Raw genomic sequence first — 57,503 nt, forward strand, 5'->3', positions numbered from 1 at the left:
GGGTGTGGGGGGGGGGGAGGAGGACTTTTCCCTCTCCTAACGCGGGGTTGCCGCACCCCCCCCCCCCCCCCCCCCCCCCCCCCCCCCCCCCCCCCCCCCCCCCCCCCCCCCAACCCCCCGTCAGCCTCCGGCAGGCCCTGACGTGCCGGCGAGGGCGTCCAGGTCGCTTTTGCGGACCCGGATGACCAGCCCGGCCGTGACCAGGGCCAGTACGGCCATCGCGGCCGCCGGGATGAACGCGGTGGAGATGCCCTGGGCGAGCACCTCGTGACCCCAGGGAGCGGGTAGCTGGTGTGTCTTGGCGAACTCAGCCTTCTGCTCGGCCGAGCCGTTCGCCAGGAACTTCGGCATCTGCTTCTCCGCCTCGTCACGGCTGGCCGAGCCGAAGACCGTGGTGAGGATGGAGAGACCGAGCGAACCGCCCACCTGCTGCGTGGCGTTGAGCAGACCCGAAGCCGCGCCCGCCTCGTGCTGGGCGACACCCGAGACCGCGGTGACCGTCAGCGTCACGAAGTTCAGGCCCATGCCGAAGCCGAACAGCAGCATCGGGCCGAGTACTCCGCCGAGGTACGAACTGTCGGGGTTGATGAACGTCTGCCAGCCGAGTCCGAGCGCGACCAGCGTCGAGCCCACGACCATGAACGGCTTGGGGCCGAGCACCGGCAGGAACCGCTGCGACAGACCCGCGCCGATCGCGATCGCTACCGTCACCGGGAGGAAGGCCACACCGGCCGAGATCGGGCTGTACCCCAGCACGTTCTGCACGAAGAGCACGATGTAGAAGAACATGCCGAACATCGCCGCGGCCAGGCTCAGCATGATCACGTACGTGCCCGAGCGGTTGCGATCGGCGAACATCTTCAGCGGGGTGATGGGCTCCTTGGCCCGCGTCTCGGTGATCCCGAAGCCCACCAGCAGCACCACGGCCGCCGTGAAGGACCCGATCGTGAGGCTGTCCCGCCACCCCTCCTCCGCGGCGCGGATGAAGCCGTACACCAGGGAGGCCATCCCGGCCGTCGAGGTGAGTGCACCGGCGATGTCGAAGCGACCGGGATGGCGTTCGGACTCGTTGATGTACATCGGCGTGAGCACGGCGATCAGGACGCCGATGGGTACGTTGACGAAGAGGACCCACCGCCAGTCGAGCCACTCCGTGAGCATGCCGCCGGCGAGCAGACCGATGGCGCCACCGCCGGCCGAGACCGTGGCGAAGACCGCGAATGCCCGGTTCCGCTCCGGGCCCTCGGGGAATGTCGTGGTGATGAGCGCCAGCGAAGTCGGCGACGCTATCGCGCCACCGACACCCTGCAGAGCGCGCGCGGCCAGCAACTGCCAGGGTTCCTGGGCGAGTCCGCCGAGCAGCGAGGCGAAGGTGAACAGCAGGATGCCGGTCATGAAGACCCGGCGCCGACCGAGGATGTCACCGGCGCGGGCGCCAAGGAGCAGCAGGCCACCGAAGGTGAGGGTGTACGCGCTGACCACCCACGTCAGGTCGGTCGTAGAGAATTTGAGCGCGTCTTGAATGTGCGGGAGTGCGATGTTCACAATCGTCGCGTCGAGTACCACCATGAGTTGGCAGGCCGCGATGACGGTGAGTGCGATGCCGGGGTGCCCCTCCCGGCGGGCCGCTCCCGGCTTGGGGCGCTTTGGGTCCTGAATCAACTGAGAGGTTGTCACTATGGGTCCCCCACAAGTGCGTTAGTGAACGCTCGCGTTCACTGTCGCGTCAACGGTAGTGAGTCCCCTTCAGTGAACGCAAGCGTTCACTGAACTCGCTTCCGTGTGGCGTCAGTCGACCGCTCGCCCTTCCCCCGAAACCCCGCTCCCCCATGCACAACGGAGACACTCAGATGGTTACTTCGCGTTGGACGGCCGCCCCCGCTCAGACGGCCTCCCTGCGCCGGCGCGGTGCCGTGCTCGAACGCGCGATCCTCGAGGCCGCGCTGGAGCAGCTCAGTACGGTCGGCTGGAACGGCCTCACCATGGAGGGCGTCGCCGCGGGCGCCCAGACGGGCAAGGCCGCGGTCTACCGCCGCTGGCCGTCCAAGGAGGACCTCGTCGCGGACGCGCTCAAGGCCGGACTGCCGCGCCTGACGGAGGCTCCCGACCTCGGGAGCGTCCGGGCGGACCTGTTGGAGCTGTGCCGGCGGGTGCGTGAGGCGATGTACTCGCAGCCCGGTTTCGCGCTGCGCTCAGTGCTTCACGAATGCGATGCGTCTCAGGCTGAACGCTTTCACGGTGTGATCCTCGGCGGAGTCGTCGAGCCGACCATGCATCTGCTCCGCGAGGTCATCCACCGCGGTATCGAGCGGGGAGAGGTGCGGCCCGACGCCGCGAACAGCTATGTCTTCGACGTCATCCCGGCGATGATGATGTACCGCTCAAAGGTGTGCGGCAGCGAATGGAGCGAGCAGGACCTGGAGCAAATGATCGACCAGTTGATGGTCCCGCTGCTGCGCCCGAACGCTGCCTGATCGACTCCGGCGGGCATGCCCTGGTTGCTCGGGGAAACCTGGGTGTCGCGAGGGCCTCCGGGCGGCGTAGGCTGAGGGCGCTATGCCCTACGAACCACCTACCCACACCGTCGAGCGCTCCCTCCGCGCCACGACCGGAGCGAAGATCATTGCCGGTATCGACGAGGTGGGGCGGGGTGCGTGGGCCGGCCCGGTCACCGTCTGCGCCGCCGTCACGGGACTGCGCCGTCCGCCCGACGGGCTCACCGACTCCAAGCTCCTCACCGTCAAGCGGCGTACCGCGCTCGCAGCGGAGTTGGAGAAGTGGGTGACGTCGTACGCCCTGGGGCACGCCTCTCCGGAGGAGATCGATGACCTGGGGATGACGGCCGCGCTGCGCCTGGCGGCCGTACGAGCCCTGGAAGCCCTGCCGGTCCGCCCCGACGCGGTCATTCTCGACGGGAAGCACGACTATCTCGGTGCTCCCTGGCGCGTCCGTACGGTGATCAAGGGCGACCAGTCCTGCGTGGCCGTCGCGGCGGCCTCGGTGATCGCCAAGGTTCAGCGCGACAAAATGATGGCCGAACTGGGCATCGACCATGCAGACTTCGGTTTTGCGGCCAACGCCGGGTATCCGTCGCCGGTCCACAAGGCCGCGCTGGAGGAGCGGGGCCCCACCCCGTACCACCGGCTGTCGTGGGCGTATCTTGATGCGTTGCCCCAGTGGCGGCACCTCAAGAAGGTCCGCAGCTGGGCGGACGGAAGCGTTCCTGCGATCGAGGGCCAGCTCGGCTTCGATTTCTGACGGTTCCGCTCGCACTCATGTGCCACCCGCCGACGCGAGTCGCACCGGCGTTTGATAGATATCAGCTCATGCCTCTCATTCCCGAGGAGCCTCAGATTCACGAGAGTGCCCAGGGTCCCCGCGCTACCCCGGCCAGTGGCCGCACCGCGCCGACCCCCCGTCCCGTACCCGGCCCCCGTCCCGCGGCTCCGCCGCGTCCCGGCCGTCCGGGTCCTGTCCGGCCGATGCCGGCCCAACGCACCCCGCGCGAGCCGGTCGTAGCCACGCCGGGGCCGTCCGCCCCGGCGGCCGCGCCCGCTGCCGCCACCCCGCAGATCCAGCTGATCCCGGCCTCGGCCGAGGGTGCGCTGGACGCCGCCGAAGAAGCCGTCGACCTGCTGCTGGAGTCGGGCCGTGCCCCTGGTGAGGTGCTGGTGATCACCACCGGCGAACCGCACCCGTGGGCCGCGCACGAGCTCTCCTTCGGCGAGGCCGCGTACTGGGGGCAGCACGACACGGGCGACGACGTCTTCTACGCCGACGCCTCCGTAGCGGGCCGGGCCGCGTCCCGTCCCGTGGTCGTGGTCGCCGTCAACGGCGGTCCCGACGCTGCCGCCGTCACCGCGCTGCCACTGGCCCTCGGCCGGGCCGGCGCCCTGCTGATCGTCTGCGGCGACCCGCAGCAGATCAACTCGGTGCTGGGCGCGGGGGTCTGAGCGGGTTCCGGACGCCGTCCGGGATCCGTTCGGGGGGACGCTGAGGGTGCCGCTGCGGCGGCACCTGCACGGCGGTCATTTCGGCGTGCCTGCAGTGCGTCCCCGTATGCCGGGGTCCTGTCGTACCTCTGTCACCTGGGGCGTACGTCTGCCTTACGTCCCTGGAGCGGGCCTGTTCCACGGCGCTGCTCCATCGGCCGCCGAACCACCGTCCGGTTGTCTCCTCGCGCGTCCGTCCTCGCTGCTCATCGTGAGGTGGCCGCCGCCGCGCGGGTGGGCGGACACGGATCACGCTCTACGCCGGTTGGGCCGGCGCCGTTGGAGCCTCAGCGGGCGGCCGCCCGGCGCAGCACCTCCGACGCGACGCCTCCGGTGCGTGGCAGCGGCGGCAGCGCCTCGGCCATGGCGAAGGACTCCGGCGGTGAGTCCGCGTTGGGGCGGCGACCGCCGCGGCCTTCGCCGAGGACCTGCCAGCCGTCACGCGTCAGGGTGATGTACGCCCCGCAGCGCAGCCCGTGGAGCGTGCAGGCGTCCCGCAGCCCCCACATCCACGCCCCGTCCTCCTCCGTCCAGCGCGCGTCGCCGTCACGGCAGTAGAGCAGCACTGCCGTGCGCACCGGAGTGCGGCGGCGCAGGTCGTGCGGGATGACCCGGCGCAGCTGCGCGAGCAGCGCGTTGCGGAACATCCAGCCGTCGGCCGGAGCCGGACGCCGGGTGAACGAGGCGCTCGCCCTCAGCCGCTCGTCCGGATCGAGAACGGCCACGACCGCGGTCGCGGGCCTGGGCCGGTGCCGGGCGTGCAGTCCGCTGACGACCTCCCGGGGATTGCGCAGCAGCGGAATCCCGGCGGAGGCCCATTCGGCGGGTTCGAGCATCCGGGTCAGTGGGTTGGCGGAAGCGGCGGACAGGTCGGCAGACGTCGACATGGATGCCGCCGAGGACGGAGCGAATCCGAAGGTCACGGTCCTCCCTTCGGCTACGCGCCCACACTGCGGGCGGGATCGGACTTGGGGGAGCGCACGCCGCAGCAGAGCCCTACCGGACCACGGGCGAGCCGTGCGGGGAGCGGACTTCAATTCTTCCTGCCGAACTTGGTTGCGGCAACGAGCAATTGGGGCCACAGACCGTTTTCTGGCGATGCGGCGCATATATCCCTGCCCACTGTTCTTGTGGGCGACACGTGGGTCACGCCTGTACAGCCAGGACCAGCGGCAACACCCCCTGTGCACCGGCCCGCCGGAGCATGCGCGCGGCCACCGCGAGCGTCCAGCCGGTCTCCGTCGCGTCATCCACCAGCAGGACGGGGCCGCCGGCTTCCTTCAGGGCGGTGGCCAGCTCGGGCGGCACGGTCAGCGCTCCGTCGAGAGCCTTGAGCCGCTGAGCGCTGTTGCTCCGGGAGATCTGCGACACCTCGCCGACGTACTCCACGGACCCCAGCAGCGGCAGTCGGCCGATCTCCGCGATCCGCGTGCCCAGGGACTGGATCAGCCGAGGACGCGAACGCGAGGCCACGGTGACGACGCCGACCGGGCGCGGCTGTGCGTCGGGCTGCCCCGAGGCCCAGCCACCGGGCCCCTTCGCCCAGTCGGTCAGTACACCCACCACGGCCTTCGCGACATCGTCCGGTACGGGGCCGTCCGGGGCTTGGGGCGCGAGCATCGGCCGCAGCCGGTTGCCCCAGCCGATGTCCGAGAGTCGCCCCAATGCGCGCCCCGGTGCGGCCTGTTCGCCGGCCGGGATACGTCCCTTCAGGTCGACACCGACCGCCGGCAGACCTGTTGGCCACATCTTCCGGGGCTCGACCTCGACGCCCGCCCGGCCGAGCTCGCCCTTCGCCGCGTCCAGCGCCGCGGGGGACACGGACGCCTCGAAACGTGCTCCCGCGCAGGTGTCGCAGCGCCCGCACGGCGCCGCCCCTTCGTCGTCCAGCTGCCGTCGCAGGAACTCCATGCGGCAGCCGGTCGTCGTGACGTAGTCGCGCATCGCCTGCTGCTCGGCCGCCCGCTGCTTGGCGACCCAGGCATAGCGCTCTGTGTCGTACGTCCATGGAGTGCCCGTGGAGATCCAGCCGCCCTGGACACGCCGCACCGCCCCGTCCACGTCGAGCACCTTGAGCATCGTTTCCAGACGGGACCTGCGCAGTTCCACCCGCGGTTCGAGGGCGGGCAGCGAGAGTGGCCTCTCTGCGCGGGAGAGAACGTCCAGCGTGCGGCGCACCTGCTCCTCCGGAGGGAAGGCGATCGACGCGAAGTACTGCCAGATCGCCTCGTCCTCCTTGCCCGGCAGGAGCAGCACCTCGGCATGCTCCACACCGCGGCCGGCGCGCCCGACCTGCTGGTAGTACGCGATGGGGGAGGAGGGCGAGCCCAGGTGCACCACGAATCCGAGGTCGGGCTTGTCGAAGCCCATGCCCAGCGCGGAGGTGGCGACCAGGGCCTTGACGCGGTTGGCGAGCAGGTCTTCCTCGGCCTGCTGGCGGTCCGCGTTCTCCGTCTTCCCGGTGTACGACGCCACGGTGTGCCCGCACTGGCGCAGGAACGCGGTGACCTCCTCGGCGGCGGCCACGGTGAGCGTGTAGATGATGCCCGAGCCCGGCAGGTCGTTCAGATGCTCGGCGAGCCAGGCCATCCGGTGGGCGGCGTCCGGCAGCCGCACTACACCGAGGCTCAGGCTCTCCCGGTCCAGTGGGCCCCGCAGGACGAGCGCGTCCGTGCTGGCTCCGGTGCCCAGCTGCTCGGCCACATCGGCCGTCACGCGCGCGTTGGCCGTCGCGGTGGTGGCCAGGACGGGGACGCCGGGCGGGAGGTCGGCGAGCATGGTGCGCAGTCGGCGGTAGTCCGGCCGGAAGTCGTGGCCCCAGTCGGAGATGCAGTGCGCCTCGTCGACCACGAGCAGGCCGGTCGCCGCGGCCAGCTTGGGCAGCACCTGGTCGCGGAAGTCGGGATTGTTGAGCCTCTCCGGGCTCACCAGGAGAACGTCGACCGTGCTCGCGGCGACCTCGGCCTGGATCGTCTCCCACTCCTCCGTGTTGGACGAATTGATGGTCCGCGCGTGGATTCCGGCGCGCGCGGCCGCCTCGACCTGGTTGCGCATGAGCGCGAGGAGCGGCGAGACGATCACCGTGGGCCCTGCGCCCCGCTCGCGCAGCAGCGCGGTCGCGACGAAGTACACCGCGGACTTGCCCCAGCCGGTGCGCTGCACGACCAGGGCTCTGCGCTTGTCGGCCACCAGCGCCTCGATGGCGCGCCACTGGTCCTCACGCAGCCGGGCCTCGCCCGCCCGGGCGCCGACGAGGCGGGCCAGTACGGCATCGGCCGCGGTACGCAGGTCTTCGTCGGGCGTGGGTCGCGGGTCGTCGTTGTTCATGGCTCCATGCAACCCGATGGGTCGGACATCGCGCGAACGAGCCGGGCGAGCTGTGGACAACTCTTGTCGTGATCATGGTCGTGGTTATCCACAGGTCGAAGCGGAATTTCGAGATCCGCGGGATGGTCACGGCATGACGAATCACGACGAAGCGGCCGGCAGGTCCGGCGACGGGTACATCAGCGGGCACGACCGTTACGACGGAGAGGGTGAGCTCGACAGGTACGACGGAGGGGGTGAGCCCGACAGGTGCGACGGAGGGGGTGAGCGCGCCGGGGAGAGTGGGCCAGATGATCGGCCAGCTGATCGACCGGGTGGTCGGCAAGGATGCGCGGAGCAGGATCTGTCCGGCGGGCACGGCGCGCATAGCGGGAATCGCGGGCGTGGCGGGCACGGGGGTCAGGGCGGTCAGGGCGGTCAGGGCGAGTACGCGGCTTGCGCGGAGCACGACGCGCCTGTGGATCGGGCGGGACGGGGCGAGCCCACAGGACTTGAGGGGCGCGATGGGTCCGCCGGTCACGCGGGGGATGGCCGGTCCGAGCGTTACGCGGGTCACGGCGTCGCGGGCGGCGCGCCTCAGGTCACCCTGCGTACCCCGGCCGAGCTGGCCGACGCTCTGCCGTACTTGCTCGGGTACCGGCCCGAGGACAGCATCGTGCTGGCCGCCCTGCACGACGGGGAGCGGCGCGGCCGTTTCGGCGGGCGTGCGCGGCTCGGCATCCCCGCCCATGCGGATGACTGGTCCTCCGTGGCCGAGCAGCTGGCGCGGGGGCTGGTGACGGGAAGCGAACGCAGAGGTGCCCGGCCCGAGAGCATGGTCGCCTACCTCTGCCAGGAACCGGGCAGCGGCGAGTCGGGGCGGGACGTCATGGAACGGCTGCGCCCGCTGGCGCAGTTGCTGCGTACGGTCTGCGGTCGCCTCGACGTCCCCGTGATCGAGGCCTTGTGCATCTCCGACGGCCGCTTCTGGTCGTACTGCTGCCCGGGCCAGGGATGCTGTTCGCCCGAGGGTGAGTCCATGGGTCTGCCCGGGACCTCCGTCCTTGCCGCCGCAGCGACCTATGCGGGCATCCAAGTGAGGGGATCCCTAAAGGAATTGACCGCGAGGTTCCTCCCCTGGGAGACGGCGGCCGCGCTGGAACAGGAGCTCGCGCTCGATACGGCGAGCATGGCCCTCGTCCCCAGGATCCTGGACGGCGAGAGCCGCGCCGACGTGGCCGAGGAGGCCCTCGAACTGGCCCGGCAGATCATCGGTCGGCTCGCAGACGCTCCGGCCGTGTCCGGCGCGCGTCCGGCGGACCTGCGCGACGACGGACTCCTGGAGCATGAGGAGGCCGCCACCCTGATCCTCGGACTCCAGGACCGCACGACCCGCGACCGCGCCGCGGAGTGGATGGAAGGCGACGAGGCCGGCCCGGCCCTGCGCCTGTGGCGAGCGCTCGCCCGCCGCTGTGTCGGCCCCTACCGCGAGCACGCCGCCGCACCCCTCACGCTCGCCGGGTGGGTCGCGTGGTCGACCGGGGACGAGTTGGAGGCCCGCGAGGCCCTGGGTATGGCGCTCGGAGCCGACCCCGACTATCTCTTCGCCCGGCTCCTGCACCAGGCGTGCAACGAGGGCCTGGACCCGGAATCGATCCGCCGCTGCCTGCGCGCGGAGCGCACCGGCCGCGCCCCAGAATCGCCGGGACAGCCCACCGCTCTCCCGGCGCCGCGGGAATCAGCTGAACCGGTGCCGGCCTCCGGGCGGCCCGGACCCGCGACCCAGCCGTCGGCGACCGCCACCCGACGCCGACGCCGGACCCGCCCGGCAGGGAATGCTGGAGCCCGTCCGAGTCGACGTTCTCCCGGGGCAGCCCGTGCCGGTCGGCGTCGGCCCGCCGGCGAGGTCGCACCTGCCGGAGAGGGGCCGGGGCGCGCGGCTGAGGGCGTGCGCGGTCGGTCTCGGACCCGGCGTGAGGGCGGTCGGCACGGTACGGGGGAGGACATGTGAGTGTCGGGACCGGTCCGTCACGCCACCGCCATTCGGTCGGCTTCCCCGGCCGAGGGCGTGACCCCGAGCAGGGCCGCTCCGTTCACCTGAGTGGTGGAACCCGTGGCCGGGCCGCGCCGCCGCAACGTCCCCGCCCCTCCGGAGCCCCCTACCCGGCGCCGAGCGCGCCCAAGGCGCACCGAGCGTGGAGGAAGCTGCCCCATGCCCTTGCCCACCCCGTCCTCGGCCCCCGACGGTCACCGTCGGCCGTTTCCCAGGACCGCTCAGCCCGTCACGCGTCGAAGCGGCCCGCCGGCCTCGGCCCCGCTCGGGGGATTGGACGGCGTTTCGCCCTCCTACGCGGGGGCGGGTGGCCCCGCGGCTCCCCAGGCGTGGCTTTCTGCGCCGCGCCGGATCGTGGACCTGCCGCCGACCCACACGGCCCTGATCTGTGTCGCCCTGCCAGGACTGGCAATCTCCACGGAGCAGGGCCAGCTGACCGGCCGCGGGCTGGAGGGGTTCTACCGCGCGGGACGGCGGATGCTCTCCCGCTGCCAGGTGCGGGTCGCCGGGCGCGAACCGCTCGCCGTGCAGGCCCGGATGCTCGCGGCCGACCGTGCCCGCTTCGTGGGGACGCTGCGCGCGTCCGCCGAGGCGGGCCCGGACCCGGACGTGGTCGTCGAACGGACACGGCACGCGGACGGCACGGAGCTGATCTCCCTGCAGAGCGCGGCCCCTCGTACCCTGCGCCTGCCCGTGGAGATCGCCCTCGGCACGGATCTCGCGGAACTGAGCTCGGTCGCCTCGGGCCGGGCCGGGCCCGAACTGCCCGCCAGCGTCCACGACTCCGGCCTGCGCTGGTCCTGCGCCACGGGGCACTCGGCCGTCACCGCTCACCCGCCGCCCACCGACGCCCTGGCCTCGGCGGGACTGCTGCGCTGGGAACTCGAACTGCCGCCGGGTGGCACCCGGATCGTGGAGTTGCGCGTACGGCAGGACAGTGCGGGACCCATCAGAGCGGTGGGACGCGGCACGACGAGCCCGTTCGCCCAGGCACGGGCAGCGGGCGACGACCCGCGGACCCAGGCAATCCTGCACACGTGCGTGGAGGATCTTCAGGCCCTGTTGTTGCGCGATCCCGGGCACCCGTCCGACACGCACCTCGCGGCAGGGGCCCCATGGCGGTGCGGGCTGGCACCGGCCGAGGCGCTTGTCGCGGCGCGAATGACGTTGCCGCTCGGTACGCGTCTCGCCGCGGGCACCCTGCGGACCCTCGCCCGCACTCAACTCGTCGGCACGGGGCCGCAGTCCGGGCTGATTCCCGGACCGCGCCGGGACGCGGGCCCGCACCTGCCGCCGGGCTGTACGGCGACCGAGGCGACCCTGTTGTTCCCCGTGCTCCTCGCGGAGGCCCGGCGCTGGGGGCTCGTGGAGCAGGAGGTCGAGGAGCTGCTGCCCACGGCCGAGCGGTGCCTGGAGTGGCTGCGGACCACCGTCGGCGACGGCACCTATCTGCCCGACCCGGACCCCGGCGGGCCGCTTCGTTGCGAGACACAGGCGCACGCCCACCGGGCGGCACTGCTGGGCGCCGATCTGCTCGACGCGCATGGTCGGCCGGGTGGCTCGGGGCTGCGGCAGTGGGCCCAGGAGGTGCGGAGCGCGTTCCGCGACGACTTCTGGGTCGAAGACTGGGGCGGAGGCAGACCGGCGGCCGCCCGTGCCCCGGACGGGCGCCTGCTCCCGCACCTCGGTTCGGGCACGGTCCACCTCCTCGACACCGGTCTGCTCGGTTCTGGAGGACTGGCCCCGGGCCTGCTCGACAAGGTGCAGACCGAGCAGTTGGCGCGGTTGCTCGGTGGTCCGGCCATGGACTCGGGCTGGGGGCTGCGCAGCCTGGGGGCGAACGAGGCGGCGTACAACCCGTTCGGTCATCGCGGTGGCGCCGTGCGCGTTCAGGACACGGCGGTCGCCGTCGCGGGGCTGGCCGCGGCGGGCTACGAGAAGGAGGCGAGCTCGCTGCTGCGGGGCGTGCTGGCGGCGGCCGAGGCGTTCGGGCACCGGCTGCCCGAGATGTACGCGGCGGAGCAGCGCACGGAGGGGAGCACCCCGCTGCCCCACCCCGCGGCCTGCCGACCGGCGGCCACGGCCGCGGCCGCCGGGGTGCTGCTTCTCGCCTCCCTCGCCGGGATCCGCCCCGATGCCCCGGCCGGGACGGTGACACTGCGCCCGGTCCGCAGCGCACCGCTGGGCGAGATCGTGCTGACGGGACTGCGGATCGCGGGCGCCTCCTTCTCCGTACGTGTCAGCAGGCTCGGCCTCGCCATGGTCGAGGAGGCGGCCGACGGGCTGCAGTTGGGAGTGTGACCTTGCGGGACGCGTCCCCGGCCGGTGACCGATAGCGGCCGCTGAGACCCGTACCGGACGGAAGTGGATCAACCGTGGATGCGGTCGCCGAAGGGAGTGTTTATCGTCAGGCAGACGACTATGATCGCGGCATGCCCTACGACCCGTCGGCCTTTCCGCCCTTCGCCGTGACCGTGGACCTGGTCGTGCTGACCGTGCGTCGCCATGCCCTGTGTGCGCTGGCGGTACGGAGGGGCGAGCAGCCGTTCCAGGGGCGATGGGCGCTCCCCGGCGGCTTCGTACGGCCCGATGAGGATCTGGCGCAGGCGGCGGCGCGTGAGCTGGTCGAGGAGACCGCACTGTGCGCCCACGACCCGTCCGCCCCGGCGCAGGACAACGGCGCGCACCTGGAGCAGCTCGCGACGTACGGCGATCCCAAGCGTGACCCGCGGATGCGAGTGGTCAGCGTCGCCCATCTCGCGCTCGCCCCCGATCTGCCCGCGCCCAGGGCCGGCGGCGACGCCAACAGCGCGCGCTGGGCCCCCGTCGAGGAGCTGCTCCAGCAGGGCGGTTACGGCCGCGACGGCGAGCAGGCGGCGCCCCTGGCCTTCGACCACGCGCAGATCCTCTCGGACGGCGTGGAGCGTGCCCGGTCCAAGATCGAGTACTCCTCGCTGGCCACCGCCTTCTGTCCGACCGAGTTCACCGTCGGCGAGCTGCGCCGTGTGTACGAGGCCGTGTGGGGCGTGGCGCTCGACCCGCGCAACTTCCACCGCAAGGTGACGGGCACGCCGGGCTTCCTGGTGCCCACGGGTGGCACGACCACGCGTCAGGGCGGCCGCCCCGCCCAGCTCTTCCGCGCGGGCGGCGCGACACTGCTCAACCCGCCGATGCTGCGTCCCGAGGTCTGACGAGGGGCGGGGAGTGCCGGTCTGGTCTGTGGCAGCTCGGGTGCGCGCTGAAGCGGTGAGGCCTGGCCGAGGCGAGTCTCAAGATGCCCGGAAAACCGGAAATATCGCGCTATCTTGCTTAGGGTGATCCAGGCCATCGGACTGACCAGTAACGCCCGCAAGGAGCTTCCGCCCGCCGTCGACGACGTGTCCTTCGAGGTGCGCGCGGGCCGCGTCACAGCGCTCCTCGGAGCCCCGGACGCAGGCAAGACGACGGTGCTGAAGCTCATGCTCGAACTCCAGCAGGGCCGCGGAATCACCTACTTCAGAGGCCGCCCGCTGCACCGGATCGCCCATCCGTCGCGTGAAGTCGGCGTGCTCCTGGGCGAGGTTCCCGGCCATCCGGCGCGGACGGTCCGCGGCCAGCTCCGCATGCTGTGCGCCGCCGCCGGCGTACCCGTGCAGCGTGCGGATGAAGTCCTGGAGGTGGTCGGGCTCGTCAGCCTCCGCGACGAACGCCTGGGCACGCTCTCGCGCGGCATGGACCGCCGCCTCGGCCTGGCGTGCGCACTGTTGTCCGACCCGCACACCCTCGTCCTCGACGACCCCGCCAACGGGCTCTCCGCCCGCGAAGGCCGCTGGCTGCACGGGATTCTGCGCGCACACGCCGCCCAGGGCGGCACCGTGTTGTTCACCACGGAGGACCCCAAGGAGGCCGCGGGAACGGCCGACCAGGTCGTCACGCTGGAGGAGGGCCGGCTCCTCGCCGACCAGGACGTCGCCGATTTCGCCCGTACCCGGCTGCGCCCTCGGGTCGCCGTCCGCAGCCCGCACGCCGCCCGTCTCAGCGCCCTGCTGACCAAGGAGGCCCGTACCGCGCAGCGTTCCCTCGAGGTCGTGCGCGAGGACGGCAACCGGCTCTCGGTGTATGGAAGCACCTGCGCCGACGTCGGCGAGACCGCCTTCCGGCACGGCATCCTCGTACACCAACTCGCCGACGAGATCGGGGACATGGGGCCTGCTGTCGCGCCGCCCGCCGAAGGGGACGCGGATACGACCGACGAGCCGCGTCCGGCCGAGACACTGGCCGCGGACGCGGTGTCCCCGCTCCCGCCCCCCATCTCCGTACGCCAAGCCCCCAGCCCCCTGCGTCCCCTGCGCTACGAACTACGGCGCGCCGCCGGAGTCGGCACCGGTTATCTCACCGCGGCCGCCGTTCTCGTCAGCTCCGCCCTCCTGGCCGTGCTCCTGGCCAGAATCGGTCACACACCCCAGTCGCGCCTCCTGGCCGCGTGGCCGGAGGGGTTTCCCCTTCCGCCCGCCGCGCTCGGCGCGGGACTGCTCGGCGCCATCGCCTTCGGTGAAGAGTTCCGCCACCCTGCCCTGGCCGCGGACCGCGGCACCGTCCCCCGCCGCCTGGGACTGCTCGCCGCCAAACTCCTCCTCGCCTCGACCACCGCGCTGACGCTGGCCTTCCTCACCGTGGGATGCGACCTCGAAGTGCTCTACCTCGTCTACGGACGGGAGCTCACCGGAGTTCCCGCCGACTGGCTGCCCATGAGCGCGAGTTGGCTCGGTCTCGTGGTGGGCTGTGCCTGGGCGGGTGTGCTGGCCGCGGGCCTCTTCCGGTCCACGACCGCCGGGCTCGCGGCGGTGCTCGCCGTGCCGATTGCTGTCGTACCGCTCGTACAAAAGGCCTTGGAGGGGCCGTCTGTGCGGACCGCGGCCGGGTTCCCCGGGAGGCTGCGCGAGCTGGTGCTGATGCAGTGGCCGTTCGGAGGCGAGCGCTATCTGGCGGCTGGGGTGCATGTCATCACCCAACCCGTGGGCGGTGCACTCATGTTGTCGCTGACCGCCCTGCTCTGCGCATATCTGCTCACGACCCTGCGGAGCAGGGTCCGATGACGACCGTCCGCATCCTTCCTTTCCCGCCGTGCGCACAACTCCCCGAAGAACGCCCATTTCTTTCCGATAAGGCGTCAATTGCGACGGGGTGAGCGATCACCCTTTCGTGTGCTTTTCACCAAAGACCTCAAGGGAGTTGGAGACAGCGCCGACAAAGGATCCGTGAGTACCCTTGCGCAGACCATGATGACCGCCGCCCGCTCCGCAGACTCCGGCCTGGCCGGCCCGGGCGAACTTGACCGCTACCCCTATGCCGAGGCCCCTGGTGCCGACCGTGTCGGCACCCCCGCGTGGGAGAGCGCGGACCCGGAGCTGGGCCGCGTGGGCCGACGCGCCGCGGGCAGCCGCGGACGAGGGCTGCATGGCCAGCTCGTCCAGCAGCTGGGACAAATGATCGTCTCCGGTGACCTGGGCGCGGACCGCCCGCTCGTCCCCGAGGAGATCGGTCAGCGGTTCGAGGTCTCCCGCACCGTCGTCCGCGAGTCGCTCCGCGTCCTGGAGGCGAAGGGACTGGTCAGTGCCCGCCCCAACGTCGGTACGCGCGTGCGCCCCGTCAGCGACTGGAACCTTCTCGACCCGGACATCATCGAGTGGCGGGCCTTCGGGCCGCAGCGCGACGACCAGCGGCGTGAGCTGAGCGAGCTGCGCTGGACGATCGAGCCGCTCGCCGCACGGCTCGCCGCCGGGCACGGGCGCGAGGAGGTCCAGCAGCGGCTCGGTGACATGGTCGAGATCATGGGCCATGCCATGGCGCAGGGTGACGCGCTCACCTTCTCGCGGGCCGACGCGGAGTTCCACTCGCTGCTCATCCAGCTCGCGGGCAACCGGATGCTGGAGCACCTCTCCGGGATCGTGTCGGCTGCTCTCCAGGTCTCCGGGGGGCCCGTTGCTGGCTGTGACCGGCCGAACGAGGCCTCCCTGGGGCACCACGCCCGGATCGTCGACGCCCTCGCCGCGGCCGACGGCGCGGCGGCCGAGGCGGCCATGCGTCAACTGCTCACCGTTCACCCCGAGGTGGATCGCGTGGTGCCCGCGCCGCGCGAGCACTGACCGCGCACCGAGGGCGGCGCGGTCGGGCAGGTGTGTCCCGCCGTGGTATCGCGTGGCCGGCGAACCATCTCCCGCCGGGACCCCGTCGGATCCTTCTTGGACCCGGCGGGGTCCCGGCGGGTCGATCGGGCGGCGCGATCGGGCGGCGAGCCACCGACTGACCACTTTTGACCGTATCTGGCCGCTTTTGAGCGCTTACGGGGTGTGACTCGGGCCACGCAGATTGGGCGTAACGCTCCTCGGAACAGCGCGATGACCTAAGAGGTGACAGCCGAGGAGGGAATACAGACGCCGTTTGCGGCGCTGTGCATCTTCCCGGCCCCGCCCGCGCCGTCGGCCCATCCCCAAGTCGGCGGTCGTCGGCTCCTGTCCACAGTGGACGGGGCCGGAAGCCGTTTTCCAACGTTCCGAGAGGTTGTTCGTGTCGGCCAGCACATCCCGTACGCTCCCGCCGGAGATCGCCGAGTCCGTCTCTGTCATGGCGCTCATTGAGCGGGGAAAGGCTGAGGGGCAGATCGCCGGCGATGACGTGCGTCGGGCCTTCGAAGCTGACCAGATTCCGGCCACTCAGTGGAAGAACGTACTGCGCAGCCTCAACCAGATCCTCGAGGAAGAGGGTGTGACGCTGATGGTCAGTGCCGCGGAGCCCAAGCGCACCCGAAAGAGCGTCGCAGCGAAGAGTCCGGCCAAGCGCACCGCCACCAAGACGGTCGCGGCGAAGACGGTGACCGCCAAGAAGGCCACCGCCACCGCCGCCCCGGCAGTGCCCGCCGCCGACGATCCGGCTGAGGACGCGTCCGCCAAGGTCGCTGCCAAGAAGACGACTGCCAAGAAGGCCGTCGCCAAGAAGACGGTCGCCAAGAAGACGGCGGCCAAGAAGACCACCTCCAAGAAGGACGACGCCGAGCTCATCGACGACGAGGCGGCCGAGGAGGTCTCGGGCGCCGGCAAGCCTGGCGAAGAGGAGGAGGAAGGGGCCGAGAACAAGGGCTTCGTCCTCTCCGACGACGATGAGGACGACGCGCCTGCCCAGCAGGTCGCCGTGGCCGGTGCCACTGCGGACCCGGTCAAGGACTACCTCAAGCAGATCGGTAAGGTCCCGCTGCTCAACGCCGAGCAGGAGGTGGAGCTCGCCAAGCGCATCGAGGCCGGTCTGTTCGCCGAGGACAAGCTGGCCAACGCCGACAAGCTCGCCCCCAAGCTCAAGCGCGAGCTGGAGATCATCGCCGAAGACGGGCGCCGCGCCAAGAACCACCTCCTGGAGGCCAACCTCCGTCTGGTGGTTTCCCTGGCCAAGCGCTACACCGGCCGCGGCATGCTCTTCCTGGACCTCATCCAGGAGGGCAACCTCGGTCTGATCCGCGCGGTGGAAAAGTTCGACTACACCAAGGGCTACAAGTTCTCCACGTACGCCACCTGGTGGATCCGTCAGGCGATCACCCGAGCGATGGCCGACCAGGCCCGCACCATCCGTATCCCGGTGCACATGGTCGAGGTCATCAACAAGCTCGCACGCGTGCAGCGTCAGATGCTCCAGGACCTGGGCCGTGAGCCCACCCCGGAGGAGCTGGCCAAGGAGCTCGACATGACCCCGGAGAAGGTCATCGAGGTCCAGAAGTACGGCCGCGAGCCCATCTCGCTGCACACCCCGCTGGGCGAGGACGGCGACAGCGAGTTCGGTGACCTCATCGAGGACTCCGAGGCCGTCGTCCCGGCCGACGCGGTCAGCTTCACGCTCCTCCAGGAGCAGCTGCACTCCGTGCTCGACACCCTGTCCGAGCGCGAGGCGGGCGTCGTCTCGATGCGCTTCGGTCTCACCGACGGTCAGCCGAAGACCCTCGACGAGATCGGCAAGGTGTACGGCGTGACGCGTGAGCGGATCCGCCAGATCGAGTCCAAGACGATGTCGAAGCTGCGTCACCCGTCGCGCTCCCAGGTGCTGCGCGACTACCTCGACTAGGCCTCGGCCGTACGTCACTGAGGGCCCGGCTCCCGCGAGGGAGCCGGGCCCTCAGTGCGTCTGCTCGGCGTGTCCGTGGAGTGCGGCGTATCGCGCGCTGGATCACTGTGGGTTTTCCATGACCATCCCAGAGTGAGGAGCGCACATGCGCCGTCCCTTTGCCTCAGCGCTGGCCCTCGTGGCCGCCGCGGCCTTGATACCTCTCGCGTCCCCCGCCCCAGCGGCGGCCGACAGCATCGTCATCGGCGGCTATCCGGTCGAGATCTCCGCGAGTCCATGGATGGTGGCGCTGTCCAGCCGTGACCGGTTCGGGGGTACGCGCGCAGGACAGTTCTGCGGGGGAGTGGTGATCGCCCGGTCGATGGTCCTGACGGCGGCCCACTGCCTTGGCTCGGACGTACTGGGCACGCCGCCGCACCAGGTCCGTGACCTGAAGGTCATCGCGGACCGGGGGGACCTGCTGTCGAACGACGGCACGGAGATCCCGGTGCGCGACACCTGGGTGAACCCCCAGTACGACAGCTATACGAACGCCGGGGACTTCGGCGTGCTCACGCTCGCCTCGCCGCTCCCTGAGAGCTCGGTCATCCATATGGCGTCCTCCGGGGATCCCGCGTACGAGCCGGGTACGGCCGCCGTGGTCTACGGCTGGGGGGATACGACGGGCGGTGGCGACTATGCGCGCAGTCTGCGGGCCGCACGCGTGAATGTGCTCCAGGACGCGGCCTGCGAGGAGGCCTATCCGGGCAGCGCGGACGGCGCGTACCAGGCGGCGTCCATGCTGTGCGCCGGCGAGCGCACGGGCGGGCGGGACGCCTGCCAGGGGGACAGTGGCGGGCCGCTGGTGGCCCAGGGGCGGCTCATCGGCCTCGTGTCGTGGGGAAGCGGCTGTGGGCGCGCAGGGAGCCCAGGCGTCTACACGCGGGCCTCAGACGCTGTCAGGGCGCTCGGAAAGAGCCGCTGAGCGCGACGAGCGCTGCGGTACGAGTACGGGCGGCCACTCCCTGTGCCCAGGGAGTGGCCGCCCGCTCACCGGCCTGATGCCGGCACTCGCTCGTCGTTGATGCGAAGTGTCAGCGTTCTTCGTCGTTGACGCTTTCCGGAACGGACGTCAGTCGCTCCGTCTCGTCCTGTATCTCAGCGGCGATCTTCTTGAGTTCCGGCTCGAACTTGCGACCGTGGTGGGCGCAGAAGAGCAGTTCTCCGCCGCTCAGGAGGACGACGCGCAGATATGCCTGGGCGCCGCAACGGTCGCAGCGGTCAGCGGCCGTCAGCGGGCTCGCGGGGGTCAGAACAGTAGTCACGTCGCCTCTTCTCTAGCTCGACGAGCTGTCGTACCAGGGTCAACATCCAACCAGGCCGAAAACGTTCCCGCTCGCGGCTTTTCCTCGAAAATTTCTTTCCGGGCCAGCTGTCTGCTGCCGGTTGGCGGCGAATGAGCCGTATTGCGTGTCTTTGTGTCTGTACGGGTTCGCGCTGTCTGTCGGGTGTCGGTCCTCCCGGCTGGGTTGCCGGTTGTTCATGAGGACGTGCCCGGAGCCTAAATGGTTCATGCCTGGAAGGGAACGTGATATGTACTTCACTCCATCGAGGGATCGAACACCCATACGACTCTGGACTAGTCTGAGTTCAAGCGAGGGTGGCGTTACAACGGCTCTACCAGGCCTCGGTACCCTCTGAGCGGCGACCGAAGCCGGGCCCTTACCCAAAAGGGTCCCACCTGAAATTCAGCGAGGAGCGAACCGCGTGACCGCCGAAACGTCCGTGCCGTCCACAGCGCTGCTGACCGGAGCAGACCGGGACGGTTCCAACTACACCGCGCGGCATCTGCTTGTCCTCGAGGGGCTCGAGGCTGTGCGCAAGCGCCCGGGCATGTACATCGGGTCGACCGACAGCCGCGGTCTGATGCACTGCCTCTGGGAGATCATCGACAACTCCGTCGATGAGGCCCTCGGGGGCTACTGCGACCACATCGAGGTGATCCTGCACGACGACGCCTCGGTGGAGGTGCGGGACAACGGCCGCGGCATCCCCGTCGATGTCGAGCCCAAGACCGGCCTCTCCGGCGTCGAGGTCGTCATGACCAAGCTGCACGCCGGCGGCAAGTTCGGCGGCGGCTCGTACGCGGCCTCCGGCGGTCTGCACGGCGTGGGCGCCTCCGTGGTGAACGCGCTCTCCGCCCGCCTGGACGTCGAAGTGGACCGCAGCGGCCACACCCACGCGGTGAGCTTCCGGCGCGGCACCCCGGGAGCGTTCAAGGCGGACGGTCCCGACGCCGCCTTCGACGCGACGGGCGGGCTGCGCAAGCTCAAGAGGATCCCGAAGACTCGCACCGGCACGCGCGTGCGTTACTGGGCCGACCGCCAGATCTTCCTCAAGGACGCCAAGCTCTCCCTGGAGAACCTGCACCAGCGCGCTCGCCAGACCGCGTTCCTGGTTCCCGGCCTCACCATCGTCGTCCGCGACGAGTACGGGCTCGGCGAGGGCGGCAGCAAGGGCGAGGAGTCCTTCCGCTTCGACGGCGGCATCAGCGAGTTCTGCGAGTACCTGGCCACCGACAAGCCGGTCTGTGACGTCCTGCGCTTCTCCGGGCAGGGCACCTTCAAGGAGACGGTCCCGGTCCTCGACGACCACGGGCAGATGACGCCGACCGAGGTCACCCGTGAGCTCGGCGTCGATGTCGCAATGCGCTGGGGTACGGGATACGACACGACCCTGAAGTCGTTCGTGAACATCATCGCCACCCCCAAGGGCGGCACCCATGTCGCGGGCTTCGAGCAGGCCGTCGCGAAGACGATGAACGAGGTACTGCGGGCCAAGAAGCTGCTCCGCGTCGCCGAGGACGACATCGTCAAGGACGACGCCCTTGAAGGCCTGACCGCCGTCGTCACCGTGCGTCTCGCCGAGCCGCAGTTCGAGGGCCAGACCAAGGAGGTCCTCGGCACCTCGGCGGCCCGCCGCATCGTGACGAACGTGGTCACCAAGGAGCTCAAGGCGTTCCTGACCTCCACGAAGCGGGACGCGGCCGCGCAGGCCCGGGTCGTCATGGAGAAGGCCGTCGCCGCCGCCCGTACGCGCATCGCGGCCCGCCAGCACAAGGACGCGCAGCGTCGGAAGACGGCCCTGGAGTCCTCCTCGCTGCCCGCCAAGCTCGCCGACTGCCGCAGCGACGACGTGGAGCGCAGCGAGCTGTTCATCGTCGAGGGCGACTCCGCGCTCGGCACGGCCAAGCTCGCCCGGAACTCCGAGTTCCAGGCACTGCTGCCGATCCGCGGCAAGATCCTCAACGTTCAGAAGGCGTCCGTGACGGACATGCTGAAGAACGCCGAGTGCGGCGCGATCATCCAGGTCATAGGAGCCGGGTCCGGCCGGACCTTCGACATCGACGCGGCGCGCTACGGGAAGATCATTCTTCTCGTCGACGCCGATGTCGACGGCGCGCACATCCGGATTCTGCTGCTGACGCTGTTCCAGCGGTACATGCGGCCGATGGTCGAGGCGGGGCGGGTGTTCGCCGCGGTGCCGCCGCTGCACCGCATCGAGCTCAGCCAGCCCAAGAAGGGGCAGGACAAGTACATCTACACGTACTCGGACCGTGAGCTGCGGGAGACGTTGCTGGAGCTGCAGCGCAAGAACGTGCGGTACAAGGACTCGATCCAGCGTTACAAGGGTCTCGGCGAGATGGATGCCGACCAGCTGGCCGAGACCACGATGGATCCGCGGCATCGGACTCTGCGTCGGATCAACATCTCCGATCTGGAGGCGTCCGAGCAGGTGTTCGATCTACTGATGGGTAATGATGTGGCTCCGCGTAAGGAGTTCATCTCCAGCTCGGCGGCGACGTTGGATCGGTCGCGTATCGACGCGTAGGCGTTGCGGACTGGGCGTGGCGGGCCGCCTGCCGCTGGGTGGGCCGGGGCCGTGCCGGGTACTCCGCCCGTCGCCGTCGGGCGCTCTGGTCGGCTGTATGGGCCGGGCTTGGTGGTGACCACGTGCGCGACGGGCATTTGATGTACCGGCACGGCCCCTCCGTCGGTGGGCGGGTGCGGGTGCAGAGCCACGCGGCTGGATCGTTCAGCGCCGGGCGGCGATCTTTAGCCCGTCCGGCGTTTGAGGACGAGGCCGTCAGGCCGATAGCGGGGGTCTGGGGGCGGCAGCCCCCAGGGACGATGGGGGAGGGTAGGGGCGGAGGGGGGCGAAAACCCACCCGGCCAGCGGGCTCGCAGTGGGTCTCCACCCCCGGGTGGAGACCGGGGCCGGTCAGGGATCCACCCGGGATCCACCCTGGCTCCGATCTGCTGACCAGCCATTTTCCGTAGCGTCGAAGGCGTCGACAGCTCTCGCTGCCGGTACCCGCTCTTCCTCACTCACGGAGGCCGTGATGTCCGGGCTCGTCAATGCTTTGGTGATCTGCGCCCTGGTGGTTCTGGTGATCGCGCGCCAGTTCCGCACGCGCAGGATCAATGCGGACGGGCGCTGGTGGATCGTGCCGGCGGTCCTCGTCTTCATAGCTCTGCGAGAGCCCGGAGTGATCGACCCCCACCATCGGACCGAGGCGATCGTCCTGCTCGGTACCGAACTGCTCATAGGCCTGGCCACCGGGGCCGGCTGGGCGTGGACCACGCGGATATGGACGGAGCCGGACGGCTCGGTGTGGAGCAAGAGCACCAAGGCCAGTGCGGCGGTCTGGATCGTCGGCATCGGCCTGCGCGTGGGCCTGTTCGGCATCGGCGCCCTGCTCGGTGTGCACCAGGACTCTTCCGCACTGCTGCTCGCCCTCGCGGCCACCCTGCTGGTCCGCTCCGGGCTCCTCGCCTGGCGGTCCCAGTCCCTGCACCCGGCTGAGGGACAGGGTGCGGCGTACGGTAACGGCGTGCCGCAGCCCTCGTGGAAGGAGCGTGTGTGACGGCGAACTCGTGGAAGCACTGGCCCTCCCGCGAGGCACTCACCCGGGCGGGCGTGCCCCGGGCCCGGCGCGTGCTTGCCTGGACCTCGCGTCTCGTCGCCCTCGGCACCCTCGTGGGGACGACCATCACGAACCGCGACCTGAACGGCTGGGCTACCGCGGCGGGTGTTCTGGGAATTGCCCTGTGCGGACTGATCGCGTGGGGCTTCTGGAGGACCACGCTCGAGCACCGTCTGCTGCCGTCTTTGGGGTTGCTGGCGCTGCTGCTGGCGCTTGCCACGGTGGGTCAGGGGGCGGGCTTCCGGGTACCGGCGCTCGTGCTGTGGTGCGGGTGCGCCGTCAGCGCCATCGAGCGGCTGCCTCTCGCGGCAGCAGCGCCCGCCACCTGCGTGGCTCTGAGCGCGTACGCGGCGGTCAACAACGATGTCTGGCTGACCACCGCGGCCACGACAGCGGGGCTGGTCCTGGCGGGATATGTACTGCGCCTGGACGCCGAGGCTCGTGGGAGTGCACAGCGACTGCTTGTCCAGGAGCGTGCGGCGCGTGCGGCCGAGGCGAAGTCGGCGGCGTTCGCGGAGCGGGCCAGGATCGCGCGGGAGATTCACGACGTGCTGGCGCACAGCCTCTCGGCGCAGCTCGTGCACCTGGAGGCGGCCCGGCTGTTCATCGAGCGGGGCGCGGACCGGGAGACGATCCTCGAACGGGTCGTGGCGGCACGGGGAATGGCCCGCGAGGGGCTCGCCGAGACCCGGCAGGCACTCTCCGCGCTGCGGGGTGAGATGTCTCCGGTGGAGGACTTCCTCGGTGAACTCGTCGCCGCGGCCGAGGGAGTCGACGTCACCGTGACGGGTGAACGGCAGCCGCTGCCCGCCGAGGCCTCGCAGGCGGTGCGCAGAGTCGCGCAGGAGGCTCTGACGAACGTCCGCAAGCACGCTCCGGGCGCCAAGGTCCATGTGCGGCTGGACTACGGCGAGCACGAAGTGACGCTGGACGTACGGGACTCGGGCGGGCCTCCGGGCGAGCTCAGCGGCTCTGGGGGCGGGTACGGTCTGCTGGGCATGCGGGAGCGTGCCGAGCTGTTGGGCGGCTCACTGGAGGCTGGGCCGGACGAGGAGGGGTTCGTGGTGACGCTGAAGGTGCCCGTATGACGGAAGAGGTGGTGAGGAAGCCGGCGCGGGTCGTGGTGGCGGACGACCAGACCGTGGTGCGCGAGGGCATTGTGATGCTGCTGGGGCTGCTGCCCGGGATCGAGGTCGTGGGCGCGGCCGGGGACGGGCACGAGGCCGTGGCGCTCGTCGCCGAACTCGCCCCGGACGTCGTGCTGATGGACCTGCGCATGCCCCGTTGCGACGGTGTCGAGGCGACCCGGCGGATCCGCGCCGAGTACCCGGGGACGCAGGTCGTCGTGCTCACCACCTACGCGGATGACGAGTCGCTGTTTCCCGCGCTCAGAGCGGGGGCCCGGGGCTATCTCACCAAGGACGCGGGGGGCGACGAGATCGTACGGGCGGTGGAGAGTGTGCTGTCCGGGGATGCGGGACTCTCGCCGAGCGTCCAACGGCGTCTGCTGGAGCGGCTGTCGGAGCCCGAATCGGAGCCGGTCGCGCCGGCGGAGGCGCCGGACGGGCTCACCACGCGCGAGACGGAGGTGCTCCTGCTGATTGCCGAAGGCCTCAGCAATCAGGAGATCGCCCGCAAGCTGCATGTCTCCACCGCCACGGTGAAGACCCACATCAACAACCTCTTCGCCAAGACGGGACTCAAGGACCGTGCCCAGGCGGTCCGTTACGCCTATGGGAAGGGTCTCGTACGGCCACCGGTGAACTGAGTCACCTGATGGGGTGAAGAGCGCGGAGAGAAGAGTCCGGGATCTTCCCGATCTGCCCATCCTTGGGCATGCGGCCGAAATCGGACCGCGGGCAAGGAGAGTTCGGTGAAGAAGCACGACGGCCGCGACACCGGGAAGGTCCGGTTCGACGACCCCTGGTACGACGCGCTTGCCTCCGGCTGGGGTGAGTTGGACGGCACGGGTGAGCCCGCCCCCGCCCTTCCATCGGCGCGCACGGAGCAGGAAGGGCGGGTGGGCGGGGCGGCCGATGTCTATCTGGAGGTGCAGCGCAGCGCGGCCTTCCAGGAGGTGCGCGGCCGGTACCGGAGGTTCGTGGTCCCGGGTGTTGTCGTCTTCTTCACTTGGTACGTGGGCTATGTGGTGACCGCTACGACGGCGCCCGGGTTCATGGCCACGCCCGTCGCCGGTGCCGTGAATGTGGCGATGCTCGCGGGGCTGGGACAGTTCCTCACCACCTTCCTGTTCACCTGGGCGTACGCGCGCCATGCGCGGTTGCGCAGAGACCGGGCCGCGCTCGATCTGCGCTGGGACACCCAGGAGCTGACGCGGAACGTCGCAGGTGGTGAGCGGTGACCGGCAATCATCAGACGCTGGCACTGCTGCTGTTCAGTGTGTTCGTGGCGGTGACGCTGGCGATCACGACGTGGGTGAGTCGCAACCGGCATGGTTCGGCGGAGGAGTTCTATGCCGGTGGGCGGCTGTTCTCGCCGATGGAGAATGGTTTTGCCATCTCGGGCGACTACATGTCGGCGGCGTCCTTCCTGGGTGTTACGGGACTTATCTCGTTGTTCGGCTACGACGGGCTGCTGTACGTCGTGGGGTTTCTCGTCGCGTGGCTGGTCGTCCTGTTTTTGGTCGCCGAACTGGTGCGCAACGTGGGGCGGTTCACGCTCGCCGACGTCGTCGCGGCCCGGATGAGCGAGCGGCCGGTGCGGATCGCGGCGGGAACGTCCTCGGTGACCGTGTCCGTTCTGTATCTGGTGGCGCAGATGGTGGGTGCGGGCAGCCTGGTCGCGCTGCTCCTCGGCGGTACGAGCGAAGCGGCGCAAGCGTGGACCGTCGTCGGCGTCGGCGCGCTCATGGTGATCTATGTGTCGCTGGGAGGGATGCGGGCCACCACGTGGATTCAGATCGTCAAGGCGGTGCTGTTGCTGGGTGGAACCATTGCCCTGACCGTGCTTGTCCTGGTGCGGTTCCATGGGGACTTCAACCAGCTGCTGCGTTCGGCGGCGGAGCGCAGCGGACACGGTGACGCGTTCCTCGCGCCCGGGCTGAAGTACGGCGGGGGCTGGACCGCGCGCTTCGACTTCATCAGCCTGGGGCTGGCGCTGGTGCTCGGCACGGGCGGGCTGCCGCACATCCTGTCCCGCTTCTACACCGTGCCGACCGCGCGGGCCGCGCGCCGTTCGGTGGTGTGGGCGGTCGGGCTCATCGGGGGCTTCTACCTGATGACGATCGTGCTGGGCTTCGGGGCGGCCGCGATCGTCGGTCCGGAGGCGGTGCGGGGGTCGAACGCGGCCGGGAACACGGCGGTTCCGCTCCTGGCGCTCGATCTGGGCGGCGGCGCGAATTCAAGGGGAGGAACGGTTCTCTTCGCGGTCGTCGCCGCCATCGCCTTCGCCACGATCCTCGCGGTCGTCGCCGGCATCACCCTCGCGTCCTCGGCATCCGTGGCCCACGACCTGTACGCGTCCCTGCGCCGCCGGCACGCGAAGCCGCACAGCGAGGTCGCCGTGGCGCGCGCCGCGGCGGTCGGAATCGGCGTGATCGCGATCGCGCTCGGGCTGCTCGCCCGCGACATGAACGTGGCCTTTCTGGTCGGCCTCGCCTTCGCGGTCGCCGCGTCCGCGAACCTGCCGGTACTGCTGTACTCGCTGTTCTGGCGGGGCTTCACGACGCGCGGCGCGGTGTGGGCTGTATACGGCGGCCTCGTACCCTCGCTGGTGCTCGTGCTGCTGTCGCCGGTGGTGTCGGGGAGTCCCGAATCGCTGTTCCCGAGCGTGGACTTCCAGTACTTCCCGCTGCAGAACCCGGGCCTCGTCTCGATCCCCTTGGGCTTCCTCGCGGGCTGGCTGGGCACGGTCACCTCGGCGGAGCCGCCGGACGAGGCCAAGCACGCGGAGACCGAGGTGCGGTCGCTCACCGGCGCCGGAGCGGTCTGATCCCTCAGGGCGCCACCCACGCGTACCGGTGCTCCGGTCGCCCCGTGTCCCCGTACTTGAGCGAGAGCCGCAGGCGTCCGGCCTGCTCCAGGTGGCGCAGATAGCGCTGGGCGGTGGATCGGCTGAGGCCGGTCTCGGCGGCCACCTCGTGGGCCGACAGAGGGTGTTTCGCGCGGTGCAGTACGTCGCAGATGAGGTCCGTGGTCGGCTCCGAGTGGCCGCTGGGCAGCCCCGGCGACGAGGGCGCGGGCGCGGTGCGCAGGGCGCCGAATATCCGGTCGACCTGCTCCTGGCCCGCCACACCGCGGCCGCCCACCCGGTCGACCGTGCGGCGCAGGGCGGCGTACGAGTCGAGGCGGGTGCGCAGCGCGGTGAAGGTGAACGGCTTGACCAGGTAGTGCAGGGCGCCCAGACGCATGGCGGCCTGGACGGTCGTCACGTCACTGGCCGCGGTGATCATGATGACGTCGGTGCCATGGCCGCGTTCCCGCATTCGGTGGACCAGTTCGAGGCCCGTCTGATCGGGCAGATAGTGGTCGAGCAGCACCAGATCGATGGGTGCGCGTTCGACGGCGGCCAGGGCCTGGGCAGCGCTGTGCGCGCGGGCGGCCACCCGGAAGCCGGGAACCTTTCCCACGTACTTGGCGTTGATCTCGGCGACGCGGAAGTCGTCGTCCACGACCAGGACGTCAATCATCGGGCCTCTTTCCCTCAAGGCCTTGGCGAGCGTTAAGCCCGTGTTTCGGCTCCGCTGTTGTAGCGCGAGCAAAAAGAGCACAACAGACTCTTGCAAGCAGAAATAGGCCTAGCGCCCAGAAGACTGATGCTGTGGCCCACGCCACATCTACGGTCCCGGGTCATGAGCGCAGACACCAGCCCCGCCATCGAGCTGCGGGGCGCGAGCAAGATCTTCAAGACTCCGTCAGGGGGTCTGCACACGGCGGTCAGGGAGCTGGACCTGACCGTCGGCCGGGGCGAGTTCGTGGCCGTCGTCGGACCGACCGGCTGCGGGAAGTCCACGACACTGACCCTGGTGAGTGGCCTCGAAGAGCCCACCGAGGGCGAGGTCCTGGTCGTTGGCGAGCCGGTCGCCGGCGTCGGCGACAAGGTCGGCTTCGTCTTCCAGCAGGACGCCACCTTCCCCTGGCGTACGGTCCTGTCGAACGTCATGGCGGGCCCGCGCTTCCGTGGCGTACCCAAGGCGGAGGCGAAGCGGCGGGCCCGTGAATGGCTCGCCCGGGTCGGGCTCTCGGCCTTCGAGGACCGCTATCCGCACCAGCTCTCCGGTGGCCAGCGCAAGCGGGTGGCCCTCGCCGCGACCTTCGTCAACGACCCCGAGATCCTGCTGATGGACGAGCCCTTCTCGGCGCTCGACGTGCAGACCAGGGCGCTGATGTCGGACGAACTGCTCGAACTGTGGGAAGGCACGGGCGCCTCGGTCGTCTTCGTCACCCACGACCTGGAGGAGTCCATCGCGCTCGCCGACAAGGTCGTCGTGATGACCGCGGGACCCGCCACGGTGAAGCAGGTCTTCGACATCGATCTGCCGCGGCCGCGCAAGGTCGAATCGGTGCGCCTGGAGCCGCGGTTCATCGAGATCTACCGCGAGATCTGGGAATCGCTCGGCGAAGAGGTCCGCATCACCCGCGAGAGGGGTGCGGCGAATGTCGCCTGACATCATGCCCGAGGCCGTTGTCGCCCTGACGATGACCGAGCCCGGCAACAAGGGGCGTGCACATTCCCGCGCCCGTGCCGCACGCAGACGCAAGGCCATCGTCGCCGCCGCACGCGCACTGCTTCTGGTCGCCGTGCTCGGCCTGTGGGAGGTGCTTGCGCGGGCCAAGGTCATCGACCCGTTCAACTTCTCGATGCCGTCGAAGATCTGGGACCAGATCTACACGTGGGTGATGCACGGGACCGCGCTCGGGTCCTTGGGGGAGCAGGTCTGGTACACGCTCCACGAAGCGCTGCTCGGCTGGGTCATCGGTGTGGTCGCCGGTGTGGTCTTCGGCATCGCGCTGGGGCGGATCGCCTTCCTCGCCGATGTCTTTGGTCCATACATCAAGGTGCTCAACTCCATACCGCGGATTGTCCTTGCGCCCATCTTCGTGATCTGGTTCGGGCTTGGACCGGCGTCCAAGGTTGCGTCGGCTGTGGTTCTTGTCTTCTTCCCTGTCTTCTTCAACGCCTTCCAGGGCGCCCGGGAGGTCGACCGCAACCTGGTGGCCAACGCCCGCATCCTCGGCGCGAGCGACCGCCGGGTGACGCTTCAGGTCGTCGTCCCGTCCGCGACCTCGTGGATCTTCACCAGCCTCCACGTCAGCTTCGGCTTTGCGCTGATCGGCGCCATCGTCGGTGAGTACATCGGCGCCACCAAGGGCATCGGCCTGCTCGTCGCGCAGTCGCAGGGCACCTTCAACGCGGCCGGTGTGTACGCCGCGATGGTCATCCTCGCGGTCGTCGCCCTGCTGGCCGAGGGGCTGCTGACCTTCGCCGAGCGCCGCATCTTCCGGTGGAAGCCGTCGGACTCCGACCGCTGACCCTGCCGTAAGCCACCGGACTCCGACCGCTGACTCCGACGTACGCGCCAACTCTCTTCTCTCACAAGGACGTGAACCACCATGCGCAAGACCGCCAGATACTCCGCCCTGGCAGCCGCCGGTCTGCTCGCCCTCACCTCGCTCACCGCCTGCGCCAATGACGCGGCCAGCTCCACGGCCGACTCCGGCAGCAACGGCGGCGGTGGCAAGGGTGAACACGTCAAGATCATGGTCGGTGGTCTGGACAAGGTCATCTACCTGCCCGCGATGCTCACGCAGCGGCTCGGCTACTTCACGGACGAGGGTTTGGATGTCCAACTCCTGAGCGAGCCGGCCGGTGTCCAGGCCGAGACCGCCCTTGTCTCCGGACAGGTGCAAGGAGCCGTCGGTTTCTACGACCACACCCTCGATCTGCAGACCAAGGGCAAGTCCGTGGAGTCGGTCGTGCAGTTCTCGCAGGCGCCCGGCGAGGTGGAGATCGTCTCCAACAAGCGGGCGGGCGACATCACGTCGCCCAAGGACTTCAAGGGCAAGAAGCTCGGCATCACCGGACTCGGCTCCTCGACCGACTTCCTCACGAAGTACCTCGCGGTCAAGAACGGCGTGAAGGTCAGCGAGTTCACACCGGTTGCCGTCGGAGCCGGGCCGACGTTCATTTCCGCCCTCCAGAAGGGGGCCATCGACGGCGGCATGACGACGGACCCGACCGTCGCCAATGTCCTGGAGAAGAAGCTCGGCAAGGTGCTCATCGATATGCGTACGCCGCAGGGGTCGCAGGAGGCGCTCGGCGGGCCGTACCCCTCGTCCAGCCTCTACATGCAGACGGACTGGGTCAACGGCCACAAGGAGACGGTCCAGAAGCTGGCCAACGCCTTCGTGAAGACCCTCAAGTGGATGTCCACGCACAGCGCGTCCGAGATCGCCGCCAAGATGCCCGCCGACTACTCCCAGGGCAGCAAGACGCTCTACGCCGAGGCGATCAAGAGCACGCTGCCGATGTTCACCAAGGACGGTGTGATGCCCCAGGACGGCCCCGAGACCGTCGAGAAGGTCCTCAAGGCGTTCAACCCCAACATCAAGAACGCCAAGGTGGATCTGAGCAAGACGTACACCACGGAGTTCGTGGAGAAGGCTGCCGGCTGAGCCGTCAACCTCGTACGGCTGTACTCCCCTGACAGCCGTACGAGGTTGACACCTCCTTGGCCGTGCCCTCAGGCGCGGGTCGCCCAGACGTAGCGATGCTCCGGGCGGCCCGCGTCGCCGTATTTCAGGGTCAGCCGGGCCCTCCCCGTGCGCTCCAGAAGCTTCAGATAGCGCTGGGCGGTCTGCCGGCTCAGGCCGGTCGCCTCCGCGATCTCCTGGGCCGACAGGGGGCCCTCTGCGTTCACCAGGGCGCGGCGTACCAGCTCCGCGGTCGGGGGCGAGTGGCCCTTCGGCAGATCCGGCTCCCCGCTCGCCGACAGCGCACCGAAGATCCGGTCCACCTCGGCCTGTTCCGCCTCGCCGCCGCCGTCGAGGGTGCGGCGCAGATCCGCGTACGCCTCCAGCTTGGCGCGCAGGCCCGCGAAGGCGAACGGCTTGACCAGGTACTGCAGAGCGCCCTGCCGCATCGCCGCCTGGACGGTCGAGATGTCGCGAGCCGCGGTCACCATGATCACGTCGGTCTGATGGCCGCGCCGCCGCATCTCCTGGACGACCGCGAGGCCCGTCTCGTCCGGCAGGTAGTGGTCCATGAGGACCAGGTCGAGATGGGGCAGCGCCTCCATCAGGCGCAGCGCCTCGGCCGCGCTGTGCGCCTCGCCCGCGACATGGAAGCCGGGCACCTTCTCCACGTAGGCGGCGTTGACCCGCGCGACCCGGGTGTCGTCGTCCACGACCAGGACCTCGATCATCGCGACTCCTCCTTGGCGTCCGTGGCGATGGGGGTGGCGGTCTCCGGGGTGGGGGCCGGTTCGGGCACGAAGACCGGTTCCGGCGCCCCAGGGCCCTCGTCCTCCGGCGCGAGCCGCGGTTCCGTCAGCGCCTCCGGCAGGACGACCGTGAACTCCGCGCCCCCGCCATCCGCCTCGGCCACCCGCGCGCTGCCGCCCTGCCGCTCGGCGAGTCGGCGGACCAAGGAGAGGCCGATCCCGCGCTTGCCGTGCGCAGGAGGCTTCTTGGTGGACCACCCGTCCGTGAAGATCAGCTCCCGCCGCTCCTCCGGGACGCCGGGACCGGTGTCCCGTACCCGCAGTACGGCGGTACGCCCCTCTGCGCGCAATTCGACCTCCACGCGCGCGTGGGGCGTGCCCGCGACGGCGTCGAGCGCGTTGTCGACCAGGTTTCCGACGACCGTGACCAGCCCCCTGGGGTCGATCAGCCGGTCCGGCAACAGAGTCCCGTCCGAGATCCACAGCGCGACTCCGCGCTCCGCCGCGACGGTGGCCTTGCCGACCAGCAGGGCGGCGAGCAGCGGATCATGCACCTTTTCGGTGACCTGCTCCGCGGTGACCCTGTGGTCACCGACCACCTCGCCGACGAACTCCACCGCGTCGTCGAACATCTCCAGTTCGAGCAGCCCCAGGAGCGTGTGCATGCGGTTGGCGTGCTCGTGGTCCTGGGCGCGCAGGGCGTCGATCAGTCCGCGCGTGGAGTCGAGTTCGCGGCCGAGCTGCTCCAGTTCGGTGCGGTCGCGCAGCGTGGCGACGGCGCCGCCGTCGTCGGTGGGCATCCGGTTGGCGACCAGGACGCGCTGGCCGCGGACGGTGAGCAGATCGGTGCCGGTGACCCGTCCGGCCAGCACATCGGTCGTCCGTCCAGGCCCGAGCGCGTCGTCCAGCGGCTGCCCGATGGCCTCCGCGTCGAGCCCGAGCAGGCGCTGCGCCTCGTCGTTGAGGAGGCGTACGCGGCCGCCGCGGTCCAGGGCGACGACGCCCTCCCGGATGCCGTGCAGCATCGCCTCGCGCTCCGCGAGCAGCGCCGAGATGTCGGAGAAGGCCAGGTCACGGGTCTGTCGCTGGACGCGCCGGGAGATGAAGTACGCGACGAGCGCGCCCACGGACATGGCCGCGCCCGCGTACGCGAAGAGTCCCGGTATGGCATCGATCAGCTGGGCGCGAACGCTGTTGTACTTGATGCCGACCGAGACCGCGCCGATGATGTCGCCGTCGGCGTCGCGCAGGGGCACCTTGCCGCGGGCCGAGCGGCCCAGGGTGCCGGTGTCGATCTCCATGACGTCCTTGCCGGCCAGGGCCTGCTTGGGGCTGGTCGAGACGAACCCGCCGATCTGCTTGGGGTCGGTGTGCGACCAGCGCACGCCGTCCATGTTCATCACCACGACGTACTCGGCCTGGCTGGCCTTCCGGATCCGTTCCGCCTCGGCCTGCACGGGCCCGTCGACGGAGGGCCGTGTCGTCTGGAGGTCCTCGGCGATCTGCGGCTGGACCGCCGTGGTCTGCGCGATCGCGAGTGCGCGGCGCATGGCCTGGTCGTCCAGCTGTGCGCTGAGCGGCGCGAGGAACAGCCCGGTCGCGAGCACGGCGACCCCCGCGGCGATCGCCACCTGCATCAGCAGTACCTGCGAGAACACCCGCCGCGGCAGACCGAGGCGCAGTCGTCGTGCGGGGGGAGTGGGGCTCATGCCTACGACGGTACGGGGGCGGACCGGCCTCGCCGAAGGGAGTGTGGCGTGGATCTCTTGATCACCGTGTGCTGGGCCTGCGCAGGCGCAGGCGTCGGCGCTGGGATCAGCAGGGCACGGGCAGCGCCGCCGGGGGCAGTGCCCGTACGGCCACCACGTCCATCCGGGCCGGCGACCCCAGCGCCGATCCGCAGCTCTCCGGGCGGGGCGGCAGCGAGGCACCCTGCGCGACGATGACGCGCCACAGGCGCCCGTCGGTGTGGGCGACGGTCACTTCCCAGCGCGGGGCGGCGCCGTCCGTGCGGACCACGGTCAGGACATCGGCGGCGTGCTCCCCGGTGGCCGTGCGCACCGCCAGCTCGGCCGCCTGTCCGGGCCGCTCCCAGGCGGAGCTCCCCCGGCAGCCCTCGGTGACCACACGCCCCTCGCGGACGCCCTGGAGGACCTCCTTGACGGCATGGGCCTCGGCCCGTCCGTACGCATACCCGAACGGCAGGACGAGGAGCGTGGGCGAGAAGCGGTGGCCGCCGAGATGCGTGACCTCCCAGGCACCCGCCACCCCCGAGGCGGCGAGCTCGGCCGCGAGGGGGCGGCCGAGCAAGGCGCAGCAGCGGTCGCGCTTGCCGTTGGTGCAGACGAGGGCGAGCGGGTCGGCTGTGTGGGGCCGACCCTGGACAACCGCGTCGAAGGTGTGGGGATCACCCATGCCAAGCGCGGTGAAGTCGAGGTTGAGCAACCGCTCGGGGTCGGACGTCGTGGCGCTGTGCAGCCATACGTTTCCCGGAACGGTGTGGGCCGCGTACACCTGGCGTTCGGTGGGCGTTCCGCAGTCGGCGTGCCGTCCGGGGCGGCGGATGAGCGCGATCCGTACGCCGGTGTCCTTCGCGGCCGCTTCCAGGGCACGGCCGAGCGCGGGGTCCAGGTGGCTCGAAGTGAGCGCCTTCGCACCCCAGGGTCCCGGCTGCTCGAGCAGCAGCCATGTCCTCGCGGTGGCCGCAGTCCCCGCGAGGGGCTCGTCGAGGTGCCGCGACGCGGTCGTGCACGTACTCACAGAGGTGAGCCTAACCTGACTTCCGCCAGGGTGACTTCCAGCCGCGCGAGAGGGGGCGTACTTGGGGCGCGATGGGCGCAGGGCAGGGCGCGGGAGCGCTCAGCCGGGGAGCGGCTGAGCACGGCGCGCCCCTAGGGGAGCGGCTGCGGCGGTCGCTCGCCCACGTACAGGCCGCTCGGGCGCATGCGCAACGGGCGCTCCTCGTACTCCTCCAAGGTGTGGGCGATCCAGCCCGCTGTCCGGGCGACGGCGAAGACCGTCTCGCCCGCGGTGGCGGGCATGCCGGAGGCGACCGTGAGGACGGCGAGGGCCAGATCGACATTGGCGTGCAGGGGCGTGTGGCGGGCGGTGGTGGTCACGACGTCGTGGGCGGCCGCCAGGGCGGGCGCCGCGCCGGGGATCTCCTCCAGAAGGGTGAACAGGGCACGCGCGCGTGGGTCCTCGCCGGGGTAGAGCCGGTGGCCGAGTCCCGGGACACGACGCCCGGCGCGCAGCTCGTCCGCGACCACGGGAGCGGCGGTGCCCCGGTCCAGGACGTCGAGGAGGAGCCGGTGCGCGAGGCCGCTGGCCGCGCCGTGCAGGGGGCCTTCGAGCACGCCGAGGCCCGCCGACACGGCGGCGTACGCGTGTGCCCTGGCCGACGCGGCGACCCGGACCGCGAGCGTCGAGGCGGCCAGATCGTGGTCGACGAGCAGCCCAAGTGCCGTGTCCAGCGCACGCAGTGATGCCTCGTCGGACGTACGGCCGGTGAGCCGCGCCCACAGGCGGTGGGCCAGCGGGCCCTCGTCGCGATGGTCGTGGCGCAGGGGCGGAAGGGCGGCGACGAGGGTGGGGATGAGGGTGCGTGCGGTGCCGAGGACCGCGTTCTCGGACAGGTCGAAGCGCAGTGGGTCGGCGGCCGCCGCGGCGATCGCGGCGACGCGCAGCCGGTCCGTGGGACCGCTGTGCTCGGGCAGCGCGTCGACGGCACGGCGGGCGGCGGCGACGGACGCCCCGGGGGCGGTGAACGTGACGCCGGGGCGCAGCTTTCCGGTCCACAGCCACTCGGCGATCTCTTCGTAGGAGTACCGCGCGGCCAGTTCGGTCGCGTCGACGCCGCGGAAGTAGTACCGGTCCTTGTCGATCAGGGTGATGCGGGTACGGACGGACAGCTCGCCGCTGGTGCTCGAACTCCCGCTGGTATCCCGCCTGTTGCGCCGCGCGAGCGCCTCCACTTCCTTGGCGTCGAAGGTGCTCCCGCGCCCCCCGGGTTCGCGCCGGCTGCTGAGCTGACCGCGGCTCACATACGCGTACACGGTCTCGGGCTTCACGCCGAGCAGGTCGGCGGTCTCCTTGGTGCTGAGCCGTCGGCCTTCGTGCTCGGGCGCTGCCGCTTCTCGATCCCTCATGGGCGTCACCGTATCTGTGCATCGACATGTTGATTCAATCAATATTGACAGATAATTAATCAATCATGGACAGTCCAATCAAGTCCAGGGAGGAAACATGCCGATCAACCGAGCCGCGTCCACCTCTGTCGACGTACCGCGAGGACTCGCGGGCGTCGTCGTCACCGACACCGAACTGGGTGACGTCAGGGGGCTGGAGGGCTTCTACCACTACCGCCAGTACTCGGCCGTCGAACTCGCGCAGACCCGCGGCTTCGAGGATGTCTGGCATCTGCTGGTTCACGGGGAGCTGCCGGACGCGGCACAGCGCGCCGCTTTCACCGCGCAGACCGCGGGGCATCGTCGGCTGCCGGACGACGTACGGGCCGCACTGCCCGCGATCACCGCTGCGACGAGACTGTCGGGGCCGCTCGCCGGACTGCGTACCGCGTTGTCGCTGCTCGGCGCGTCGTTGGGGTTCCGGCCGGTGTACGACATCGACGCCGACCGGCGGCGCGCGGACACCCTCGCGGCCTCCGCGGCCGTACCGACGCTGCTCACCGCGCTGTACCGGCTCGGGCAGGGACTGGAGCCGGTGGAACCGCGTGACGACCTCGGGTATGCCGCCAACTACCTGTACATGTTGACGGGTTCGGAGCCGGATCCGGCCCGCGCGAGGGCGGTCGAGCAATACCTCATCTCAACCATTGACCACGGATTCAATGCATCAACATTCACCGCGCGGGTGATCACGTCGACGGGAGCGGACGTGGCGGCGTGTCTCGTGGGTGCGGTCGGTGCCCTCTCGGGTCCCCTCCACGGCGGCGCCCCCAGCCGTGCCCTGGACACCCTCGACGCGATCGGTACCCCCGACCGCATCGACCCGTGGATCCGCGAACGCGTCCTCGCGGGCGATCGCATCATGGGCTTCGGCCACCCCGTCTACCGCACGGAAGACCCCCGTTCGCGGATGCTCCGCGGCATCGCGGAACAGTTCGGCGGCCCGTTGGTCGACTTCGCCGTCGAGGTCGAACGCCATGTCGAGGCGATCCTCGCCGAGCTCAAGCCCGGCCGCGAACTCCACACCAACGTCGAGTTCTACGCCGGTGTGGTCATGGAACTGTGCGGCCTGCCCCGCGAGATGTTCACGCCCACCTTCGCCGCCGCCCGTGTCGTCGGCTGGAGCGCCAACATCCTGGAACAGGCGGAGGACCCGAAGATCATTCGGCCGGCGGCGCGGTACGTCGGCCCCGCAGCCCCCCAGGCGGTGCCGACGGTCGCCTGACGCCCGGCGCCCCGCAGGCGGTCCCGACGGCCGCCTGACGCCCGGTGACGGGCCGCGATGCGAAAGGCCCGGCATCCTGTCGATGCCGGGCCTTTCGCGGCCTACTCCTCACTCCTGGGGGGCCGGGGGTCATTGCGGTGCGGGTCACGCCACGTGCGAACCGCAGTGACCAGTGCGGCGATGCCTCCCAGGGCGCCGCCAAGTGCGCCGAGAAGGGCGACTATCTCAGACATCGGGGATGTCGCTTTTCGCGCGTACGAGCGTTTCGCGGCTGATCACGACGATGCGCTCGTAGTCGGCACGGGAGGCGTCGGTGGGGAGTTCGCCCTGCAGGCTCTCGGTCGCGTCTGTGCCGATAACGGCGAAGTTTCCGTCGGACAACTCGAAGATATCCGGGCAGTTCTGCCCAGAGGCGCTTCCCCGGGCGCTCGGAGGAGTGCCGATCCGGCGGATGATGTGGCTCACTGTTCTGAGTCCCCTTTGATCTCGAGGCTGGCATGCTTGCGCGCTGTTGCTGCGCGGTGCGATGCGGCCCTGTGGGGCTGCGGCCTCGACAACCGGGCGGCGTGGAGCGGCGTTTCGGTGGGGATCGACCCTTTGCGCGATCGCGCAGCAGTCAAACTCCTGACATCTGGGCCAACGCGCAAATTTACTGGTTTGTTATGGCCCGCCGGTGTGATCCGCTCGAGAGGGGGCGTGGAGTGGCAGTGCTGAGCGCCGGAGTCCAAGCAGTCGGTTGGTGTTATTCGCTCGGTGGCTCCCCCACCACCCACCACTCGTCGATGTCCGCTTCGTCCAGTTGGCGCAGCAGGTCGTCAACCATGCGCCCGAGTTCGGCCTCTTCGGAGTCGTCGAGGGTCGCTCGATGGGGGCGGGTCGCGTACCAGTACTCCCTGAAAACGGAGTTCTGGAGCATGCCCCTAGCGAAGCCGAAGAACTCCTCGCGAGTGATGTTGCCGATGCGGTAGTAGCAGAGGGCGTTGGTGTACACGGCGTTGGCGAAGAGGAACTGGCGCTGCTTCTTGATGGAGACGGCCTCATCGTAGGCGTCCAGCACCTCGGCCAGTTCGGGATCGTCCATGGCCTTGCTCAACATCTCCCAGTGCAACCGCTGTTGGTGGGCGAGGTTGGCCTGGCGCTGGGTCTGCGCGGCTTGTTCCAGGTCCTCGACTCGCGCGCGCAGCGCTTCAAGCGTGTGCTGCTGTGCGGCCAGGGCGGCGATGGCTCCCGCCACCAGGCCAACCCCCGCCGCGGCGGCAGAACCCAACCTCCACATCCCACGGTTCTGTGTGACCATGTCAACCCCCGAATCGGGCGACCGTCCGCCGGTCGTCGGGTGCGGGGCGACAGGGAGCGGACCGGCGAGCGGTGGGCGGCGCGCTTGCCGTCTCCCAGTTTTGCCGAGCGGCTCTGATCGGCAGGGAGGCGGAGAGGAGGCGCACGGAAGGAAGTGCGGGTCGCGTATCCCGGCGCCATGTCCAACGTGTGCCCCGCGAGCGCCGCTAACAATCGTTCACTTCGCGGCGTTTCCTCCCACTCGTATCCTGGGTCGGCAGTCATTGCCCGTACGAGCGCCGGTCCACGAGCCGCCCTCGTACGGGAGCCGGTCCGCGAGCCGGTGTACGCACCGGCGTGAAAGAGGTAGGTCGCCCGTTGAGCCAGTTCAGTCCGCAGCCCGGTCGGCAGGGCAGTCCGCAGCTCAGCACGCGACAGAGGCCCCCGCAGATCCCGGTCGTCGTCCTCGCCGGTTTCCTGGGCTCCGGCAAGACCACCCTGCTCAACCATCTGCTGCACCGCAGCGGAGGCAGCCGGATCGGGGCCATCGTCAACGACTTCGGCGCGATCGAGATCGACGCCATGGCGGTGGCGGGGGCGCTGGGGGATTCCACCGTCTCCCTGGGCAACGGGTGCCTGTGCTGTGCGGTCGACGCCAGTGAGCTCGACATCTATCTGGAGCGGCTCGCCCAGCCCTCGGCCCGGATCGACGTCATCGTCATCGAGGCGAGCGGGCTCGCCGAGCCCCAGGAGCTCGTGCGGATGGTGCTCGCCAGCGAGCATCCTCGGATCGTGTACGGGGGACTGGTCGAGGTCGTCGACGCCGCCGAGTTCGACTCCACCCGCGAGAAGCATCCCGAGATCGACCGGCATCTCGCCCTCGCCGATCTCGTGGTCGTCAACAAGGTCGACCGGGCGGCGGAGGGCGAGCGGGTGCTCCGCGTCGTCCGGGAACTCGCCGACCGCGCCGCCGTCGTACCTGCCACCTATGGACGGATCGACCCCGAGTTCCTCTTCGACTGCAGGCCGACCGAGGAGCGCGTCGGGCAGCTGTCCTTCGACGACCTCCACGATCACGCAGAGCACGACCACGCCGATCACCTGCACTCCGCCTACGAATCCCTGTCCTACGCCTCCGAGGTGCCGCTCAGCCCACGCCGGTTGATGGACTTCCTCGACAGCAGGCCCGAAGGGCTCTACCGCATCAAGGGGTACGTCGACTTCGGCGCCCACGACCGGGCCAATCGGTACGCCGTGCATGCCGTCGGACGATTCCTGCGCTTCTCTCCGCAGCCCTGGACCGATGCCGACGCGCGCCTCACCCAGCTTGTCCTGATCGGCTCGGGCGTCGACGCCGGAGCCCTCGGTAAGGAACTGGAGGCGTGCGAAGAGGACGTCCCACACGCCGATGAACACAGCATGTGGGGCGTCCTCCGCTACGTACAGGACAAGGATCCCGAGGACTTCTACGCGCAGGACAAGGATCCCGAGGACCTCGAAGAGGCCGGCTGACCTACACCGGGCCCGCCACCACACCCACCGTCTTCGCCAGGGACACGCCCGAGCCGTCGCGGCGCGGGTCCATCTCCGGCAGCTCGGCCGGTGTGCCGTTCTTCTGGGCCGCCCGCGCCGGAGCCGGGCCGGCCCAGGCCAGCGAGAGGCAGTCCTCGCCCTTCAGGAACCGCTGGCAGCGCACGCCACCCGTGGCGCGGCCCTTGCGCGGGTACTGGTCGAAGGGGGTCAGCTTGGCGGTGGTCTGGACGGAGTCGTCCAGCGTGCCGCGCGAGCCCGCCACCGTGAAGACCACCGCGTCGACCGCCGGGTCGACCGCCGTGAAGGAGATCACCTTCGCGCCGTCGGCGAGCTTGATGCCCGCCATGCCGCCCGCCGCCCGGCCCTGCGGGCGGACCTGCGCGGCCTGGTAGCGCAGCAGCTGGGCGTCGTCGGTGATGAAGACCAGGTCCTCCTCGCCGGTGCGCAGCTCGACCGCGCCGACGATTTTGTCGCCGTCCTTGAGGGTGATGACCTCCAACTCCTCCTTGTTCGAGGGGTAGTCGGGGACCACACGCTTGACGACACCCTGTTCCGTGCCGATCGCCAGGCCCGGTGACGACTCGTCGAGCGTCGTCAGGCAGACCACGGTCTCGTCCGCCTCCAGGGAGGACAGGAACTCCGAAATCGGCGCGCCTCCGGAGAGGTTGGGCGCCGATGCCGTCTCGGGCAGCTGTGGGAGATCGATCACGTTCAGCCGCAGCAGGCGGCCTGTGGACGTGACCGCGCCGACCTCGCCGCGGGCCGTCGCGGACACCACGGAGACGATCAGGTCGTGCTTGGTGCGCCTGGCCTCCTCGGCGTCCCCGAAGGGGTCGCCGTTGGCCGTACGCGCGAGCAGGCCCGTCGAGGACAGCAGCACCCGGCACGGGTCGTCCGCCACCTGGAGCGGGACCGCCGAGGCGACGGTGCCCGCGGACTCCAGGAGAACCGTGCGCCGGTCGGTGCCGAACTTCTTGGCCACTGAGGCCAATTCGCCGGAGACCAGCTTGCGCAGCTCCGTGTCCGAATCCAGGATGCCGGTCAGTTCGTCGATCTCGCCGTTGAGCCGGTCGCGCTCCGACTCCAGCTCGATGCGGTCGAACTTGGTGAGGCGACGCAGCGGCGTGTCCAGGATGTACTGCGTCTGGATCTCGGAGAGGGAGAAGCGCTCCATCAGGCGCTCCTTCGCCTGCGCCGAGTTGTCGCTGGAGCGGATCAGGCGGATGACCTCGTCGATGTCGAGCAGGGCGACGAGGAGGCCCTCGACCAGGTGCAGCCGGTCGCGCTTCTTGCCGCGGCGGAACTCGCTGCGGCGGCGTACGACCTCGAAGCGGTGGTCGAGATAGACCTCGAGGAGCTCCTTGAGACCCAGGGTGAGCGGCTGGCCGTCCACCAGCGCCACATTGTTGATACCGAAGGACTCCTCCATCGGCGTCAGCTTGTAGAGCTGCTCCAGGACCGCTTCCGGCACGAAGCCGTTCTTGATCTCGATGACCAGGCGCAGTCCGTGCGAACGGTCGGTGAGGTCCTTCACATCGGCGATGCCCTGCAGCTTCTTGGCGTTGACCAGGTCCTTGATCTTGGTGATCACCTTCTCCGGGCCGACGGTGAAGGGAAGTTCGGTGACGACGAGGCCCTTGCGGCGCGCCGTGACGTCCTCCACCGACACCGTGGCGCGGATCTTGAAGGTGCCGCGGCCCGACTCGTACGCGTCCCTGATCCCGGAGAGGCCGACGATCCGGCCGCCCGTGGGCAGGTCGGGGCCCGGCACGTACTTCATCAGCGTGTCCAGGTCGGCGCCCGGGTAGCGGATCAGGTGACGGGCGGCCGCGATGACCTCGCCGAGGTTGTGCGGCGGCATGTTCGTCGCCATGCCGACGGCGATGCCCGACGAGCCGTTGACCAGGAGGTTCGGGTACGCCGCCGGGAGGACGTCGGGCTCCTGCTCCTGGCCGTCGTAGTTCGGCGTGAAACCGACCGTGTCCTCGTCGATGGACTCGGTCATCAGTGACGTGGCGTCGGCCATCCGGCACTCGGTGTAACGCATGGCGGCCGGCGGGTCGTCGTTGCCGAGCGAGCCGAAGTTGCCGTGGCCGTCGACCAGCGGCAGGCGCATGGAGAAGGGCTGGGCCAGGCGCACGAGGGCGTCGTAGATCGACGCGTCGCCGTGCGGGTGGAGTTTACCCATGACCTCGCCGACGACGCGGGCGCACTTCACATAGCCGCGGTCGGGGCGCAGGCCCATCTCGTTCATCTGGTAGACGATGCGACGGTGCACGGGCTTGAGGCCGTCGCGGGCGTCCGGCAGGGCTCGCGAGTAGATGACCGAGTACGCGTACTCGAGGAAGGAGCCCTGCATTTCGTCCACGACGTCGATGTCGAGGATCTTCTCCTCGTACGAGTCGTCGGGCGGCGGGGTCTTCGTGCTGCGGCGGGCCATCGCTGCTGCGGCTCCTTCACAGTCTCTGCCGGGGCATGAACGGGATCTGACGCGCACCATTGTGGACCGCCCCACTGACAACGTGGACCACGACCCGTCCATAGCGGCCCTCGGCGGGCTCTTCCAAGGGGTCTTGTGCCCTGCGCGAGTCTCGCTCTCGGCGTACGAGGTGCGGGAACTTCGCCAGCTGTCGGCGCGCTTGCATACAGTGGCAGGACCGACAGGAATTCGGCAGTTTTCCGCGATCGAAGGGACGTACATGCCCATGGGTCACACGGCCACAGCTGAGGCAGGCTCCGGCGGCCTGACAGCGACAGAGCACCGCCTGGCCAACGGCCTGCGCGTGGTGCTCTCCGAGGACCACCTGACCCCGGTCGCGGCGGTGTGCCTCTGGTACGACGTCGGCTCGCGCCACGAGGTCAAGGGCCGTACCGGCCTTGCACACCTCTTCGAGCACCTGATGTTCCAGGGCTCGGGCCAGGTGAAGGGCAACGGCCACTTCGAACTGGTGCAGGGTGCGGGCGGTTCGCTCAACGGCACCACCAGCTTCGAGCGCACCAACTACTTCGAGACCATGCCCACCCACCAGCTGGAGCTCGCCCTCTGGCTGGAGGCCGACCGCATGGGCTCCCTGCTCACCGCGCTCGACGACGAGTCCATGGAGAACCAGCGCGACGTCGTCAAGAACGAGCGCCGGCAGCGGTACGACAACGTGCCCTACGGCACCGCGTTCGAGAAGCTGACCGCACTCGCGTACCCCGAGGGTCACCCGTACCACCACACCCCGATCGGGTCGATGGCGGACCTGGACGCGGCCACCCTGGAGGACGCGCGCGCGTTCTTCCGCACCTACTACGCGCCCAACAACGCGGTCCTGTCGGTCGTCGGTGACATCGACCCGGAGCGGACGCTCGCCTGGATCGAGAAGTACTTCGGCTCCATCCCCGGGCACGACGGCAAGCCCGCCCCGCGTGACGGCTCACTGCCCGACACCATCGGCGAGCAGCTGCGCGAGGTCGTCGAGGAAGAGGTCCCGTCGCGCGCCCTGATGGCCGCCTACCGGCTCCCGGAGGACGGCACGCGCGCGTCCGACGCGGCCGACCTCGCACTGACCGTCCTCGGCGGCGGTGAGTCCTCCCGGCTCTACAACCGGCTCGTGCGCCGCGACCGCACGGCCGTCGCGGCCGGGTTCGGTCTGCTGCGGCTCGCCGGAGCGCCCTCCCTGGGCTGGCTCGACGTGAAGACGTCCGGCGACGTCGAGGTCCCGGTCATCGAGGCCGCCGTCGACGAGGAGCTCGCCCGGTTCGCCGAGGAGGGCCCCACGGACGAGGAGATGGAGCGCGCCCAGGCCCAGTTGGAGCGCGAGTGGCTGGACCGGCTCGGCACGGTCGCGGGCCGCGCCGACGAACTGTGCCGGTTCGCCGTCCTGTTCGGCGACCCGCAGCTCGCCCTGACCGCCGTACAGCGCGTCCTCGACGTCACCGCCGAGGAGGTCCAGGAGGTCGCCAAGTCCCGTCTGCGCCCCGACAACCGCGCGGTCCTCGTCTACGAGCCGATCGCCGCCGAAGCCGCCGAAGAAACCGACGCCGCTGAAGACACCGACGAGGAGGCGGCGAAGTGACCGAGCTCGCCACCATGGACTTCCACCCGCAGCCCCAGGCCGGCGAGGCCAAGCCGTGGGCCTTCCCGGCGCCCGAGCGCGGCACGCTCGACAACGGCCTGACCGTGCTGCGCTGCCACCGCCCCGGCCAGCAGGTCGTCGCCGTCGAGGTGATCCTCGCCGCGCCGCTGGAGGCCGAGCCCGCGGGCCTCGACGGCATCGGCACGATCATGGCGCGTGCCTTCTCCGAAGGCACCGACAAGCACTCCGCCGAGGAGTTCGCCGCCGAGCTGGAGCGCTCCGGCGCCACCCTGGACGCGCACGCGGACCACCCCGGTGTACGCCTGTCCCTCGAAGTCCCCGTCTCGCGCCTCCCCAAGGGGCTCGGTCTGCTCGCCGACGCCCTGAGGGCACCGGCGTTCGCGGACAGCGAGGTCGAGCGGCTGGTGCGCAACCGGCTGGACGAGATCCCGCACGAGACGGCCAACCCGGCTCGCCGCGCGGCCAAGGAGCTCTCCAAGGAGCTGTTCCCGGCCACCTCGCGCATGTCGCGCCCGCGCCAGGGCACCGAGGAGACCGTCCAGAAGATCGACTCGGCGGCCGTACGCGCCTTCTACGAGAAGCACGTACGCCCCGCCACGGCCACCGCCGTGATCGTCGGCGACCTCACTGGTGTCGACCTCGACGCGCTGCTCGCCGACACGCTGGGCGCCTGGACCGGCTCCTCGGCCGAGCCGCGCCCCGTGCCGCCGGTGAGCGCCGACGACACCGGCCGCGTCGTCATCGTGGACCGCCCCGGCGCCGTCCAGACGCAGCTGCTCATCGGCCGCGTCGGAGCCGACCGGCACGACCGCGTCTGGCCCGCCCAGGTGCTCGGCACGTACTGCCTCGGCGGCACCCTCACCTCGCGCCTGGACCGCGTCCTGCGCGAGGAAAAGGGATACACCTACGGTGTGCGGGCGTTCGGCCAGGTGCTGCGCTCCGCCGCGCCTTCTCCCTCCGGGGGGGCTACCGGTGTCGCGATGCTCGCGATCAGCGGCTCCGTCGACACCCCGAACACCGGACCGGCGCTCGACGACCTCTGGAAGGTGCTGCGCACCCTCGCCGCAGAGGGCCTGACGGACGCCGAGCGCGACATCGCCGTACAGAACCTGGTGGGTGTGGCGCCCCTCAAGTTCGAGACCGCGGCGGCGGTGGCGAGCACGCTCGCCGACCAGGTCGAGCAGCACCTGCCGGACGACTACCAGGCGACGCTGTATCAGCAGCTCGCCGCCACCGGCACCGTGGAGGCCACCGCGGCCGCGGTGAGCGCCTTCCCGGTGGACCGTCTGGTGACCGTCCTGGTGGGCGACGCGGCGCAGATCGCGGAGCCCGTCAGGGCCCTCGGAATCGGTGAAGTGACCGTCGTACCGGCCGAGTAGAAACTGCACGACCCCTGAGGGCCCAGGTGACTGAAGAGTCACCTGGGCCTCCTTTTGCCCGGACTTCATCCTTTTTCCCGTACTTAAGCTTCTTTTCCCGGACTTCGTCCTCGGGGTGTCCGTATTGGCACGGAGGTTGCCTGTCTGCCCTGTGGCATGCGCTACAAAAGCCGTGATCCGTTTGTTGATTGAAAGATGTCCCGATTAGCGTCGGTCCGGCTGTTCGTCAGGCAGTGCGCCGCGCCCGCGGCACCGGACAGTCATCGCCGAGTCCCCGTACGGCGCGAGCCAGGGGAGCCGGGGACCCACACGCAGTCCCTGGGGTGAATCGGACGCCCTCCCAGGAGGGGGTCCGTAGGAGACCTTCCTGCTCCGAACCCGTCAGCTAACCCGGTAGGCGAGAAGGAAGGAAAGGATCAGCCCCTACATGGCGTTCACCTGTGGCACCGGGAAGCATCGTCGTCCGAGCCGCGTGAAGCGCACCACCACGAACGCCGTAGGCGTCGCGGCGCTCACCACCACCGGTGTCATCGGAGCGCTGGCCGCCCCGGCGCTCGCCGCGGACACCTCCGTGGAGCAGACCGGGCTGACCCAGGCCATCACCATGGGTGACTCGGTCGCCGCCCAGATCGACGCGCAGGCCGCCGCCCAGCAGCGCGCCGCCGACGAGGCCGCCGCGCAGAAGAAGGCCGAGGCGGCCGCGCGGAAGCGGGCCGCGGAGAAGGCCAAGAAGGAACGCGAGGCCAAGGAGCGCGCCGCCCGCGCCGCCGAGCGCAAGCGCCTCAACTCCTTCGTCCTGCCGATCACCGGCTCGTACATCTCCACCGGTTACAAGGCGAGCGGCAGCCTCTGGTCGTCCGGCAGCCACACCGGCGTCGACTTCCATGCCGCGTCCGGCAGCTCGGTCCACGCGGTCGGTACCGGCACCGTCGTCACGGCCGGCTGGGGCGGCGCCTACGGCAACCAGATCGTCATCAAGATGCACGACGGTACGTACACGATGTACGGCCATCTGTCGTCCATCGGCGTCTCCGTGGGCCAGACGGTCACCCCGGGCCAGCAGATAGGCCTCTCCGGGGCCACCGGCAACACCACAGGGCCGCACCTGCACTTCGAGGCGCGTACGACGCCGGAGTACGGCTCCGACATCGACCCCGTCGCCTACCTCCGCGCGCACGGCGTGAACGTCTGACGACCGCTTCACCTGATCTCCACCACTTCCGATGCCCCGGCCACCGAGCCGGGGCATCGTCGTTTCGAGCGGCCTCTGTCCAAAAAATATCCATGGATTCCGGCCTGCCATCGGAAATTCCGGCTCCCTGCAATAGAGTCACTGAACAAGCGTCAATCGATGGCGTTTCGCGGGGATTAAAGCGGAGGTCCGGTCATGCGTATTCCGGCGCACTCGGTATGCACGGCGATCCGTGACGACATCGTCGCGGGTGTCTACGAGCGCGGCAGCCGGCTCACCGAGGAACTGCTCGCGCGGCGCTACGGCGTCTCGCGCGTCCCCGTGCGCGAGGCCCTGCGCACGCTGGAGGCCGAGGGCTTCGTCACCACCCGACGGCATGCGGGCGCGTGCGTCGCGGAGCCCACCGAGCAGGAGGCCTCGGACCTCCTGGAGATGCGGATGCTGCTGGAGCCGCTGGGTGCCGCGCGGGCCGCGCAGCGCCGCACCGAGGCCCACCTCAAGGTGCTCCGAGGCCTGGTCAGGCTGGGTCAGGAGCGGTCCAGGAGGGGGCACAGCGAGGATCTGCGGTCGCTGGGCGGCTGGTTCCACGAGACGCTCGCGCAGGCCTCCGGAAGCCCCGCGCTGACCTCCACGCTCGCCCAGCTGCGGCACAAGATCGCCTGGATGTACGCGGTCGAGGCGCCGGCCAACCCCGCGGAGTCCTGGGCGGAGCACGGCGGCATCGTGGACGCCGTGGCGCGCGGCGACAGTGAGCGGGCGCGGGCGATCACGGCCCTGCACACCGAGCGCGCGACGGCCGCGCACCGGCTCCGTTTCCCCGGCGGGGGAGATCGTCCGGACCGTGTGAGGACTTCGCAACATCCCGTAAACATGACGGGCCTGCGGCATTAACACCGGCGCCGTATACAAAGAGGGATATTCGGCAGGGGTCTATTTCTGCTGCCTCTATTTTCGCGTGCCGGTAATTCCCGGGTGCGCTATTTCCGTGCGTGCGACACGGGTTCTTGGGTGATGTGTGAAGAATTCTCGGGACGGCGTACGAAAAACGGCGAAGCCGCGTCGCCCGGGTTAGGGCCGACGCGGCTCCGCCGCACGATGTCCGAGGTGCTCAGACGGTCTCGGGGAGCTCCTCGAGGCCCTCGGAGACCAGCTTCGCCAGACGGTCGAGGGCAGCGTCCGCACCCTCGGCGTCGGAGGCGAGGACGATCTCCTCGCCGCCCTGGGCACCCAGGCCGAGGACCGCGAGCATGGAGGCCGCGTTGACGGGGTTGCCGTCGGCCTTGGCGATCGTCACGGGGATACCGGAGGCCGTGGCGGCCCGGACGAAGATGGAGGCGGGACGGGCGTGGAGGCCCTCAGCCCAGCCGACGTTGACGCGGCGCTCAGCCATGTGATGCTGCCCTTCAGTGTTCAGGGTTGTCTAGACCAGTGTCCCATATCGTGAAGCGTCTCCGGGGCGGTCCTTCGTCCCGTCCGGAGTGTCGTCGGACCGCGGCCTCGATCCGACTTCCGTCCCCACAGATTGCCTCGCGCCGTTGTCGGACGCGAGCCGTACTCTGGGGCCCATGCAGACCTCGTCGGACCGGCACGAGTACCCCGCTCACTGGGAGGCCGACGTGGTGCTGCGCGACGGCGGCACCGCACGCATCAGGCCCATCACCGTTGATGACGCCGAGCGTCTGGTCAGCTTCTACGAGCAGGTGTCCGACGAGTCGAAGTACTACCGCTTCTTCGCGCCGTATCCGCGCCTGTCCGCCAAGGACGTCCACCGCTTCACGCACCACGACTTTGTGGACAGGGTGGGGCTCGCGGCCACGGTGGGCGGCGAGTTCATCGCCACCGTACGCTACGACCGCATCAACGCCGACGGCCTGCCCGCCTCCGCACCCGCCGACGAGGCCGAGGTCGCCTTCCTCGTGCAGGACGCCCACCAGGGCCGCGGTGTCGCCTCGGCCCTCCTGGAACACGTCGCGGCCGTCGCCCGCGAGCGCGACATCCGCCGGTTCGCCGCCGAGGTGCTGCCCGCCAACACCAAGATGATCAAGGTGTTCACGGACGCCGGGTACCAGCAGAAGCGGCACTTCGAGGACGGTGTCGTACGCCTGGAGTTCGACCTGGAGCCCACCGACCGGTCGCTCGCCGTGCAGCGCGCGCGGGAGCAGCGCGCCGAGGCCCGGTCCGTGCAGCGGCTGCTCGCGCCCGGCTCGGTCGCGGTCATCGGCGCGGGCCGCACACCCGGCGGCGTGGGCCGCAGCGTCCTCACCAACCTCCGCGACGCCGGATTCACCGGCCGCCTGTACGCCGTGAACAAGGCGCTCCAGGAGAAGGAGCTCGACGGAGTCCCCGCGCACCGCTCCATCAGCGACATCGGCGAGCCCGTCGACCTCGCGGTCGTCGCCGTGCCCGCGCCGCACGTCCCCGAGGTCGTCGCCGAGTGCGGTGAGCACGGGGTGCAGGGGCTCGTGGTCGTCTCCGCCGGGTACGCCGAGAGCGGCCCCGAAGGGCGCGAGCGCCAGCGCGAACTCGTCCGCCAGGCCCGTACGTACGGCATGCGCATCATCGGCCCCAACGCCTTCGGGGTCATCAACACGTCCCCCGACGTGCGGCTCAACGCCTCGCTCGCGCCGGAGATGCCGCGGCCCGGACGGATAGGCCTGTTCGCCCAGTCCGGCGCGATCGGGATCGCCCTGCTGTCCCGGCTGCACCGGCGCGGCGGCGGCGTCACCGGGGTCACGGGGGTGTCGACCTTCGTCTCCTCCGGCAACCGCGCGGACGTGTCCGGCAACGACGTACTCCAGTACTGGTACGACGACCCGGACACCGATGTCGCCCTGATGTACCTCGAATCCATCGGCAATCCGCGCAAGTTCACCCGGCTCGCCCGGCGCACGGCGGCGGCGAAGCCGCTGGTCGTGGTGCAGGGCGCGCGGCATGCCGCCGCTCCGCAGGGGCATGCCGTACGGGCCACACGATTGCCGCACGCCACCGTTTCCGCGCTGCTGCGGCAGGCCGGGGTCATTCGGGTGGACACGATCACCGAGCTGGTCGACGCGGGGCTTCTGCTGGCTCGCCAGCCGCTCCCACCTGGACCCCGGGTGGCGATCCTCGGGAACTCCGAGTCGTTGGGGCTGCTGACCTATGACGCGTGCCTTGCCGAGGGGCTGCGGCCGCTTCCCCCGCTGGACCTGACGACGGCGGCGTCGGCGGAGGACTTCAGGGGCGCGCTCTCGGAAGCCCTTGCCGACAGCGGTTGCGATGCCGTGGTGGTGACCGCCATTCCGGCGGTGGGGGAGACGTCCGCTCATGACGCGGCCCTGGCCGAGGCGCTGCGTTCGGCGGCCCGCTCGGCTCCGGCGAAGCCGGTGCTCGTCGTCCATGTCGAGCTCGGTGGGCTCGCCCAAGCGCTGTCCGCGGCGGCCAGTACCGCACCGCAGGTAGCGCCCATGGCACCGGGAGCCGCTGCCCAGGCCCGCCCCGCGGAACGCCTGCCCACCGAAGCACCCGCCTCTGAAGAGGCTCGCCTCATCCCCGCCTACCCCGCCGCCGAGCGTGCCGTCCGTGCGCTCGCGCAAGCCGTGAAGTACGCCCAGTGGCGACGCGAGGCCGCCGAGCCCGGCAAGGTGCCCGAGTACGAGGACATCGACGAGAAGGGCGCCGCGGAGCAGATCGACGGACTGCTCACGCGAGGGGAGGGGCTGACGCTCGGCACCGAGGACACGTGCGTGCTGCTCGGGCGGTACGGCATCGACGTACGCCGTGCCCTGCCCGCGCCGACACCGGACGACGCGGCGCGGGCGGCGCGCGCCCTCGGCTACCCCGTGGCCCTCAAGACCACCGCCCCGCACCTGCGGCACCGCGCCGACCTGGGCGGCGTACGCCTGGATCTGGCGGACGAGGAGCAACTGCGGCGGGCGTACGCGGAGTTGACCGAGCTGTTCGGGACGCCGGAGCTGCTGCGGCCCGTCGTCCAGGGGATGGCACCGCGCGGGGTCGACACGGTCGTCCGGGCGGTGATCGATCCGGCGGCCGGAGCGGTGCTCTCGTTCGGGCTCGCCGGGGCCGCCTCGGAGCTGCTCGGGGACACGGCGCACCGGCTGATTCCGGTCACCGAACGGGATGCGACCTCGCTGATCCGGTCGATCCGGACGGCACCGCTGCTGTTCGGCTGGCGGGGCTCCGCGCCGGTCGACACGGTGGCCCTCGAAGAGCTGATGCTGCGCGTGTCGCGGCTGGTCGACGATCACCCGGAGGTCGTCGCGGTCTCCCTGGAGCCCGTGGTCGTGGCCCCGCGCGGCCTGAGCGTGCTCGGCGCCACCGTGCGGCTGGCCCATGCGCCCGTCCGGGACGACCTCGGCCCGCGCACGCTTCCGGTCTACTGATCGTGTCGACCTGTTGATCCTGTCCACGACAGACACCCGCGAGCGGTGCCTCGCAGTCAGTGGGCCCCCGTAGGATGGACATCATGGCCAAGACCAGTACGACGACCCAGGGGCTGCGAGCGGCGATCGAGCGCAGCGGCTACTACCCGGCCCTCGTGGCCGAGGCGGTGGAGGCCGCGATCGGCGGCGAGTCCATCCGGTCGTACCTGGTCCACCAGGAGACGACGTTCGACGCGAACGAGGTCCGGCGGCACGTCACCGTGCTCGTCCTCACCGGCAACCGCTTCATCGTGAGCCACACCGACGAGCAGAACGCGGACACCACGTCCCCGACGCCGTACGCCACGACGTCCACCGAGTCGGTGAAGCTCGGCCGGATCTCCTCGGTCGTCGTCAGCCGCGTCGTCGCCAACCCGGAGTCGTACACGCCGGGCACGCTGCCCCGCGAGGTCGTCCTGACCATCGGCTGGGGCGCCGTCTCCCGCATCGACCTGGAGCCCGCCGCCTGCGGCGACCCCAACTGTGAGGCGGACCACGGCTACACGGGCAATTCGACGGCGGATGACCTGAGCCTGCGCGTCAGCGAGGCCGGAGACGGCCCGGAGACGGTCCGCCAGGCCCTCGCCTTCGCGCAGTCCCTCTCCGAGGCGACCGCGGACACCACCCGCTGATGGCGCTGCCCACCTGGGACCACCCGGAACCGCTCGCCGTCGACTCCGCACCCGTCCCCGAGTACGGCGCCGGTTCACTCGCCGACCTGCTGCCCACGCTCGCCGCGGGCATGGCCGTCCCCGGCATGACCACCGCCATACCGGAGCTGACCGAGGCCGACCGGAACTGCGTCTTCCTGATCGATGGCCTCGGCTGGGAACAGCTGAAGGCGCACCCCGACGAGGCCCCCTTCATGACGTCACTCCTGGCGTCCTCGCGCGGGGGCACGGGCCGCCCGATCACCGCGGGCTACCCCGCGACCACCGCGACCTCGCTCGCCTCCGTCGGCACCGGCCTGCCGCCCGGCGCGCACGGCCTGCCCGGCTACACCGCGCGCAACCCCCGGACCGGCGAGCTGATGAACCAGCTCCGCTGGAACCCGTGGACGGACCCGCGCGCCTGGCAGCCGTACCCCACGGTCTTCCAGCTCGCTCATGAAGCGGGCGTGCACACCGCCCAGGTCTCCTCCCCGACCTTCCAGAACACCCCGCTGACGAAGATCGCCCTGAGTGGCGGAACGTTCCATGGGCGGTTGTCCGGCGAGGAGCGCATGGACCTCGCAGCCGAGCAACTGGCCGCCGGGGACCGGTCCTTGGTCTACACGTACTACGCCGAGGTGGACGGCAAGGGCCACCGCTTCGGCGTCGACTCGGACCCCTGGCGCGGCCAGCTCATGTACGTCGACCGGCTGGTCCAGCGCCTCGCGGAGCAACTTCCGCCGCGTACGGCGCTGTATGTGACCGCCGACCACGGCATGATCGACATCCCCTTCGACGAGCAGCATCGCATCGACTTCGACGAGGACTGGGAGCTGCGCGCGGGCGTCGCCCTGCTCGGCGGCGAGGGCCGCGCGCGGCACGTCTACGCGGTGCCGGGCGCCGAGGCGGACGTCCTGACCTGCTGGCGCGAGGTGCTCGGCGAGCAGTTCTGGGTGGCTTCGCGCGACGAGGCGATCGCGGCGGGCTGGTTCGGCCCGCAGGTCGACGAACGGGTGTACGCCCGGATCGGCGACGTCGTCGCGGCGGCTCGCGACGACGTCCTGATCATCGCGACCGAGCGGGAGCCGAAGGAGTCGGCGATGGTCGGCAACCACGGCTCGATGACCCCCGTCGAGCAGCTCGTGCCCCTCCTGCAAGTACGTTCCTGAAGCACCCCCTCCGTTCCCTTCCCCCGTTGCCGAAAGGTGCTCAACTCCCCATGCCCGAGCTGGTGTTCTTCTCCGGAACGATGGACTGCGGGAAGTCGACGCTGGCCCTCCAGATCGAGCACAACCGTTCGGCGAGGGGCCTGCAGGGCATGATCTTCACGCGGGACGACCGCGCTGGCGAGGGCAAGCTCTCCTCGCGCCTGGGCCTGGTCACGGACGCGGTGGAGGTGGCGGACGACCAGGATCTGTACGGGTATCTCGTCGACCACCTCTCCCAGGGCGGCCGGGCGGACTACGTGATCGCGGACGAGGCCCAGTTCCTGGCTCCCGGGCAGATCGACCAACTGGCCCGCGTGGTCGACGACCTGGGCATCGACGTCTTCGCCTTCGGCATCACCACCGACTTCCGCTCCAAGCTCTTCCCCGGCTCCCAGCGCCTGGTGGAGCTGGCCGACCGGGTCGAGGTCCTTCAGGTCGAGGCCCTGTGCTGGTGCGGCGCCCGCGCCACCCACAACGCCCGCACGATAGGCGGCGAGATGGTCGTCGAGGGCGCCCAGGTGGTCGTCGGCGACGTGAACCAGGCGGAGGACATCGGCTACGAGGTCCTGTGCCGCCGGCACCACAGCCGCCGTATGACGGCTGCCACGGCCCGTGCGGGCGCGCTGTCGCCGGACGTGCTGCCGATCGCCTCCGTGTGACGTCCGTTCACCGGCTGGTGTGGATCACGGAGAACATCGCGCCCTCCGGATCCGCCACCGTCGCCACGCGCCCGTAGGGCGAGTCGTGAGCGGGCTTGAGGAGATGCCCGCCGAGGTCGGTGACCCGCAGGACGGCGTCGTCCACGTCCGCGACTTCGAAGTACGTCATCCAGTGCGGGCCCCGGTCGCGGGGCAGGCCGTGCCCGACACCGTGGATGCCGGCCACCGGGCGGCCTTCGATGTGCAGGGTCACGTAGTCGAAGTCGGCCGAGACGACCGGCTCCACCTTGTAGCCGAAGACCCCCTGGTAGAACTTGACGACGCTCTCGGTGTCGCGGGTCACGAGCTCGTTCCAGGCGGGGGTGCCCGGCACGCCGGTGATTCCCGTGCCCAGATGGGCCGCCGCCTGCCAGATGCCGAAAACGGCGCCCGTCGGGTCCGAGGCGATCGCCATACGCCCCGCCTCGGCGGCGTCCAGCGGGCCGACGCCCACGGTGCCGCCGCTGTGCCGTACCGTCTCGGCGGTCAGGTCGACGTCGTCCGAGGCGAGATACGGCGTCCAGGCGATGGGCAGATGCCGGTCGGGGGGCAGCTGGCCGATCCCCGCCACCTCATGGCCGTCGAGCAGGGCCCGCGCATACGGGCCGAGTTGCTGCGGCCCCGGCTGGAACTCCCAGCCGAACAGCGCTCCGTAGAAGTCCTGGGTCGCGGCCATTCCGTGCACCATCAGGCTCACCCAGCAGGGTGTGCCGGGCGTGTGCCGCGCGTGCGTGGTGCCGTTCAGGCCGGCCGACCCCCGTGCCTCGGTCATCGTCACTCTCTTCTCGGCCCCTCGCGGTGGCCGGTCGCCTTCCGCCTACGAACACGCGTACCGCGGCCACGTGCGTGCACGCCCCGTGCCGATGTTCGCACCACCGGTCACACCACGCGTCCCGGCCGCGCCGCCCTTCAGCGACCCACGGCCGGAGGATGCCCGATGTGCCGTTTCTCGTCCGTTTCGGTGCGATTGCCGCGTGGTGTCCATCGGCTGTACAGCATGTGCTCGATCCCATACGCCTCGTGATCGGACCTGTCCGGCGGAGCAGAGTAGCCGGACCTGGACGGCTGGGCCACCCCGTGCGCAAGGATGGTGGCCATGAACGCCATCATCTCCGCATCCGAACTCGCGAGCGATCTGGCGGGACCCACCCCGCCCGTCCTCCTCGATGTCCGCTGGCAGCTGGGTGGCCCCCAGCTGCGCTCCGAGTACGAAAAGGCGCACATCCCAGGGGCTGTCTTTATTGATTTGGATTCCGAACTCGCTGGTCAGGCCGGGGCCCGGGGCCGGCATCCGCTGCCCGACCTCGAGGTCTTCGGCGCAGCGATGCGTGCCGCCGGGGTTTCCGCGGACCGCGATGTCGTTGTGTACGACGGCGGGCAGGGGTGGGCCGCCGCGCGCGCGTGGTGGCTGCTGGGCTATACGGGTCATCCCTCGGTACGCGTGCTTGACGGCGGCTTCGCCGCCTGGAGCGGGCCGGTGTCCTCGGAGGCGCCGGCGCCGGCCGCCGGAAGCTTCGTCCCGGTGCCCGGTGCCAGGCCGCTGCTCGACGCGGACGGGGCGGCGGCGCTCGCGCGTACCGGACTGCTGCTCGACGCCCGTGCGGGCGAGCGGTACCGGGGCGAGGTCGAACCGATCGATCCCGTGGGCGGGCACATTCCCGGGGCGGTCTCCGCGCCGACCACGGAGAACGTCACCGAGGACGGACAGTTCCTGCCCGCCGCGGAGCTCGCCGACCGCTTCAAGTCCCTGGGCGCGACCGGTACTTCCGAGGTGGGCGTCTACTGCGGCTCGGGTGTCTCCGGCGCCCATGAGGTGCTGGCCCTCGCTGTCGCCGGGATTCCCGCCGCCCTGTACGCGGGCTCCTGGTCGGAGTGGTCCCAGGACGGGAGCCGCCCGGTCGCGGTCGGTCCAGACCCTCAGTGACAGCGATGGGGCTCGCACCGGACCGGTGCGAGCCCCATCGTCGTACAAGTGATCAGTCCTGCTTCTTCCGTCGTGTGCCGAAGACGATCTCGTCCCAGCTCGGGACCGCCGCTCTGCGGCCGGGGCGGACGCCGTCGGCCTCGGCCTGGCGGTCGGTCGCGCCGACAAGACGGTCGCGGTGGCTGCCGACCGAGCGGGGCATGAGGACGTCCGCGTAGGCGGAACCGGCACCGGCCGAGGCCGCCGGAGCCGGGGGCTCCTCCGACTCGGGCTCGGGAGCGGGCTCCTCCGTGGCGGGACGCTCCGTCGTGGAGGGCCGCTCGGGCACCACCATGTCGCCCCGGAAGCTCGGAACCGCTTCCAGGAGGCTGGTGAGCGAATCCCGGTCGTTGGTGGACTCCTCGACCGGCTCGGGGGACGGCGACGGAATGCTCGGCCGCTCCATCTGCCGGTCCAGGGCACGGTCCAGCGGACGGTCGCGCGGCAGGCGTGCGATCCGTGGCACGAACGGGAAGCTCGGCTCGGGCGCCGCGAGGTCGTCGGACTCGCCGATCAGCGAGCGCGCCTCGTCGTCGACGGCCTGGACGAGCCGCCGCGGCGGGTCGTACGTCCAGCTCGCCGAGTGCGGCTCACCCGCGACCCGGTAGACCAGCAGTACTTCCCAGGTGCCGTCGTCACGACGCCACGAGTCCCACTGGACGGTGTCCTTCTCGGCACCGCGCAGCAGCAGTCGCTCCTGAACGGCCTCGCCGAGCTGGGGTCCGGCGTTCTCACCGGGGCGGCGGACGGGAGTCTTCCTGGCGCGCTCGGCCATGAAGGCGCGCTCGGCGAGCACGGGACCCTCGAAGCGGCGTACGCGATCGACGGGGATGCCGGCGAGCTGGGCCACTTCCTCCGCGGAGGCGCCGGCACGTATACGCGCTTGGATGTCTCGGGGGCGGAGATGGCTCTCCACCTCGATCTCGATCTGGCCGAGGCGGGGACGGTCGCCGCGTACAGCGGCGCGCAGACGCTCGTCAATCGGAAGCGTGTACTCCGTGCTGTCCGCAGCCTTCAGCACCAGCCGTGTGCCGTCGTTAGAGACGGCCACGACACGCAGTTCGGGCATGGGGACCTCCCGGGTGGTGCCTGCCGACGTCACGTGCGTCGCTGCTTCCGCTAGTCGAGTGTGGCCTGCCCGGGTGCAGCCTGCCACAACCTTGCCGAGTTGCCCGGCGTGTCGGGCGCGGGCCCGGGATCGCCGTTATGGCACGGTTACCTTTTCGCAACGCTAAGTGACGAACTCCATCACCCTGTGCAACGAGCCCCCTCCCGGCGGTCCTGCAAGACCCCGGACACCCTGGCGGGAGTCCGGACCCAGGGCTCGCAACAGTACTCCATTCGGGCCATGTGCGTGGATCGGCGCGCCGCTCAACTTCTGGCAGGGGGTGCTAGTTGGCCGTCCGGTGCGCCGTTTTCGCGACCATGAAACGTGGCGCACTTCACGTAAACGCCAGAAACGGAACTAATCGTTTCGCCCATACGTCCCCCTTCTCGTGCAGTCGGTCGATCAAGTACGGGAAAGGCAGGCAAGGTCCGGGAATGGGTAAGAAGTCGGATGCCGGGGAGGAACCGAAGAGGAAGCGGGTGGATCTGAGCGTTCCGCAAGTGGCGGGCAGCGCCGTGGCCGCGGTGGTGGCGGCCAAACTCGCTTCCTACTTCGGTGTGTACGGGACGATCCTGGGCGCCGGAGTGGTGAGCGCGATCGCCACCTGCGGGGGCACCGTCTTTCAGCACTTCTTCAAGCGCACCGGCGAGCAGATACGCGACGTGACGGTGCAGGCCAAGCCGAGGCCGGTGCACGAGGCTCATCTGCCCGCTCCAGCACATGAGTTCGGTGAGGGAACCGTCTACCGCGCGCGGGTCAGGAGCTGGAAGCGGCCGGTGGTCGCGGCGGCACTCGTCTTCGGCGTCACCATGGCGGGCATCACGACGTATGAACTGGTGTCGGGGCAGAGCTTCAGCGGCGACGGGAAGAGCACCACCGTCGGTGACGCCTTGAAGGGAAGCGGCCCAAGCTCCGACTCGGAGCCCGGTACGTCGAGTACGACGCCCTCGGCCGAGACCTCGCAGCAGCCGTCCGACAGCAGCAGCACCACCGGCACCCCTCAGGACGACGGCAGTTCCACGACGCCCACGCCGACGCCGAGTTCCAGTGCCACCCCGGAACCTTCGGGTGACGCCTCGACCCCCACACCGGGCGCGACGACGCCTACGAGCCCAGCACCCGACGCAAGTAGTCGTTCGCAAAGCGCCGATCCGGGTCGAGCCGATCCCTCAGCGCAGTGAACTCGCCGAAGCGCGGATAGACCCCGGAGAAGTACTCCGCGTCGCGGGTGTGCACCTTGCCCCAGTGCGGCCGCCCCTCGTGCGCGGTGAAGATCCGCTCGGCGGCGGTGAAGTACGCCTGATAGGGGGTGCCCCTGAACATATGGACGGCGATGTACGCGCTCTCCCGCCCCGACGCCGTGGAGAGTGTGATGTCGTCCGCGGGGGCCGTGCGCACCTCGACGGGGAAGCTGACCCTCAGGGGGGAGCGGTCGACCATCGCCTTCAGCTCGCGCAGCGTCTCGACCAGGGCCTCGCGCGGGACGGCGTACTCCATCTCCACGAAGCGCACCCGGCGCGGAGAAGTGAAGACCTTGTAGGGAATGTCGGTGTAGGTCCGCGCGGACAGTGCGCGGCTGGAGATCTTGGCGATCGTCGGGATGGTGGCGGGCACGGCGCGGCCGAGCAGATTGGCCGCCTGGAAGACGCCGTTGGAGAGGAACTCGTCCTCGATCCAGCCGCTGATCTGTCCGACGGGCTTCTCGGGGCCCGCACTGCGGTTGTTGCGCTTGGTGTTGCAGTTGCCGGTGTGCGGGAACCAGTAGAACTCGAAGTGCTCGTT

At 70.3% G+C, this 57,503-nt stretch carries 47 protein-coding genes and 1 riboswitch (1 of these 48 running past the window's edge); of the genes, 31 read left to right on the plus strand and 16 right to left on the minus strand.

The window, feature by feature from the left end; translation table 11 throughout:
• Positions 1-120: 120 nt before the first annotated feature.
• Positions 121-1,677 (minus strand): MFS transporter, encoded by a 1,557-nt coding sequence (locus ACZ4WS_RS20470; RefSeq protein ID WP_467982282.1) that lies wholly within the window; start codon positions 1,675-1,677, stop codon positions 121-123.
• A gap of 173 nt (positions 1,678-1,850) precedes the next feature.
• On the opposite strand from ACZ4WS_RS20470, the gene ACZ4WS_RS20475 reads away from it, so the two are divergent.
• From ACZ4WS_RS20475 to ACZ4WS_RS20485, 3 genes are all read left to right on the plus strand, one after another.
• A complete protein-coding gene (locus tag ACZ4WS_RS20475) occupies positions 1,851-2,474 on the plus strand; it encodes a TetR/AcrR family transcriptional regulator (protein WP_467982284.1) in 624 nt (207 codons plus the stop codon).
• An 82-nt stretch (positions 2,475-2,556) separates the two neighbouring features.
• Entirely contained in the window at positions 2,557-3,258 is a 702-nt protein-coding gene (locus ACZ4WS_RS20480; RefSeq protein ID WP_467982286.1) for a ribonuclease HII, read from the plus strand.
• Between the two features lie 68 nt (positions 3,259-3,326).
• Positions 3,327-3,953 carry a hypothetical protein gene (locus ACZ4WS_RS20485; RefSeq protein ID WP_467982288.1) on the plus strand — a complete coding sequence of 209 codons (627 nt, stop codon included), beginning with the start codon at positions 3,327-3,329 and terminating at the stop codon, positions 3,951-3,953.
• Between the two features lie 326 nt (positions 3,954-4,279).
• Here ACZ4WS_RS20485 and ACZ4WS_RS20490 read toward each other — a convergent pair whose 3' ends face one another.
• Positions 4,280-4,915 carry a hypothetical protein gene (locus tag ACZ4WS_RS20490; RefSeq protein WP_467982290.1) on the minus strand — a complete coding sequence of 212 codons (636 nt, stop codon included), beginning with the start codon at positions 4,913-4,915 and terminating at the stop codon, positions 4,280-4,282.
• 223 nt (positions 4,916-5,138) lie between these two features.
• Positions 5,139-7,319, minus strand: coding sequence for a RecQ family ATP-dependent DNA helicase (locus ACZ4WS_RS20495; RefSeq protein ID WP_467982292.1), 2,181 nt, complete (start codon positions 7,317-7,319; stop codon positions 5,139-5,141).
• A gap of 457 nt (positions 7,320-7,776) precedes the next feature.
• On the opposite strand from ACZ4WS_RS20495, the gene ACZ4WS_RS20500 reads away from it, so the two are divergent.
• The 7 genes from ACZ4WS_RS20500 to ACZ4WS_RS20530 all read left to right on the plus strand — a co-directional run bounded on the left by ACZ4WS_RS20500 (position 7,777) and on the right by ACZ4WS_RS20530 (position 18,400).
• Entirely contained in the window at positions 7,777-9,309 is a 1,533-nt protein-coding gene (locus tag ACZ4WS_RS20500) for a DUF4192 domain-containing protein (RefSeq protein WP_467982293.1), read from the plus strand.
• Positions 9,310-9,702: 393 nt separating this feature from the next.
• Positions 9,703-11,652, plus strand: a complete 1,950-nt coding sequence (locus ACZ4WS_RS20505; protein ID WP_467982753.1) for a glycogen debranching N-terminal domain-containing protein — start codon at positions 9,703-9,705, stop codon at positions 11,650-11,652.
• 131 nt (positions 11,653-11,783) lie between these two features.
• Positions 11,784-12,542: an NUDIX hydrolase gene (locus ACZ4WS_RS20510; protein WP_467982295.1), complete on the plus strand. Its 759-nt coding sequence runs from the start codon at positions 11,784-11,786 to the stop codon at positions 12,540-12,542.
• Positions 12,543-12,665: 123 nt separating this feature from the next.
• A complete protein-coding gene (locus ACZ4WS_RS20515) occupies positions 12,666-14,426 on the plus strand; it encodes an ABC transporter ATP-binding protein (protein ID WP_467982298.1) in 1,761 nt (586 codons plus the stop codon).
• A 162-nt stretch (positions 14,427-14,588) separates the two neighbouring features.
• Positions 14,589-15,476: a FadR/GntR family transcriptional regulator gene (locus ACZ4WS_RS20520; RefSeq protein ID WP_467982300.1), complete on the plus strand. Its 888-nt coding sequence runs from the start codon at positions 14,589-14,591 to the stop codon at positions 15,474-15,476.
• 421 nt (positions 15,477-15,897) lie between these two features.
• Positions 15,898-17,436: an RNA polymerase sigma factor gene (locus tag ACZ4WS_RS20525; protein WP_467982301.1), complete on the plus strand. Its 1,539-nt coding sequence runs from the start codon at positions 15,898-15,900 to the stop codon at positions 17,434-17,436.
• 145 nt (positions 17,437-17,581) lie between these two features.
• Positions 17,582-18,400, plus strand: coding sequence for a S1 family serine peptidase (locus tag ACZ4WS_RS20530; protein WP_467982303.1), 819 nt, complete (start codon positions 17,582-17,584; stop codon positions 18,398-18,400).
• 109 nt (positions 18,401-18,509) lie between these two features.
• Here the strand turns inward: ACZ4WS_RS20530 and ACZ4WS_RS20535 are convergent, their stop codons facing one another.
• Complete coding sequence (locus ACZ4WS_RS20535; RefSeq protein WP_121406526.1) at positions 18,510-18,740, minus strand: DUF7455 domain-containing protein; 231 nt, start codon at positions 18,738-18,740, stop codon at positions 18,510-18,512.
• A 442-nt stretch (positions 18,741-19,182) separates the two neighbouring features.
• On the opposite strand from ACZ4WS_RS20535, the gene ACZ4WS_RS20540 reads away from it, so the two are divergent.
• The 6 genes from ACZ4WS_RS20540 to ACZ4WS_RS20565 all read left to right on the plus strand — a co-directional run bounded on the left by ACZ4WS_RS20540 (position 19,183) and on the right by ACZ4WS_RS20565 (position 26,353).
• Positions 19,183-21,306: a DNA gyrase/topoisomerase IV subunit B gene (locus tag ACZ4WS_RS20540; protein ID WP_467982306.1), complete on the plus strand. Its 2,124-nt coding sequence runs from the start codon at positions 19,183-19,185 to the stop codon at positions 21,304-21,306.
• A gap of 511 nt (positions 21,307-21,817) precedes the next feature.
• Positions 21,818-22,342 carry a DUF1453 domain-containing protein gene (locus tag ACZ4WS_RS20545; protein ID WP_467982308.1) on the plus strand — a complete coding sequence of 175 codons (525 nt, stop codon included), beginning with the start codon at positions 21,818-21,820 and terminating at the stop codon, positions 22,340-22,342.
• Positions 22,339-23,490 (plus strand): sensor histidine kinase, encoded by a 1,152-nt coding sequence (locus ACZ4WS_RS20550; protein ID WP_467982310.1) that lies wholly within the window; start codon positions 22,339-22,341, stop codon positions 23,488-23,490. The genes ACZ4WS_RS20545 and ACZ4WS_RS20550 overlap by 4 nt, the downstream gene beginning before the upstream one ends.
• Positions 23,487-24,170, plus strand: a complete 684-nt coding sequence (locus ACZ4WS_RS20555) for a response regulator transcription factor (protein ID WP_467982312.1) — start codon at positions 23,487-23,489, stop codon at positions 24,168-24,170. Before ACZ4WS_RS20550 ends, ACZ4WS_RS20555 begins: the two co-directional genes overlap by 4 nt.
• A gap of 105 nt (positions 24,171-24,275) precedes the next feature.
• Entirely contained in the window at positions 24,276-24,764 is a 489-nt protein-coding gene (locus ACZ4WS_RS20560) for a DUF485 domain-containing protein (RefSeq protein ID WP_467982314.1), read from the plus strand.
• On the plus strand, positions 24,761-26,353 hold the full coding sequence (locus ACZ4WS_RS20565) for a solute symporter family protein (protein WP_467982316.1): 1,593 nt from the start codon (positions 24,761-24,763) through the stop codon (positions 26,351-26,353). Before ACZ4WS_RS20560 ends, ACZ4WS_RS20565 begins: the two co-directional genes overlap by 4 nt.
• 4 nt (positions 26,354-26,357) lie before the next feature.
• On the opposite strand, the gene ACZ4WS_RS20570 is transcribed toward ACZ4WS_RS20565, so the two are convergent.
• Positions 26,358-27,050 carry a response regulator gene (locus tag ACZ4WS_RS20570; protein WP_467982318.1) on the minus strand — a complete coding sequence of 231 codons (693 nt, stop codon included), beginning with the start codon at positions 27,048-27,050 and terminating at the stop codon, positions 26,358-26,360.
• 162 nt (positions 27,051-27,212) lie between these two features.
• On the opposite strand from ACZ4WS_RS20570, the gene ACZ4WS_RS20575 reads away from it, so the two are divergent.
• The 3 genes from ACZ4WS_RS20575 (at position 27,213) to ACZ4WS_RS20585 (ending at position 30,036) form a co-directional block, all read left to right on the plus strand.
• Positions 27,213-28,028 carry an ABC transporter ATP-binding protein gene (locus ACZ4WS_RS20575; protein ID WP_467982320.1) on the plus strand — a complete coding sequence of 272 codons (816 nt, stop codon included), beginning with the start codon at positions 27,213-27,215 and terminating at the stop codon, positions 28,026-28,028.
• Positions 28,018-28,893 (plus strand): ABC transporter permease, encoded by an 876-nt coding sequence (locus ACZ4WS_RS20580; RefSeq protein ID WP_467982323.1) that lies wholly within the window; start codon positions 28,018-28,020, stop codon positions 28,891-28,893. Before ACZ4WS_RS20575 ends, ACZ4WS_RS20580 begins: the two co-directional genes overlap by 11 nt.
• An 81-nt stretch (positions 28,894-28,974) precedes the next feature.
• On the plus strand, positions 28,975-30,036 hold the full coding sequence (locus tag ACZ4WS_RS20585) for an ABC transporter substrate-binding protein (protein ID WP_467982324.1): 1,062 nt from the start codon (positions 28,975-28,977) through the stop codon (positions 30,034-30,036).
• Positions 30,037-30,104: 68 nt separating this feature from the next.
• On the opposite strand, the gene ACZ4WS_RS20590 is transcribed toward ACZ4WS_RS20585, so the two are convergent.
• From ACZ4WS_RS20590 to ACZ4WS_RS20605, 4 genes are all read right to left on the minus strand, one after another.
• The gene (locus ACZ4WS_RS20590; RefSeq protein ID WP_467982326.1) at positions 30,105-30,785 is read right to left on the minus strand and encodes a response regulator; all 681 of its coding nucleotides are present in this window, start codon (positions 30,783-30,785) and stop codon (positions 30,105-30,107) included.
• Entirely contained in the window at positions 30,782-32,512 is a 1,731-nt protein-coding gene (locus ACZ4WS_RS20595; RefSeq protein WP_467982328.1) for an ATP-binding protein, read from the minus strand. The genes ACZ4WS_RS20590 and ACZ4WS_RS20595 overlap by 4 nt, the downstream gene beginning before the upstream one ends.
• Positions 32,513-32,618: 106 nt before the next feature.
• Entirely contained in the window at positions 32,619-33,563 is a 945-nt protein-coding gene (locus tag ACZ4WS_RS20600) for a sucrase ferredoxin (protein ID WP_467982329.1), read from the minus strand.
• A 131-nt stretch (positions 33,564-33,694) separates the two neighbouring features.
• Positions 33,695-34,951, minus strand: coding sequence for a citrate synthase (locus ACZ4WS_RS20605; protein ID WP_467982331.1), 1,257 nt, complete (start codon positions 34,949-34,951; stop codon positions 33,695-33,697).
• A gap of 97 nt (positions 34,952-35,048) precedes the next feature.
• Here ACZ4WS_RS20605 and ACZ4WS_RS20610 point away from each other — a divergent pair, with 97 nt between their 5' ends.
• A complete protein-coding gene (locus ACZ4WS_RS20610) occupies positions 35,049-36,215 on the plus strand; it encodes a citrate synthase (protein WP_467982333.1) in 1,167 nt (388 codons plus the stop codon).
• 225 nt (positions 36,216-36,440) lie between these two features.
• Here the strand turns inward: ACZ4WS_RS20610 and ACZ4WS_RS20615 are convergent, their stop codons facing one another.
• Together ACZ4WS_RS20615 and ACZ4WS_RS20620 are read right to left on the minus strand one after the other, a co-directional pair.
• Positions 36,441-36,680 carry a hypothetical protein gene (locus ACZ4WS_RS20615; protein WP_467982335.1) on the minus strand — a complete coding sequence of 80 codons (240 nt, stop codon included), beginning with the start codon at positions 36,678-36,680 and terminating at the stop codon, positions 36,441-36,443.
• 277 nt (positions 36,681-36,957) lie between these two features.
• Positions 36,958-37,449 (minus strand): DUF6082 family protein, encoded by a 492-nt coding sequence (locus ACZ4WS_RS20620; protein ID WP_467982337.1) that lies wholly within the window; start codon positions 37,447-37,449, stop codon positions 36,958-36,960.
• A gap of 491 nt (positions 37,450-37,940) precedes the next feature.
• Between ACZ4WS_RS20620 and ACZ4WS_RS20625 the strand changes: the two genes are divergently transcribed.
• Positions 37,941-39,002: a CobW family GTP-binding protein gene (locus ACZ4WS_RS20625; protein WP_467982755.1), complete on the plus strand. Its 1,062-nt coding sequence runs from the start codon at positions 37,941-37,943 to the stop codon at positions 39,000-39,002.
• A gap of 1 nt (position 39,003) precedes the next feature.
• Here ACZ4WS_RS20625 and ACZ4WS_RS20630 read toward each other — a convergent pair whose 3' ends face one another.
• A complete protein-coding gene (locus ACZ4WS_RS20630) occupies positions 39,004-41,463 on the minus strand; it encodes a DNA gyrase/topoisomerase IV subunit A (protein ID WP_467982339.1) in 2,460 nt (819 codons plus the stop codon).
• A gap of 259 nt (positions 41,464-41,722) precedes the next feature.
• On the opposite strand from ACZ4WS_RS20630, the gene ACZ4WS_RS20635 reads away from it, so the two are divergent.
• The 4 genes from ACZ4WS_RS20635 (at position 41,723) to ACZ4WS_RS20650 (ending at position 46,567) form a co-directional block, all read left to right on the plus strand.
• Entirely contained in the window at positions 41,723-43,084 is a 1,362-nt protein-coding gene (locus ACZ4WS_RS20635) for a M16 family metallopeptidase (protein WP_467982341.1), read from the plus strand.
• Entirely contained in the window at positions 43,081-44,484 is a 1,404-nt protein-coding gene (locus ACZ4WS_RS20640; RefSeq protein WP_467982342.1) for a M16 family metallopeptidase, read from the plus strand. Before ACZ4WS_RS20635 ends, ACZ4WS_RS20640 begins: the two co-directional genes overlap by 4 nt.
• 254 nt (positions 44,485-44,738) lie before the next feature.
• Positions 44,739-44,898, plus strand: a riboswitch (cyclic di-AMP (ydaO/yuaA leader).
• A gap of 13 nt (positions 44,899-44,911) precedes the next feature.
• On the plus strand, positions 44,912-45,676 hold the full coding sequence (locus ACZ4WS_RS20645; RefSeq protein ID WP_467982343.1) for a M23 family metallopeptidase: 765 nt from the start codon (positions 44,912-44,914) through the stop codon (positions 45,674-45,676).
• Positions 45,677-45,871: 195 nt separating this feature from the next.
• A complete protein-coding gene (locus tag ACZ4WS_RS20650; protein WP_467982345.1) occupies positions 45,872-46,567 on the plus strand; it encodes a GntR family transcriptional regulator in 696 nt (231 codons plus the stop codon).
• A 217-nt stretch (positions 46,568-46,784) separates the two neighbouring features.
• On the opposite strand, the gene ACZ4WS_RS20655 is transcribed toward ACZ4WS_RS20650, so the two are convergent.
• A complete protein-coding gene (locus tag ACZ4WS_RS20655) occupies positions 46,785-47,066 on the minus strand; it encodes an HPr family phosphocarrier protein (RefSeq protein ID WP_079309245.1) in 282 nt (93 codons plus the stop codon).
• Between the two features lie 175 nt (positions 47,067-47,241).
• On the opposite strand from ACZ4WS_RS20655, the gene ACZ4WS_RS20660 reads away from it, so the two are divergent.
• From ACZ4WS_RS20660 to ACZ4WS_RS20675, 4 genes are all read left to right on the plus strand, one after another.
• A complete protein-coding gene (locus ACZ4WS_RS20660; RefSeq protein WP_467982348.1) occupies positions 47,242-50,055 on the plus strand; it encodes a bifunctional acetate--CoA ligase family protein/GNAT family N-acetyltransferase in 2,814 nt (937 codons plus the stop codon).
• Between the two features lie 83 nt (positions 50,056-50,138).
• Positions 50,139-50,726, plus strand: coding sequence for a DUF5998 family protein (locus ACZ4WS_RS20665; protein WP_467982349.1), 588 nt, complete (start codon positions 50,139-50,141; stop codon positions 50,724-50,726).
• Positions 50,726-51,913 (plus strand): alkaline phosphatase family protein, encoded by a 1,188-nt coding sequence (locus tag ACZ4WS_RS20670; protein WP_467982351.1) that lies wholly within the window; start codon positions 50,726-50,728, stop codon positions 51,911-51,913. The genes ACZ4WS_RS20665 and ACZ4WS_RS20670 overlap by 1 nt, the downstream gene beginning before the upstream one ends.
• Before the next feature lie 50 nt (positions 51,914-51,963).
• Positions 51,964-52,611, plus strand: a complete 648-nt coding sequence (locus ACZ4WS_RS20675) for a thymidine kinase (RefSeq protein ID WP_467982352.1) — start codon at positions 51,964-51,966, stop codon at positions 52,609-52,611.
• 7 nt (positions 52,612-52,618) lie between these two features.
• Here ACZ4WS_RS20675 and ACZ4WS_RS20680 read toward each other — a convergent pair whose 3' ends face one another.
• Positions 52,619-53,422 (minus strand): VOC family protein, encoded by an 804-nt coding sequence (locus ACZ4WS_RS20680; RefSeq protein ID WP_467982354.1) that lies wholly within the window; start codon positions 53,420-53,422, stop codon positions 52,619-52,621.
• Between the two features lie 324 nt (positions 53,423-53,746).
• Between ACZ4WS_RS20680 and ACZ4WS_RS20685 the strand changes: the two genes are divergently transcribed.
• On the plus strand, positions 53,747-54,574 hold the full coding sequence (locus tag ACZ4WS_RS20685) for a sulfurtransferase (protein ID WP_467982355.1): 828 nt from the start codon (positions 53,747-53,749) through the stop codon (positions 54,572-54,574).
• Between the two features lie 52 nt (positions 54,575-54,626).
• Here ACZ4WS_RS20685 and sepH read toward each other — a convergent pair whose 3' ends face one another.
• Positions 54,627-55,682 (minus strand): septation protein SepH, encoded by a 1,056-nt coding sequence (gene sepH / locus ACZ4WS_RS20690; RefSeq protein WP_467982356.1) that lies wholly within the window; start codon positions 55,680-55,682, stop codon positions 54,627-54,629.
• A 473-nt stretch (positions 55,683-56,155) separates the two neighbouring features.
• On the opposite strand from sepH, the gene ACZ4WS_RS20695 reads away from it, so the two are divergent.
• Positions 56,156-56,902, plus strand: coding sequence for a hypothetical protein (locus ACZ4WS_RS20695; protein WP_467982357.1), 747 nt, complete (start codon positions 56,156-56,158; stop codon positions 56,900-56,902).
• Here ACZ4WS_RS20695 and ACZ4WS_RS20700 read toward each other — a convergent pair.
• A protein-coding gene (locus ACZ4WS_RS20700) for a D-arabinono-1,4-lactone oxidase (RefSeq protein WP_467982359.1) crosses the window boundary here: on the minus strand, positions 56,826-57,503 show its 3' portion. It continues 642 nt past the right edge of the window; the window shows 678 of its 1,320 coding nt (coding positions 643-1,320); its start codon lies off the right edge, out of view — the gene reads right to left on this strand; its stop codon occupies positions 56,826-56,828. The two genes, ACZ4WS_RS20695 and ACZ4WS_RS20700, sit on opposite strands and share 77 nt — an antisense overlap.

The sequence above is a fragment of the Streptomyces sp. NPDC029292 genome (assembly GCF_055569295.1).

Bases quoted from the DNA above. Each gene is read 5' to 3' on its own strand.
- ACZ4WS_RS20475 (WP_467982284.1), top strand. From the start codon at position 1,851: ATGGTTACTTCGCGTTGGACGGCCGCCCCCGCTCAGACGGCCTCCCTG.
- ACZ4WS_RS20480 (WP_467982286.1), top strand. From the start codon at position 2,557: ATGCCCTACGAACCACCTACCCACACCGTCGAGCGCTCCCTCCGCGCC.
- ACZ4WS_RS20485 (WP_467982288.1), top strand. From the start codon at position 3,327: ATGCCTCTCATTCCCGAGGAGCCTCAGATTCACGAGAGTGCCCAGGGT.
- ACZ4WS_RS20495 (WP_467982292.1), bottom strand. From the start codon at position 7,319: ATGAACAACGACGACCCGCGACCCACGCCCGACGAAGACCTGCGTACC.
- ACZ4WS_RS20510 (WP_467982295.1), top strand. From the start codon at position 11,784: ATGCCCTACGACCCGTCGGCCTTTCCGCCCTTCGCCGTGACCGTGGAC.
- ACZ4WS_RS20530 (WP_467982303.1), top strand. From the start codon at position 17,582: ATGCGCCGTCCCTTTGCCTCAGCGCTGGCCCTCGTGGCCGCCGCGGCC.
- ACZ4WS_RS20545 (WP_467982308.1), top strand. From the start codon at position 21,818: ATGTCCGGGCTCGTCAATGCTTTGGTGATCTGCGCCCTGGTGGTTCTG.
- ACZ4WS_RS20555 (WP_467982312.1), top strand. From the start codon at position 23,487: ATGACGGAAGAGGTGGTGAGGAAGCCGGCGCGGGTCGTGGTGGCGGAC.
- ACZ4WS_RS20570 (WP_467982318.1), bottom strand. From the start codon at position 27,050: ATGATTGACGTCCTGGTCGTGGACGACGACTTCCGCGTCGCCGAGATC.
- ACZ4WS_RS20575 (WP_467982320.1), top strand. From the start codon at position 27,213: ATGAGCGCAGACACCAGCCCCGCCATCGAGCTGCGGGGCGCGAGCAAG.
- ACZ4WS_RS20580 (WP_467982323.1), top strand. From the start codon at position 28,018: ATGTCGCCTGACATCATGCCCGAGGCCGTTGTCGCCCTGACGATGACC.
- ACZ4WS_RS20585 (WP_467982324.1), top strand. From the start codon at position 28,975: ATGCGCAAGACCGCCAGATACTCCGCCCTGGCAGCCGCCGGTCTGCTC.
- ACZ4WS_RS20590 (WP_467982326.1), bottom strand. From the start codon at position 30,785: ATGATCGAGGTCCTGGTCGTGGACGACGACACCCGGGTCGCGCGGGTC.
- ACZ4WS_RS20595 (WP_467982328.1), bottom strand. From the start codon at position 32,512: ATGAGCCCCACTCCCCCCGCACGACGACTGCGCCTCGGTCTGCCGCGG.
- ACZ4WS_RS20605 (WP_467982331.1), bottom strand. From the start codon at position 34,951: ATGAGGGATCGAGAAGCGGCAGCGCCCGAGCACGAAGGCCGACGGCTC.
- ACZ4WS_RS20610 (WP_467982333.1), top strand. From the start codon at position 35,049: ATGCCGATCAACCGAGCCGCGTCCACCTCTGTCGACGTACCGCGAGGA.
- ACZ4WS_RS20630 (WP_467982339.1), bottom strand. From the start codon at position 41,463: ATGGCCCGCCGCAGCACGAAGACCCCGCCGCCCGACGACTCGTACGAG.
- ACZ4WS_RS20635 (WP_467982341.1), top strand. From the start codon at position 41,723: ATGCCCATGGGTCACACGGCCACAGCTGAGGCAGGCTCCGGCGGCCTG.
- ACZ4WS_RS20645 (WP_467982343.1), top strand. From the start codon at position 44,912: ATGGCGTTCACCTGTGGCACCGGGAAGCATCGTCGTCCGAGCCGCGTG.
- ACZ4WS_RS20650 (WP_467982345.1), top strand. From the start codon at position 45,872: ATGCGTATTCCGGCGCACTCGGTATGCACGGCGATCCGTGACGACATC.
- ACZ4WS_RS20655 (WP_079309245.1), bottom strand. From the start codon at position 47,066: ATGGCTGAGCGCCGCGTCAACGTCGGCTGGGCTGAGGGCCTCCACGCC.
- ACZ4WS_RS20660 (WP_467982348.1), top strand. From the start codon at position 47,242: ATGCAGACCTCGTCGGACCGGCACGAGTACCCCGCTCACTGGGAGGCC.
- ACZ4WS_RS20665 (WP_467982349.1), top strand. From the start codon at position 50,139: ATGGCCAAGACCAGTACGACGACCCAGGGGCTGCGAGCGGCGATCGAG.
- ACZ4WS_RS20670 (WP_467982351.1), top strand. From the start codon at position 50,726: ATGGCGCTGCCCACCTGGGACCACCCGGAACCGCTCGCCGTCGACTCC.
- ACZ4WS_RS20675 (WP_467982352.1), top strand. From the start codon at position 51,964: ATGCCCGAGCTGGTGTTCTTCTCCGGAACGATGGACTGCGGGAAGTCG.
- ACZ4WS_RS20680 (WP_467982354.1), bottom strand. From the start codon at position 53,422: ATGACCGAGGCACGGGGGTCGGCCGGCCTGAACGGCACCACGCACGCG.
- ACZ4WS_RS20685 (WP_467982355.1), top strand. From the start codon at position 53,747: ATGAACGCCATCATCTCCGCATCCGAACTCGCGAGCGATCTGGCGGGA.
- sepH (WP_467982356.1), bottom strand. From the start codon at position 55,682: ATGCCCGAACTGCGTGTCGTGGCCGTCTCTAACGACGGCACACGGCTG.
- ACZ4WS_RS20695 (WP_467982357.1), top strand. From the start codon at position 56,156: ATGGGTAAGAAGTCGGATGCCGGGGAGGAACCGAAGAGGAAGCGGGTG.